This window comes from Pedobacter sp. NO84 (assembly GCF_059703915.1).
The window spans coordinates 519,045-576,715 of sequence record NZ_AP046575.1 but is presented as its reverse complement, the minus strand read 5'-3'; the positions used below and the strand labels follow the sequence as shown (position 1 = coordinate 576,715).

Below are 57,671 nucleotides of genomic sequence, written 5' to 3'. Positions count from 1 at the left end.
TTAACCACTGCATTTAAATCGTCTATGTTTTCCTGGGTGATGTTCATGAGATCTGAGATATGAGATGTGTGCCAAAGGCATCCCTTTGGGAAGATTGAGACAAATTGCGTAAGCTCAAACACACATCGATTTATATTTAATTCTTAATCAATGTCATTTTAAAATAAAACCGTTCCGATAATTATCGGAACGGCTTCATGTAGTAGTGCGGATGAAGGGACTCGAACCCCCACGCCGTGAAGCGCCAGATCCTAAGTCTGGTGCGGCTACCAATTACGCCACATCCGCAGTTAGGATTTATTTTGGATTGCAAAGATAGCGTTTCGTGGTAATTTTTACAAAGAAATTGAATTATTTTTTATAGTCAATTGCTAAGTGTTTGGCGCTGAGCGTTTGGCGTTGGCGATACGTGTTTGGCTATACCAATATCTTACGAATGAACCATATAAGACATATAAGCTCTATTACCTTATATTTCATATGGTTTATGTTCTATGTGTTTTATGTTTCTCTGTGGTTAATATTGCGCTGAGCGTCTGGCGATGCATACATCTCACCAATGAACCATATAAGACATATAAGCTCTACGACCCTTATATTTCATATGGCTCATGTTCTATGTGATCTATGTTTCTATGTGGTTAATATGGCGCTGAGCGTCTGGCGTTGGCGATACGTGTTTGGCTATACCAATATCTTACGAATGAACCATATAAGACATATAAGCTCTATGACCTTATATTTCATATGGTTTATGTTCTATGTGTTCTATGTTTCTATGTGGTTAATATTGCGCTGAGCGTTTGGTGATACATACATCTCACAAATGAACCATATAAGACCTATAAGCTCTACGACCCTTATATTTCATATGGCTCATGTTCTATGTGATCTATGTTTCTATGTGGTTAATATTGCGCTGAGCGTCTGGCGTTGGCGATACGTGTTTGGCTATACCAATATCTTACGAATGAACCATATAAGACATATAAGCTCTATGACCCTTATATTTCATATGGTTTATGTTCAATGTGTTCTATGTTTCTATGTGGTTAATATTGCGCTGAGCGTTTGGCGATAAGCGTTAACCCAGCCCAACGAACCAATGAAACTACTTGCGCAAAATCTTTTCCATTTTACGGCCCTTTGCTAATTCGTCAATTAACTTGTCCAAGTATCTTAATTTTTGGGTTAACGGATTTTCAATTTCTTCTACTCGATAACCACAGATCACTCCCGTGATAAGATGTGCATTAGGATTTAGCGTAGCCTGATCAAAGAATTCTTCGAAAGTGGTTCGCTGACCAATAAGCTCCTGCAATTTCTCCTCATTAAAGCCAGTGAGCCATTGCATTACTTCATGCAACTCTTTTATCGTTCTACCTTTAGTCTCTACTTTTTTCACATAGTGGGGATAAACAGACCCAAATGTCATTTTTGCGATACGCTCATCGTGTTTGCTTGTATCCATCAGTTTTCAGTTTACAGATAGTTAATATTTAACCTGGACCTTAATCCACGCTGTAATAATTGCTAATGCCTCGGGATTAAAGGTTTCTTCGATCGTCGCATACTCACTAACGTCCCCAGTTTTAGCAGTCTGAAAGAGGTGATTGAGTTTTGGCAATAAGACCGTCTTAAAATTTTTGTTTCCTGCTTGCGTAAGGTATCGTTTAAAGCCTGCCAAATTAGCTGTTGCATTTACCTGAACATCTTTCCCGCCATTTAAGGCCAATATCGGAATCTTTAAATGTCCAAGAGTTGTGGCAGGATCATACATTATAAAATAGCGCATCCACGGCATGAAATATGGGCTAGCCATTTGACTGATCTGTTGGTCGGATCCTGGTCCCTTTAATTTTGATCTGACCAAAAAATCGTCTGGTTGTTTTTTCCGCCATTCTTCAAATTGTTGCTCAAAATCACTTCGCAGTTGATCATCATTTTTATAGTCAAATACCAATTTTATAATCAGATCTACCAAACCGGATGACCTCTTTAAATCATCTTCATTAAAACCCATCTTAGCAAAACCATCATACCATTGTTTTTTTAGTATATCTGCACCCTTAACACCCACTCCTGCTAAACTTACGATGAAACTAATGTCTTTTGATTGCATGGCTACCAATGGCGCAATAACCCCACCTTCGCTATGGCCAATTAAACCGATATGTTTAAGATCAATATGGGGTTGGGATTTTAGAAAATCTAGGCTTTGCAGTACATCATCAGCAAAATCCAAGGAAGTGGCATTTCGTACGTCACCTGTTGATTCGCCCATTCCTCTATCATCTACCCTTAAAACCGCGATCCCGTTTCTAGTGAGATAATCCGCTAAAACCCAAAAAGGTTTATGGTTGAAAATAGTTTCATCCCTATCCTCTTGTCCAGATCCACTAATCAATATCACTGCCGGAACTGGATGATCTGATCTTGGCATGGTAAGCGTAGCACCATATTTTATAGTTTTATCTTTATTGTAATAAATCACATTTTGTATATCATATGGAAATGGGGCCTTAGGTGTTTGAGGTCTTTTAGCTTCAATTTCATGGGTTACCTTTTTAAAAGTGGCAGACAATTCTCCCCCACCTTGGATCCATTTCCCTGTAATTTCGGATTTATCCTCATTAAATTTCCCTTTAAAACCACCATTAATAACTTTAGAGAAAGCCGTTAAGCTATCGTCTGTGATCTTAAGTTCGGACACCTTTAAACCATATGCACCCTGGCTCGGACTGTCATAAACCGCAATTAGCTGCTTAGTTATACTGTCTGTCTTGATTTTTAAAATAATAGGTATGGCACCTAACTTCGATTCCCAAGTTGTAGTTGGGTTTTTTTGGGCATAAGATGTAATAGCAGAGAATGTAACTAAAAATAGAAGTCCCGTTCTGTAGATAATGTTCATATTCAAAATTAATAGTTATTAATTAACCTGCTGTTGAAACTCGAAAAAATATTGGATTGCCTTTACCAGCCTACTTCCATACCACGAAAACATTTCGCCGTCTACGAGCATCACCTTTGTATCTGGCAAGGCCGATTTGATTTCTTCCACGTGTTTATCTTTGAAAGGATAGGGTTCGCTTGAAAGCAGGATCAGTTGGCAGTTTACAGTTTGCAGTTGAGAGAGACTTAAGACAGGATATCGAGGTTCTTCTATTACGTTTTGCAAACCGATTTTTCTTAATATATCATCGATGAAAGTGTTTCGCCCAGCACACATAAAAGGATTTTTCCAAATAAGATAAGCTACCCTTAGGTTAATCTTTTTCTGAACGGCCAAAGCTTGTAGATCCGTAAAACCCGCATTGATCAAATGGTTTAGGTACGCGGCTTCGGGCGCCCGATTTACCAGCTCCCCTATTTCCGTGATGGTTTTTGTTGCATCTTCAAGATTACTGATATCACTGATCCAAACCGGGAATTCCTCCATTAATAGCTCGATTTCTGCCTGGGTATTTTCTTCTTTATTAGCAATAATCAAATCAGGTTGCAATTGCCTGATTAGTTCAATCTTTAGCTTTTTAGTTCCTCCTACTTTTGTCCTTGTCGCAAATTTCTCGATCGGATGGATGCAGAACTTAGTAATCCCAACTACTTCTTCATCCAGTCCTAAATCAAATAACAATTCTGTTTGCGAAGGAACTATAGAGACGATCCTCTTAGGTGGATAATTGATGGTTATTGTTCTTCCAAGTTGATCTTTGAAGGATTTTTGCATGGAGTAAAGATAATCATTTACCTCATCCCCTTGCCTTTTTTCGCGGAGCGGATGATTTTTTTCTAACCGTTCGCTTCGCGGTTGATTACACCGATTGGGGGATTACACAAATTAGGGGAGTACACAGATTAGTTAATCATACCTTGCTTTTTTTCGCGTGGCGGATGATTACACCGATGAAGATGATTACACCGATTACCTCACACTTTGCCTTTTTTCGCATGGCGGATGATTTTTTTCTAACCGTTCGCGTAGCGGATGATTACACCGATGAAAATGATTACACAGATTAAAAGATTACACTCCTGCCTGCCGGCAGGCAGGGATTAGTCTATCGCTTCCATCTCCCATCTCCCATTTTCCATCTTCCATCTTCCATCTTCCATTTTATATGTTCCTACTCGTACTTCAACGCATTGACCGGATTAGCCTTAACTGCTTTTATACTTTGTAAGCTTACGGTTAAAATGGTAATCAAAATGACTAAAAGGTTGACTATCAAAAACACCCCCATTGGCATATCTATTCTATAAGCAAAGCCGTTGAACCATTTTCGCATATAAATGTAAGCTAAAACATCTGCCAACAACGTTGATATAATCACCAATTTTACAAAATGAAAATTTAGGATTTTAAGGATCGAAATTGTTGAAGCGCCCAAGATCCGTCTGATTGCAATTTCCTTTAATCTAATTTTGGCACTAAAGGCTGCCAATCCGATCAGACCAAAAATAGAAACAAGCAACGTAACCATTCCAAAAGAGAAAACTACTTTTCCGCTCACTTCATAGCTCTCATTCATTTTAGCAAATTCTTCATCTGCAAATACGAACCTCGGATCAGCCCCCGGGTCTATTTCTTTCCACTCGTTGGTTAGCTCGGCCATTGTTTGCTGTAACTGCTGTGTGTTTAATCGAATAATTACATTTTGGCGCCAATGAAAGGAATAATCATTAACCAGGTAAACTGTTGGAGAAACAGGCTGTGCGAATCCGTAGGCTTGAATATCACCAACCACGCCTATTACATTTACATTAGCCTGTTCATCCCCCCTAGTGATCGAAATTTGATTTTCGCCAGGCAAAAGGCCTAATTGTTTAAAGGCAGTTTGGTTTAGTATAATACTTTGGGTAGAATCTGTAGCAAGGAATTGTTCGTCATAATCCCTTCCACTTAAAAGGTGGGCACCTATAACCTTTAAATAATTGGGATCTACATACCTCGATTCGACGCTTAACTTCGTATGTTTAAAACTGATATCATCTGAAAAACCAGAGTCATTAATAGGCTCTTCTGTTGCCCTTGTTACCCCCTCTACTCCTTTTATCGCCATTAAACGGCTTTTAATAGCTTCAAAGTGAGCAGGATCTAGTCGCCGGTTTTGATATTTGGCAATATTTACCGTTACCAGCTGATTAGGTTTAAGTCCGATGTCTTTTTCTCGCATAAAATTAAGCTGGGCATAAATTACACCAAAACTGATTACCAACGCTATCGCCACAGTAAACTGGAGAATAACCAAAACCTTCCTTAAACTGCCTATAGTTGCTGAAGTGGCAAAATTTCCTTTCAGTACTTTAGCAGGTAAAAACCCTGCCAGTACAAATGCCGGATAAACTCCAGAGAGCAGCGTAATCGCTATTAAAATTAGGGCAACCTGACTTAAAATCAACCCAATGTCTGCCGAACGAAACAGGGTTAAATTATCAGCCAGGATTTTATTAACCTGTGGCAGGAGCAATTCGGCAAAAATCATGGCCAATAAAAACGAGAATAGACATTGAATTCCCGTTTCAGCAAAAAACTGCTTAACCAAGCTCCATTTAAAAGCACCCAAGACCTTTTTCACCCCTACTTCTTTAGCCCTTGTTTGGGCCAATACCAAAGCCAGATTTGTATAGTTTATACAAGAAATTAGGATCAGAAATGAGGCCAGTGCACATAGGATATAGATGGTAGTTTGCTTAGGATTGGTAGTATAGAAATCGCTTAAATTTAGTTCAGACAAGGGTACAGTAAGTAATTTAATAGCCGTAATTCCTTCTTTTTCTTTCAGAATTTTTAAGGCCTGGGTTTTGCCAGGGTTAAAATTTGCATCGCTATTTTTTGAAGTAAATTTAGCTAACTCTATAATGTAGGCATCGTTAATCTGTTGTAGCGTTTTTTCTTTATCAACTCCGTCTTTTAGCCTGAAAACAGTACTAAAGGTAGTTGATAATACCTGATCGCCATAACTGGTCAAATCTTCCCTGAATATAAGGTCAAATCCAAATGCTGAGGGCTGTTTTCTATCGTCCCAAACCGCCTTTACAATCAATATTGCTGGCGGAAAATTTACACCACGATACTGTTCCATCGTTTGGTTAAGGGCATCCTTCTTGCCGAATAATTTTTCGGCTGCCGTATAACTGATGGCAACTGCATCTGGATCAGAAAATACGTCGGTCATCTTCCCGTACATCGCGGTCAAGGGATACACCTTAAAAAAATTACTGTCGACACTTACCGCAGGCAGTTTTAGTTTAATTTCTTTGGTATCAGCACCAACTTTGACGTTAGCTTTACGTCCTCCAATATCTCCAATGCTTACCGTTTCTACTCCACTAATTTTTTCCCTTAGTACTTTTGATAAAAGCCCTTTGATTTTAGAACCCTTATTTTGTGCACCGTTCTGGGTATAATCTGCCGCTACAATGTAGGTCTGTTTTAATTTAGGATCCCATTTATCATAGCCCGTTTCTTTATTGATGTAAAGAAGAATGATCATGAAACTAGCCAAACCAGCCGATAAACCAATGATGTTAATGGCAGTGTAGCTCTTATTTTTCCAAAGATTTCGCCAAGCGATTTTGAAGTTAAGTTTGAACATGGTTTAGCATTTTGCGAGGGGCGTAGAGCGTTCAAAACGTCTACGGATTACCTCAATTTTTATTTTCAATTATAGTTTTCGTGGGGCGTAGAGCAACGCTGATCGCCAAACGCCACACGCCTTACTCATATTTTAACGAATCAACAGCGTTAGTCTTTGCCGCTCTATAGGTTTGCCAACTCACCGTTAGTACAGCAATCGCTAATATGATGAATGCAGTTAACACAAATAACCACCAACTCAAAGTGGTACGAACTTCATAATGTTGGAGCCAGTTATCCATCACTAGATAAGAAACTGGGAGTGAAATTAATATTGATATTACTATTAATTTTATAAAGCTCATTGAAAGTAAGGCCATGAGTTCATTCACTGAAGCGCCTAATATTTTACGAATGCTGATTTCCTTTATCCGCTGTGCGGTACTAAAAGCCGAAAGGCCCATCAAACCTAAGCAAGAGATCAGTATTGCCAAGCAACCAAATAAATTTGCAAGGGTACCCAGCACCTTCTCGTCGTTTAATTTCGTTTCATTTAAGCTATCAATAAATTTAATGGCTACAGGAAAGTTTGGATTTAGTTCCTTTACTTGTCTGTTAACCAAAGCTATGTTGTTACTAATGCTATTAGCAGGATTTAAGCGCATGGTAATTACATCGCTAATATCGGCAAAGGCAATTACCATCGGAGCAGCTCTCTCCCTCGGATTGCCCCAAGAAATATCATCAAACACTCCTATTACGGTACGCCTTTCTCCCTGAAATACAATCGTTTCACCTACTGGCTTTTCTAGATTCATTAACGTAACGGCTTTTTTGCTTAGTAGCAATGCTGCGGTATCTGAAGCAAATTTTTCATTAAAATCCCTGCCAGCTATTAATTTTACGTTTGTGGTTTTAACAAAATCGTAGGTTGTAAAAATCTGATCAAAATCAATCAATTTGTCCTGCTCCGACATCCCGTTCCATCTTAATCCTCTGATGCTACTGTTCTTTTTTGAAATGCTTCCAGAGGATTGGGTCAAACCAACCACTGCTCCACTTGAAATCAACTTTGTTTTTAAAAGGTTAAATTTCTCGTAGAGCAAACCTTCATGAGGTATTTCTATTAGTCCATTAGATTGGTAGCCTAATGGTCTATTTTTAATGAATTGTATTTGTTTATAAATAGTTATTGTAGCTGCAATTAATACTATTGAAAAACTGAATTGGACAATAACCAAGACTTGTCTAAAGGTTAACGTACTGCGATTTTTAAAGTTCAAAGATTTTTTGAGTGATTGGATAACGTTTATTCCTGATAAATAGAAAGCTGGGTAACTGCCCGCAAGAAGTCCCGTTAGTAATAGTACAACTAGGATCAAGATCCAATTAACTGGATTTAAATAATCGATTACCACTTCAATATTTAACAAATGATTAAACCATGGGAGAGTAAATTCCAGAATAATCACGCCTAATAAAACACTTGCTAAACTAAGGATGAACGACTCAATTATAAATTGCAATATTAACGTGGTTCTCGAGGCACCCATTGTTTTCTTAACACCAATTTCTTTTGCTCTACTCTGTGCATTTGCTGTAGCTAAATTCATAAAATTAAAGCAGGCAATGAGAAGTATACCAAGGGCCAGACCCACGAATAGCTGTAGTTGTTCTATTTTTCCGCCGCTACTTTTTCCGTTCATAAAGCTTCCGCGCAAATGTAAATCAGTTAAAGGAAACAGGAAAACATCTTCCTTAGCATTAGAAAAATGATTTTTTACGAAACCTTTTAACTTAGCATTAAACGAGCTCACTACTGTATTTTCGTTCAATTTTACCAAGGTGAAATAATCATGACTTCCCCAGTTTGGATCTTTGGGCCAATGATTTAAATTTTCGTATAAAGCAAATGGAGTTAGTGCTTCGAATCCATAGGTAACATTGGTTGGCAAGTTTTTGATTACCGCAGTAACTATTAAATCAGCTTGATTCTCGAATTTCAATTTTTGATTAAGCACATCTGTGGTACCGAAAAAACGTTTCGCGGCTGCCTCAGTTAAAATTATGGAATTCGGGTTATTTAAAGCTTTATTTGGATTTCCACTAATAAACTCATAATCAAATACCTTTAAAAAATCAGGATCTACATATCTGTTATTTAATTTTAAACTTTGCTTGCCATTATTTACAAGTCGTTGGTAGCCATCGGTAGCTCTACAACTAAGATATACTTCTGGAAAACTTTCTTTTAATGCCCCTGATAGTACATTTTGCGACTGATCTATTGTCCTGGTAATGTTCCCATCATTATCGTAGAAATTGATCATTGCCAAATAAATGTGCGAAGCATTTTTAAATTGTTTATCATAGCTCCATTCATATGTTGCGTACAGCATCAGCAACAAACAGGAAGTTAAACCGATAGCTAACCCTCCAATATTAATAGCTGCATAAACCTTGTTCTTAAAAAGATTGCGCAGCGCGATTTTTAGATTAAGTTTGAACATGTTTAATAGATTTGAGATGTGAGACTTTAGTTTAAAGTTATCTTAGTTTCGCGTTGCGGATGATTACACCGTCCCGATAGCTATCGGGATTAAAATAATTACACTGATTTTTAATTAACCTGCCTTCCATCTTCCATTTTCCCTTTTCCATTTTCCATTAACTTTCTACTCTCTTATCATCCTTAATCACCCCATCTTCTATGGTTAAAATTCTATTGCCGTATTCTGCATTTTTTTCTGAATGTGTTACCTGAATAATGGTTATGTTTTCTTCTTTATTTAATTTTTTAAATAAATCCATAATCTGTTCCGCTTGTGCAGATTGCAAATTTCCGGTCGGCTCATCAGCCAATATGATTGACGGCTGAGCTACAAGTGCTCTAGCGATGCCCACAAGCTGTTGTTGACCTCCACTGAGCTGATTGGGGAATAAGTCTTTTTTTGCCACCATGTTAAAACGATCCAACACATCCGCGATGCGGCTTTTACGCTCTGATCCCGGTATTTTCTTATAGAGCAATGGAGCTTCGATATTTTCGGCCACTGTCATCTCATCGATTAAGTGATAGGCTTGGAATACAAATCCGATATGGTTTCGGTACAGTTCTATTCTTTTGCGTTCGTTTAGCGAGGTTACATCTTCTCCCATAAAATGATATTCGCCGTACGTAGGTTCCTCTAACATCCCTAAAATATTAAGCAATGTAGATTTCCCAGCGCCAGAAGGCCCCATTATAGATACAAATTCGCCTTGGTTGATGGTTGTGCTTACGTGTCTGAGAACGTAACTTTTTACGCCTCTGTTGGCGTAATACTTTTCTATGCTTTTTAATTCGATCATAATTGTTGTTCTGCGTGAAGCGGAGGGCGTAGGGCGTGCAAAACGCCAACCCAGTATGCTTCACAGTTATAATTCCATTTTGCGTGGGGCATAGGGCTTAGAGCGTCCAAAAACGCCAAACATTACGCTTCACCGTTATACTTTTGTTTTGCGTGGGGCGTACAGCGTTCAAAACGCCAAAAGCTTTTCGCCCTACGCCCGTCGCCCTATTCATATTTCAATGCATCAATTGTGTTTGCTTTAGCGGCCCTATACGACCTCAGTGTAACAGTGATTAAAGTAATTGCCATCGAAATCAGCATCGCAATTATAAAAGGCCACACGGTTAGGGGTATTCTATATTCGAAAGTTGAAAGCCATTTATTTACAAAAATATATGCAATTGGCCATGCGATTAGGTTGGCTATAGAAACCATCCATAGAAAACTGCTGTTCAGCATTTTGATCAGTTCCATATTAGAGGCCCCCAGCACTTTACGGATAGCAATTTCTTTGGTTCTTTGCGTGGCAATGAAAGAAATTAGTCCGAACAGGCCTATAAAAGAAATAAAAATTACCACTCCTGCAAAAACCTTAAAGAGCACTCCCATCACCTGTTCGGTATGGTAATAATTTTCTATCTGATCGTCTAAAAAATTAACATCATAAACATAATCAGGGAATGTAGCATTAAACGTACGTTCAACCTCTTTCATCGTGCTTACCATTTCTTTTTTCTCCAACTTTAGGGCTAAGGTATAATGCCTTATTTTTTGGGAAAAGATCGCAATTGGTGCAATCTGATCATGCAAAGAATAGTTGTTAAAATCTTTTACGACACCTACAATTGGTGCTTTAGTGCCCCAAAGACCTACTATTTTACCCAGTGCATCAGTGGGATTTTTAACATTCAACTTTTTGAGGAATGTCTCATTTACTACAAATTCTTTAATCGTATCACTTGGGGCCAACGTTCTGCCCGCAACCATTTCTAAACCAAAAGTCTTAAAATAATCGGCATCCGCAAGTTTGGTGTTTACCTGAAAATCGGCATTTTTTGAACTGTTATAGCTAAAAGTGGTTTCGTTATTGCTATCCGCAGTTGGCGCGGCACTGCAAAAGCTCACACTCTTGATCCCGGGTTTTGCCAATAACTGCTCTTTTAGGGTATTAAATTTTAGCACGCTTAAACTATCTGTTGGCACATACATTAAGGCCACCGCTTTAGTATCGTATCCTAGAGATTTATTACGGATATAATCCATCTGTTTCATCACAATCAATGTGCTAACAATTAAGATAGCGGTTATTGCAAACTGTACAACAACGAGCGTTTTGCGCAGGCCAACCCCACCAGCACTTGAGTTGCTGATTTTGTTTTTAATTGCTAATGACGGACTGAAGCCAGACATTACCATTGCCGGATATAATCCTGCCAAGAAACTAACCACAAGCAAAAGCGCGCTTAAGAACAAAAATATAATCGGGTGCCCAAATAAGCTGAAAGAGATCTCGGCACCAAATAAGCTGGCCATAGCAGGAAGTGCCAATTCGGTAAATACACAGGCAAATAAGAGGGCAATAAAGGTGATGAGCGCAGTTTCGCTTAAGAATTGCCAGATTAATTGCTTACGCATGCTGCCCATTACTTTGCGTACCCCTACCTCTTTTGATCTGCTGATAGCCTGTGCAGTAGCGAGATTTATAAAATTGATACAGGCAGTGAGTAAAAGGAATAGGCCAATGATTGATAAACCAATCAATTCTTTATACGGCGCAGTGCGATTAGCGAAATTACCATAATCATCATTATGATGAATGTCATTTAAAGCCTGAAAATGATGATCTTCTTTACCCGCACTCTTTTCTACATAATATTTTTTGATAAACTGCTTTAAAGGCTGATCCAACTGATTGATGGAAACTCCCTTTTTTAGCAGTACATAACATTCTGTATTGGATGAAACTGAACCCCAACTTTTTTCATTTCTGTCCTTGTACGTGGCATAGCTGATGATAATTTTAAAAGGAAAACTGCTATTTTGGGGATTATCCTTGATGATGCCCGTAACCTTAAAGTCGACCTTATTTTCGAAATTGATGCTTTTTCCAAGCGCTTTTTTCCAATCGCCAAAAAACTTAGTGGCTATTTTTTCTGAAAGTACAACCGTGTTTGGGTCTTTTAGCGCTTGTTGTGGATTACCTGAAAGCCATTCATGATTGAAAATTTCGAAGAAAGAAGGCTCAATATAAAACACATCTTCGGCAGTCTTTATTTCCGCTTTGCCATCCTGTGCCCTGATTTTAATAATCCCCCCTGTTTTTTGAACTGAGGCTACTTTTTCGAGCTGGGCGAAATCGTTTCGCATTGCTGGCGCCAAAGGGCGAGGAACACCTTGCGATTTAAAATCATTTCCATCGGCATATTTCCAAGAAGATACTACACGATAGATGCGATCTTTATTGGTAAAATCCTTATCAAAGCTCATCTGATACCTCACAAAAACGAATATGAGAATACAGCTGGCCAAGCCTATTGATAAGCCAAATACATTAATAGCGGTATATCCTTTATACTTCCAAAGGTTACGCAGGGCGATTTTTAGGTTTAATTTGAACATAATAATTAGCTGATTATCTAATTAGCACATTAGCTAATTAGTTTATTCATATTTCAATGCGTCTACAGGATTTGATCTTATAGCTTGATTTGCTTGGATACTAACTGTAAACAAGGTTAATAGTATTGTTATTGCTGCGCTGATTACAAATGGTGAAGCAGGAACCTCAATGCTGTAGGCAAAAGTAGCAAGCCATTTTTTTGTTAGGATGTACGCTAATGGCCAAGAGATTAGGTTGGCCAACACCACCATTGCAAAAAATGACGTGTTCAGGAGCTTAAGGATCTGAAAATCATTGGCCCCTAGAATTTTACGGATTGCAATCTCTTTGATCCGACTATTGGTAATGTATTTGGCGAATGCAAATAGTCCTAAGATGGCAATGAAAATAGTGAGCATCGCCGCGGCAAAGAATACAGATTGCAACTGCTCCTGCTTTTGGAACAACCTACCATATAGCTCATCTAAGAATTGATAGCGAAAATCCTCACCGTCTAGTTTATTTATTGCAGCCCATTGAGATTTAAGTGCAGCTAAAACTTCAGCCATTTTGTGCTCTTCTACTTTGAGCATGATACTTGTTTTATAGTTCCCATTAGGATTTTTAATGGCATAAATGGTAGGCTCTATTGCTTTTTCAAATCCTTGCGCCTTAAAATCCTTCACTACGCCAATAATTTTGTAATCCATACTATTGCCCTTAACTATTTTGCCAACAGGATTGATCAGGCCATATTTTGCTACGGCAGTTTCGTTTAAAATGGCCGAATTTGACGTATCAGTTGCAAACCTCGAATCGAATGTTCTGCCTTCCCTAGTCTTAATATTAAGTGTTTCGAAATAATCAAAATCAACGTCCAAGAAATCAATGGTTGCTTGTTTACCATCAATTGTGTAGGTATTTTTACCCATGTTAGAGCCATCGGGCGCAGAAGTAGCTACGGTAACCGACTTAACGCCGTTAATTTTCATGATCCTGTCTCTAATCGGCGCAAAATCTTCGGGTTTATTAAAGATGGCCATATTTTTGATCGAAACCACTTGTTCGGTTTTAAAGCCCACATCTTGCGTACGCATGTAGTTGAGCTGCGAATTAATGATGAGCAGCCCTGTAATAAAAATTACCGCAACACTAAACTGAACAACCAATAAACTATTTCTTAACCAATAGCTCTGCCTGCTGGTTTGGAAATTACCTTTTAGCACTAGGGCAGGCCTAAAACCAGAAAGCACCAGCGCTGGATAGGTGCCAGCAATAAACGTAATAAAAGCCAAGATGATCGGCAATTGCCAAATTAATGCGTTGTCGATTTCCCAAATAGAAAGCTTTACAGAAAAAAGCTGATTAAATTGAGGTAAAATAAGCTCTGCTAAAACCAATCCTAATCCTGTGGCAATACAACACTGAATTAAAATCTCTGTTAGAAACTGGATGGTAAGCTGGAAGCGATATGCGCCCATAACTTTTTTAACGCCTACTTCTTTGGCTCTTTTTGCAGCTTGTGCGATGCTTAGGTTTGTAAAATTGATACAAGCGATTACCAAGATCGAAAAGCCCAGCACCGAAAGCGCTAGAAGCACTTTGTAATTGGCATCATTACCCGCTTTGGGCTGTAGATGTAGGTTTTTTAATGGATCTAAAAAGATATTCACCGAATTTATTCTCGTCCAATTAGGATTTTCATCGCCCTTAGCCAGTTCTGCCTTATAGCGTTTGTTTATCTTTTGGGAGAGATTTGCGATGTCTGTACCAGGCCTAACCTGAATATAGGTGTAATAATTATTATAGCCGTAATTTTCGTCCTTCCCTAAATCTTTGGCTATAACCAACAAATCGAACTTGATGTTTGAATGTTCATTATTGCGTTCGATCATTCCTTTAACTGTCCGCTCATCGCCCATTTGTTTCGGACCAATAATTACCTTTTTTTCCTGATTAAGATCCTCATTTGGAAAAAGGGTTTGCATGGCTACTTTAGGGAGATAAAGATCTTTGTTTACCGGAATTTGAAGTCCGCCATTAGGGATAACGTTAAACATTTTTGCCAGCCCAACATCCATCTGTGCCGAGTTTGAAGCATAATATCTTCCTTTAATTGTATTAACAGGAAACTCATAAAAACCACCTTTCATTCTCCCAACCGCCTCTACTTCAGGAAAATTGTCTTTTATTAGTTGTGCCAAAGGTGGGGGCGTATAATTGGTTTTAAAATCAGGAGATGTTCTTCCTACCAAATAAATAGAATCGTAATTCTTAACGTCATTATCATACGTAGTTTCGTAGGTTGCATACAGCATCACTAAAATAAATGCTGCCAAAGCGATTGCCAATCCCCCAATATTAATTGAAGTGATGCCTCTATTTTTCCAGAGGTTCCGCAGGGCGATTTTGAGGTTTAATTTGAACACGGCGTAAAATTTTTAATTGTTAATTGCTTCATTGTTTAATTGTTGGCAATACTCCCACTTCCATTTTCCATTTTACATTTTCCATTTTCCATTTTCCATTTTCCGTTTTGCATCCATTAGCGTGGAGCGTAGAGCATTAAAACGCCCATCCGCCATGCGCTCAGCGCTATTCATACTTAAGCGCATCTACAGCATTCGCCTTTGCTACTTTAAAGGTCTGTAAACTCACTGTTAGTACGGCGATCAGCAATGAAGCAAAAATGGCCAGTAAAAAAGGGGAGTAGCTTATATCTGTTTTAAAATCATATTTCTGGAGCCACTTCGTTACCAAAACATAGGCTAGCGGAATAGCGATGATATTGGAGATCAGCACCAATCTTAGGAAATCTTTATTCAGCAAAATCAGGATATCGCCCATATTGGCCCCCAATACTTTTCTAATGCTGATTTCCTTATTGCGCTGTTCGGCCATGTAAAGGGCTAAGCCTAATAACCCCAAGCAGGAGATAACGATCGCAAATCCACCGAAAAAATTAGAAAGCACACTTAATAATCTTTCGCTCTGTAATTTTTCTTCCATTCCTTCGCTGATGTAGGAGATCTGTGTAGGATAAGCTGGATTAAGTTGTTCACTTATCGCTTTGATACTTGCAACCGACTTGCTTAATAACTGGTTGGGGTTAAGTCGTAGCAATAATACTTTGCTTTGATTAATGTTATAATAATAAATTGCAGGTGTTGTAGCTTTTGATACGTTGGCATTGAAATAATCTTTTACCACACCAACAACAGTGAGCTGAGGATTATCGCCCCAGGTAATTTTTGTACCTATTGGGTTTTTTAAACTCATCAGTTTTACTGCAGCTTCGTTTAGTAAAACTGAGGTATTGGTATCTGAAGGAAATTTTGGAGAAAAATCTCTCCCTTCAACAAGCTGCCCCCCTATTGTATTTACAAACTCAAATCCTGTGCTTCGATAATTGATGATAGATCTATCATTAGCTGCTTTTCCTGGCCAACTCACATCACCTGTGATAGAACCACTTTGTGTAAAAGGTCCTGCAAATTCAGTGGCAAAATCTATCGCTCCAGCCTCTTTTAACTGACTTTTAAACAAAGCCAGTTTTGAAGGATTTCTCAGTTCACCTTCTAAATCTAGTTGCACCATGCCATTCTGATCAAATCCTAATGGTTTGTTCTTCATAAATTGTATCTGCTTATACACAAAAATTGCAGAAATGATCATGCATATCGAAAGGGTAAACTGAAATACAACCAAAACTCTTCTAATGGATAGAGAACCTACCGAGCCCTTAAATCCTTTCAAAACTTTTACGGGAATAAATGACGAAAGATAAAAAGCCGGATAACTTCCGGCTAACAAGCCAGTGATGAGAACAAGAACCACTAAAACTGTCCAAAAGAGATAAGAAGCGTAATTAATCTTAATTACAATGTTTAATAGGTTATTAAAATAAGGCAAAGAAACCTCAAGTAGGGCAAAAGCGATAGCCATCGCCAAAAAAGAAATCAATAGCGATTCTAACATAAATTGCCCCATTAACGAACTTCTTGCCGATCCAAGTGCTTTTCTTACTCCTACTTCCCTTGCTCTTTTTTCTGACCGTGCTGTAGAAAGGTTCATATAATTAATGCAGGCTATGAGTAATACGCATAACGCGAGAAAGCCAAATAACCTTACTTCGTCTATTCTACCTCCTGATGATTTTCCATTTTCAAACTCATTATAAAGGTGTGCATCCCCCAATGGGAACAGAAAAGGCTCGAATACATACGATTTCAGTTCAGGCTCTTTCTTCAAAATAAAGTTTTTAAGGGTAGCGTTAATGGCATCTATATTTGCATTGTCCCTTAACTGGAACAGCGTCATGCAGGTTATGCTTCCCCAACCATTATTTTTATCATTAGGATTAATTTGATCAAAAAACGACCAAGGTTGTAATACTTCAAACTGTATAGATTGATTTTTGGGAAGATCAGCAATAACAGCAGCAACTTTTAAGTCTTTAAGATTATCCCACTTTAAGCTTTTACCAATCGGGTCTTCTTTACCAAAGAGTTTCTTGGCCGTAGTTTCTGTTAGAACAATTGAATTTGGTTCATTTAAAGCTGTTTCGGCATTGCCTGCTAAAAATTTAAAATCTAAAATTTTAACAAAGGATGGATCAACATACGAGGATTTCAGTTTAAACTTATGTTGTTCGCGGCTTATTAATTTACCATCACTTTGATCAGAGATCCGGGCAGCCAATTTAATGCCTGGAATTTCTTGGACCACAGCGGCTGCCAATTTGTTCGGGACTGCTGCAGTAGTGGCCAATTTACCATTGAATAATAAATTTAACTTGGCCTGATAAATTTTATCAACCCCCTTGTACTGTTTATCGTAGCTCCATTCGTAATTTACATACAGCATCAACATCAAACAACTAGCTAAACCAATAGCTAGGCCACCGATATTAATCAATGAAAAGCCTTTGTTTTTCCAAAGGTTACGCAGGGCGATTTTTAGGTTTAATTTGAACACGGCGTAAAATTTTAATTGTTAAATTGTTTCATTGTTAAATTGTTGCACCTTCCATTTTCCCTGCCTGTCCGGCAGGCAGGCATTTTACATTTTGTATCGATTAGCGTAGAGCGTGGGGCTTTCAAAATGCCAAACACACTACGCCAAACGGTTTATTTTTTTATGCGTCGGGCTTCCAAAACGCCATGCGCTCAGCGCTATTCATACTTAAGCGCCTCAACTGGGTTAGCTTTGGCTGATTTATAGGCCTGAAAGCTAACTGTAAATAGGGCCATGATTAAAGTTCCTAAGGCGGCAATCGGAATAATCCACCAAGAAATTTCGGTGTGGAATTCAAATTTAATGAGCCATTTACCCATCGCATAATAGCTGATCGGAACAGCGATGACAATAGCTACAACAATCATTTTAATAAACGATACCGAAAGCAATTGCATCAGGTTAGCAACAGTGGCCCCTAAAACTTTACGCACACCAAACTCTTTGGTGCGTTGCTCGGCGCTGTAGGCTACCAATCCAAACAGGCCTAAACAGGACACAAAAATGGCTAGTCCTCCAAAAAGATTAGACAAGACCCCCAAAGTTTTTTCCTTTTTCAATAGATCCGCATAAACTCCATCCAAAAAACTAATTTCTACGGGATAGGATGGATTTATTTCTTTAGTAATTTTTGTTATGATCTCTATATCCTTGCCTAAGCTATTCGCTCGATTAAGTTTCATGGTGATAAAGTTGGTATAGTTTTTTCCAAACATGATCACCATTGGGTTATTCGATTTATAAGGGCTATCCCACACGTAATCATCAAAAAGGCCGATAACAGTATAATTATCGTCTAAAATTTTCACGTTTTCTCCAATCGGATGTTTTAGATTCATAACCTTCGCAGCCGAGGCGCTGATCAAAACGGCAGCAGTATCTGATGCGAATTTTTCAGAAAAATCCCTGCCATCTATTAGTTTTATCCCGTTCGTTTTAATAAAATCATATCCGGTATTTAATTTATTAAACATCGTAAGATTTCTTTCCTGTACCATGCCTTTCCAACGGATGTCGAGAAAGTTGGAATTACGATGGGCCAATTTGCTTGAAGAGTTATTAATGGCAGTAACTGCTCCTGAACGTAGTAACTGATCTTTATAGAGGTCGAATTTTTCTTTAAGCTTTCCATCTTGAGCAACTTCAACCAAAGCATTGATGTTAACACCCAATGGTCTATTTTTCACATACTGAATTTGGTTGTAGATTACTAGAGTTGAAATAATTAAGATGATAGCGAAACAAAATTGACCAACTACCAATACTTGTCTTAAACTAACCGAGTAAAAGTTACTTCTTTTTATTTTTCTCTTTAGCGTTTGGACAGGGTTAAAAGACGACAGATAAAATGCGGGATAACTTCCGGCAATTAATCCAGTAACAAAAACTATGGCTAAAATGCCTAACCAACTTGATCCGCTAAAATAGGCAATATCCATGTGGATCTCTAAAAGTTGATTAAAAGATGGTAGGCAGATTTCTAGGATTGCGATTGATAAAATCACGGCAATACACGTAAGTACCATTGATTCTGTTAAGAACTGGATGATCAAAGAGCTTCTATGGGCACCAATCGTTTTTTTAATTCCTACTTCTTTTGCTCTTTTTTCTGATTTAGCGGTAGCCATATTCATAAAATTGATGCAGGCAATCATCAAAATTCCAAAAGCCAGGCCAACAAAAAGATAAATCTGGTCGATATCTCCACCTATACTCACCCCATTTTCAAATTTCCCGTACAGATGGAGTTCACTAAGAGGAAAGATAGAATAAGGTTGTGTGGTTTGACCAAGGCGTGCTTTAACCACTTTATCTATTTTTTTATTTACGTCAACAGGATTCACATTTGGATCGAGCAAGAACATGGTTACGTAGCTAAAATTACCCCAATTGAGGTCTTTTGCATCACGATCAACCATTTCGTAAAAAGCCCAGGGCATCAAAAAATCAAACTTAAGTGTAGCTGAAGAATTATCCGGAATATCTTTTATGACAGCACTAACCACCAAATCTTCTGTGTCTTGATAACGAACAACTTTATGTAGCGCTTGGGCTGATCCGAATAAAATTTTGGCAGTACTTTCTGTTAAAATAACAGATTTCGGATTTTGCATCGCCGAAGCTTTATTTCCAGCAATAAATTGAAAGTCGAATAGATTTAAAATCTCCGGCTCCGCAAATTTCCCCAATTTTTTGAATCCATTTTCGCCGTTTGCAATTAACGATTTCTTTAAGTAATTCATTCGAGCCAAATGCTTAATCTCAGGTATTTCGGCCTTGAGTAATGGTCCGAGGGCTGTGGTAGAAGCTTCAAAGGTTGAGGCAATCTTTCCATCATCTCCAGGTACATTGGTCATTACCGTATATAAATTGGCTGAGTTTTTCCCCTGCTTATCAAAATTCCATTCGTAAGAAACATAAACTAGTAGAAGCAAACAGGCAGCAAGTCCTATGGCCAAACCTATTACATTTATAAATGAAGAAGTTTTATTCCTCCACAAGTTTCGCAATGCGATTTTTAGGTTTAATTTGAACATCTTTATGAGATTTGAGATGTGAGATATGAGACATGGTTATTTTACGCTTCGAGATTTATTTCACTTAATTTTAGTTAAATCTCTAGTCCATTTTGCTTTTTACATTTTCCATCTAAATCAACTCTTCCGTTTTTCCTTTATTTATTTTTTCAGATATTACGTGACCGTCTTTTAAATTAATGATGCGATTAGAGAAACTTGCATCGTGGCTAGAGTGGGTAACCATTACGATGGTTGTTCCGCTTTCGTTTAACTCACAAAGCAATTCCATTACTTCATTACCGTGCGTACTATCCAAATTTCCGGTAGGCTCATCGGCAAGTACTAGCTTAGGCTTAGTAACCAAGGCTCTGGCAACGGCAACACGTTGCTGCTGACCGCCAGAAAGCTGTTGGGGGAAGTGACCGCTTCGGTTAACAATGTTCATGCGACCAATAATCTCATTTACCAATTTCTTTCTTTCGCCCGCAGCTACTTTATTATAAATTAAAGGGAGTTCGATGTTTTCAAATACGGTTAGCTCGTCTATTAAGTTGAAGTTCTGGAATACAAACCCCATATTTCTTTTTCTGAAATTAGAGCGCTCCCTATCGTTTAAGGTTAACAATTCGGTATCCACAAATTTGTAACTTCCTTTTTCGGGCTTATCCAAAAGGCCCATCACGTTTAATAGGGTTGATTTGCCGCAGCCAGAAGGCCCCATGATAGAAACAAATTCGCCCTCCTTAACATGAAGGTTAATGCCATTTAAAGCCGTAGTTTCGATCTCTTCTGTTTTGTATACTTTTTCCAGATTTTCAATTTTGATCATAATAATGTTCTTATTTATTGTATTGTTATTTTTCGCTTTGCGGATGATTTCACCGATGTCTTCGCTTCGCGGATGATTACACCGATTTATCGTAACTTATTCCGACTTCCGACTCAAAACTCAAGCTGGTGCTCCGATCAACGCACCTGATCAGGAGCTAACCAACCTAAATAGTTAAGTAATTTTTAAGGTTACTAGCTTATCCGCTTCATTTTTAACCTCTAATTCGTATATTTTTTCTTCTAAGCCTTTTCTTTTAAGCTTGATGGTAAATTTTCCGGGTGTTACCACAAGCTCTTGTTGATTGGTAGTAAGCGCTACTTTAGCACTAAAATCAGCCTTTTGAACAGTGATGCTTTCCATTTCAGAAACATCACCTTGAATGTTGAAAACGATCAGGTTTTTTCCAGCAATTTTAGTCTCAACAGCAACATCGCTAACGTTCATTCCAACAGTAAGATGGTTTTTTGTTTCGGTCCAGTTCGAGCTATTAAGTTGTGTCTCGTTCTTAACATTTTTGCTTTGAGCAAATACTGATGATGCAGCTACTACACATACTGCAATGGCTATAAATTTTTTCATTTTATCTTTTAATTAAGTTTTATTTTTCAAGTCTCAAATCGCTCATCGCGCTCCGCTAACTTCTATCACATCGTATTGGTTAAACTGATCATAAGATGAGGTAATTACCTCCTCGTCTTTTTGCAGTCCTTCCAACACTTCATAATACAGGTAATTTTTTCGTCCGATTTTTACATTTCTCTTAGTTGCCTTTCCATTTGACATTACAAACACCCAACTTCCTCCCGTACTTTGGAAAAACTGGCCCTGTGCCAATAGAAGAGATTTACTGTTATCCGATAAGGTAAGTTTAACCTGTAGAGATAAACCTCTTCTCAGTTCATCGGGAGATTTTCCTTCAAATACCAATTCTATCTGAAACTGCCCTGCGGTAATCTCTGGGATAACTTTTTGCACGGTAAGCGAATACGTTTTTCCATTAAATTCGCATTGTGCAGTTTGTCCTTCCTTAACACGGTTAATATAGTATTGATCAACTCCCGCCTCTAATTTATATCCTTGTAATACATCTATTTTACCTAGCATTTCATTAGGTCCATAAGATTTTCCGATCACAGGATCATAAGACGATAAACGCCCCGAAACAGGTGATTTAATCGTCATATTCTCTATGTTCTGGCGGATGGTCTGTAAACTTTCGTTCATCCTCGAAATAGATTGCTCTATCTGTTGCAACTGCATTACCCTGCTCTGATTTTCCTGGCGAACAGCTTGTTTTAATAGGGCTTTTCGGCCTTGGTAATATTCATAATCCTGACTACTCGTATTAAACTCTTGTTGGGTAATTACTTTCTTCGAAAATAAAGTGCTATCCATTTTATACTTACGGGTAGCGGTTCTGAGACTATTTTCGATATCCATCATATCTTGGCTCATTACCCTTTGATTTTGCTCCAAATCTAATCTGAGTTTACGTAATTGGTTTATCTGTTCGGTAATGCTGGTTTCGCTAGCCGTGTAATTTGATAGGGCATTCGGATTGGCAATTCTTAACAAAGGGGTGCCTGCAGCTACCGTTGCTCCATTTTCTGTAAAAATCTGGGCCACCGTACCTCCTTCTGAAGAACTTATAATTACCGATGTTAGCGGAACAACACTGGCATTAAGTAAAACCACATCTTCAAAATCACCATATTGTACTTTACTTATCGTTACCTTGTCTGCCTCTACCTGATACACTTTATTTAGCGATAACGTATATCCATAGGCTACAAGTGCAACAAAAACTACTGCACCAACTATTATTAGGATTGTCTTTTTATTAAATCTTTTTTTCTCTATTACTTTGTCCATTTGGATGTATTGCGTTATGCCAATGCCATTTGCCAAGTTTGTGCCAATCCTAAATTAAATTTTAAAGTACTGTAAATCAATTTGATATGATTTGTATTAAAATTTTAATGTCCGATATCGTACAGTTGCTGTACATCATCGAACAGTTTGGATTATTTTTGATATGAAAAAGAATTAACCACAAAGACACCAAGGGATATTTTAATCACAAAACAAGTTGCGTTTATCTTTGTGTCTTCGTGCCTTTGTGGTAAAAAGAATTTACAATAATGATAGAAGCAAACATTTTAGTAATCGACGATGATGACGACATTTTATTAAGTGCCAGACTTTTTTTAAAGCAACATTTTAATCAGGTCTTAACTTGTAAATCGCCACGTGAAATAAATGTGCTACTCAGTAAAAATGAAGTAGATATCATTTTGTTGGATATGAACTATCAAAAAGGCGCAAGTGACGGTCGCGAAGGCTTATACTGGTTAGAACACATCTTGTCCATCGATAAAGATTACGTGGTAATATTAATGACCGCTTTTGGAAATGTGGAGCTGGCGGTACAGGCGATCAAAAAAGGCGCGACAGATTTTATTCTTAAACCATGGGAAAATGAGAAGCTATTTGCCACACTATCTGCAGGAGTAAAATTAAGGCAATCAAATAAAAAAGTTAAAAAACTGGAAAAGATCCATACCTCTATCCAAAGTGATATGGCCCGTAAGTTTGAACATATTGTGGGTAATGATGAGAGTGTGCAACACTTACAGAAAACACTGATTAAAGTTGCTCCTACAGACGCAAATGTGCTAATCTTAGGCGAAAATGGAACGGGTAAACAGGTTTTTGCTTACGAAATTCACAAAAATTCGTTAAGGGGAAAGCAAATTTTCATGCATGTTGATCTGGGTTCGCTCAATGAAAATCTTTTCGAAAGCGAACTTTTCGGCTATGCCAAAGGTGCATTTACCGATGCAAGGGAAGATAAGCCAGGTAGGTTTGAAATGGCTGATGGAGGGACTATATTTTTAGACGAAATCGGGAACCTTTCTTTACCGCTTCAAGCAAAATTATTAAGCGTGCTCCAAAACAGAACCGTTACCCGTTTGGGAGAGAGTAAAGAACGTAAAATAGATGTCCGTTTGATTAGCGCAACCAATATGCCGCTTAATGAAATGGTTGTCAAAAACACGTTTAGACAAGATCTGCTCTTTCGGATAAATACTGTTGAATTGGTGTTGCCGCCTTTGCGCTTGAGGGGCAATGACATTATTTTGCTGGCCTATCATTTTCTACAGATTTTTAGTTCCAAATATCATAAGGCCATTCAGAAAATCAATGTTAAGGCCGAAAAAACGTTGCTAGGATACCATTGGCCGGGAAACATCAGGGAACTACAGCATGTAATAGAGCGCGCAATTATCATGACCGATGGCTTCGAAATCACAGAACAGGATCTGCACTTGTCTCCCCAAAAATTTGGTGCCCAAAGTGTTTTACAAACAGATATGCCTTTGGATGAAATGGAAAAAATGATGGTAAATAAAGCAATAGAAAAACATAAGGGTAATATTTCTAGGGCTGCTACCGAATTAGGATTAACACGGGCCGCACTGTATCGGAGAATTGAAAAGTTTGGACTATGAGCTGAAAGCTGAAAAAAGAATATCTTTAACAATGAATATGTAGCCCTTTAACGTTAATCAGCTTTATGCTTTTACCTTTAGTCTTTTAGCTTATTAAAAATGTTCTACCAACGATTTACCTTTCGCTTAATTATCCGCTTGTTGTTTATCAACTTGTTGGCTATATTTTTGGTATATCTTATCCGAAATACCCAGTTGTGGTTTACCATAACGGGTGTGAGCTTGATTCTTCTGGGAAGCATCGTCTCTCTCTATTATTACATCAATGAAATTAGAGATGATATTAAGCGGTTTATCCTTGCTGTAAAGACCAGAGACCATACCCTAAACTTTAAGAACAAAGCAACAAAAGGAAGTTTCCCAGAACTTTACGAATCATTTAACGAAATCATTCAGATCCACCGCGATATTCAGCTTGAGCAAGATGCTATTTTTCAACTGATAAAAACCATTCTAGAACAGGTTCCTGTGGGAGTAATTGTAGTTAAAAAAAGCAAAATAGACAAAGAAAACTCACCGATCTCTTTTTTTAATCTTGCCGCAAGTAGTTTGCTTAATGTACCCGCATACAGTTATTGGCACCGTTTTGAACAGCACTTACCAGTATTTGCAGCAGAAATAGCCAAAATAAATAAGGGTGGCAAAAGGTTTCTCGAGCTTAAAATCCAAGACAAATTCATCCAGCTTTCCATAGAAGTAATTCCCCTTAATTTGTATGGGAACGATCATATCATCATCTCATTTCAAAATATCAAAGATGAAATTGAACAAAAAGAAACAGAAGCTTGGAACAGGTTAATTGGTGTAATTTCTCACGAAATTTTAAATTCTATCACACCAATCAGCTCCTTATCTGATACGGTGAACCAAATGATAAGCAATAGAACAAGCTTAAACTTTGAAGATCTGGAAGACTTGAAACCAGCACTCCAAACTATTAAAAGAAGGTCGGAGGGATTGTTGGATTTTGTAAAAGATTACCGCTTAATTGCCGAACTTCCTACACCAAATGTTGAACAGCATAGTATTGGCGAAATCTTACAACATGTTAAAGTATTGATGCAGCCTATGGTAAGCGCAAAACACATCAAACTTCAGGTACTTCAAACGGCTTCAAAAATCTCATTACAGATCGACATTAAATTAATAGAACAAGCGCTGATCAATCTTATCACTAACAGCATGTATGCCTTGGAAGGGTCCGAACATCCAGTTATCGAAGTTACCTATCGCCTAGCTCACAATAAGGTGTATATCGATGTAATAGATAACGGTAAAGGTATTGAAGCCGCCAATATTGATAAAATATTTGTTCCTTTTTATACCACTCGAAAAAATGGTTCAGGAATTGGCTTAACCATAACCAGAAATATTATGAAAATGCACCGTGGAAGTTTGGAAGTAGACTCAACACCAAGCGTACGAACTACGTTTTCGTTGGTGTTTAACTACGTTTAGCACTGAGCGATGAGCTTGGGGCGATGAGCGTGGCGTGGAGCGTCGTAAATAACTTAATTTAGCTGTCAGTCTAACGCGCTCGAAGACGAAGTAAAAGCTTATTCCCTCTTCCATCTTCCATCTTACCTCTTCCATCTTGCCTCTTCCATCTTACCTCTTCCATTTTCTCTTTTCCCGCTCAGCTATTCAAGTACTTACTTTTCTTAAAATCAATCCCTTTTCTGATTAAAATGGCATGGTAGAAACTAGGGATATCGTGGGTCCACTTGGGTAAAAAGAGAATAATCAAAATCACATCCAGTTGAGATATCAGTCCTAGGATAATACAGGTTTTCATCATCCATCCGCCGTAGGCGAAACCCAACAGACAGGTAAATGTGGCCAATAAAGTAAGTGCCCAGATTTTAGAAATAAAAGCATGCGTACACGTTTCCTTTCCAAACTTAATCAGACTTGTAGCATAGCACATGCCTTCCATTACCAAAAGAGCAATTACGCCAATTGAATTTTCTTCGATTAATGAAGGATAAATGAGATAGCAACTAATAGAAATGCTTAACCAAAACACCAGGTCGGTCTGGCTATCCAACCTTCTCATTTTCTCTGTGTCGATTTTCATTTTCCGAGCGATAATGCCATCGAAAATATCTGATAAGAGACCTAAAAACATTAATGTTAACACGATATAAGAAGCGTTTTCTTTCATCATCACAGAAAGGATAATGATGATTGGTGCTAGCAAAAATCGGAACAAAATTAACAGATAGGGAATGCTCATAGATTGTAGGTAAGCGCTGGGCGTAAACTAACCTAAACTTACGAAGTTTGTTAGACTTCGTAAGTTAGACTTTCTAAATTACTGTTCCATTCGGAATGGTTACTCCTTTTTTAACAACAACGATCCCATCCCTCACTACATACAGTCCATAATCGCCTTCTTTTAAATGGTTTCCACCATTGATTCGTACATCGTTTCCGATTCGGCAGTTTTTATCCACAATGGCATTGTTAATATAACACCTATCGCCAATGCCCAACAAAGGGTGACCAGCGGCCGACTCCTCTTGTATCTCTGACAAAGTCTGATAGTGATCACTTCCCATAATGTAAGAATTGGCTATGGTGGTGCCCCTCCCAATTCGAGAACGAATTCCTAAAACAGCTCTTTCTACTCTACTTGCCTGGATAATACAACCTTCGGCAACAATAGTTTTTTCGAGTGTAGTTCCAGAAATCTTTGAGGGTGGCAACATCCTAGCACGCGTAAAGATGGTGTGCGAGCTATCAAACATGTTAAAAAGAGGTAGTTCGTCTGTTAGCCCTAAATTGGCGTCGAAAAATGAGGATATATTACCAATATCTGTCCAATAGCCTTCGTATTGATAGCTTAAAACGTGATTACTTAATAACGAACGGGGAATAATCTCTTTTCCAAAATCCTTTTCATCTGGATTTTCGTTTAGCATTTTAATGAGCAACTCGCGATTAAATATATAGATACCCATCGACGCCAAGTAATTTCTGCCCACACTTTTCATTTCATCGCTCGTTTCTGAAGTCCAATCTGGCAGGAGGTCTGCTTTTGGTTTTTCAATAAACGAAGTGATAAAACTTTCCTCATCTGTTTTTAAAATTCCAAACTCTGTAGCATCTCTAGCGCTTACGGGAATAGTTGCAATTGAAATTTCAGCTTTTTTATCAATATGGGCCTGCAACATCTCGCGAAAATCCATTTGATAAAGCTGATCGCCCGAAAGGATGAGGATATAATCAAATTCGTGGTTCACAATATGGTGCATGCATTGTCTAACTGCATCGGCTGTGCCCTGAAACCAGGTGGGGTTTTCTGGTGTTTGCTCTGCTGCTAAAATATCAACAAATGCTTTAGAAAAATGACTAAAGTGATATGTGTTTTTGATGTGCTTATTTAGGGATGCCGAGTTAAATTGGGTAAGCACAAACATCCTGTGGATGCCAGAATTCATGCAATTCGATATCGGAATATCCACTAAACGGTACTTACCCCCTATAGGTACAGCAGGTTTAGAACGGGTTTGCGTTAAAGGAGACAATCTCGATCCCTGGCCACCGCCAAGAATTACACCTAATACTTTGTCGGTCATATATTTATAGTTTACATTTGGTATAAATCAATGTATTGTTGTGCCGCTCTATCCCAAGAGTGATCAAGCGTGATGATAAACTTACGAATTTCTTTTACTCTTTTTTGGTCTAAAAATAAATCATAAGCTCTTCCTATCGCATGTCCCACATCCCAAATAGTTGTTTGATCGTGACAAATTCCAAATCCACCATCACCAATATCTGTTACTGTATCCTTTAATCCGCCAATGCGCCTCACAATTGGAATTGTTCCATACCTTAAGGCATACATCTGGTTAAGTCCGCAAGGCTCAACTCTCGATGGCATCAATAAAAAATCAGCCCCCGCATAAATCTGATGAGACAATGCCTCATTATAACCAATGTAAGCATTGTATCTTCCTGGAAACTGATGAGTTATGCCATTTAAACGAGCTTCAACCTCAGGATCACCGGAACCCAATACCAGAATATTAATCTCACCCTCACTCTGTTGCAGGGCATTGTAAAAAATATCGGGTAGTAAATCTGCCCCTTTTTCGCCCACTAAACGGCCAATAAAAGTAAAGAGTGGTTTATCTTTATCGAGATTAAAAACAGCACAAAGCGCTTCTTTGTTTGCTTTTTTTCCACTTTCTATTGTTCTCCCATTGAATGTTTTGGTCAACATCGAGTCTTTTTGCGGATTCCAAACTTCGTTATCAATTCCATTTAAAATTCCGGCAGATTTTCCCCTTTCTTGGGCCAACAAGGTTTCCAGTCCATTGGCCTTATAACTGATCTCTTCTAAATAACTTGGCGAAACCGTGGTTACTCGCCATGCGCATTTAATAGCGCTAGCTAGTGGGTTAATGGTACTGTTCCACTCTAATTTGCCCGAATTACGTAAATCGTACGTAGGCAAATAATGTAATTTATTCCAACCAAACTGCCCTTGATATTGTGCGTTATGAATAGTTAAAACTGTGGGAATGTAGTTTAAATGGCGATAATCTTCGCAATTGCCAACCATAAATGGAATTAGCCCCGTATGGTGATCATGGCAATGGATCACATTTGGTTTATGCTCCCATTGTGCAATCCAATCTAAAGAGGCAATCTGAAAAGCCAGAAAGCGTTCGGTATCATCATCATAGCCATATACGAGTTCACGATCTAACAGTCCCGCAATGTGCACCAAAAAAAGATCAAAACCCAGTTTATTGGTTTTTTCTCTAAATATGCGAACCGGTAAATTGCTATCTCCCAACCTAACCCAACCATCATAAACCACTTCGAACTCATTTTGATAGAGAAACTTAGTATTATAGGCCGGCATCACCACTTTTGCCACATGGCCAAGCCTGTTCTGGTATTTTGGAAGCGCCCCAACTACGTCGCCCAAACCTCCAACTTTTGCTACTGGATAGCATTCGGCACTAAAATGTATTATCTCCATATTGAGGCTGTAAAAAAAATTTACTCAAATTAGGAAAAATTTTTTAATTAGTCATCGGATGACTTAAGTCATCCGATGACTAAAAAAAAGCCCCAGAGAACCTGGAGCCTTTTTCAACCAAACAAAAAATAAATATAAACTAGTCATCGGATGACTTAAAGTCATCCGATGACTCTATTCTTCTTGCGCCATAATCGCATAAAATTCTCTAATAGCATTAAATTGAGGGTGTAGTGAAACTACGTTTCCAAATACCAAGAGTGCGGGCGATGCCAATTTTTTCTCTACAATCAGTTCTTCAATGGTATCAACTATGCCAACCACCACGTTTTCTGTTGTAGAGGATCCATTTTCGATCACAGCAACTGGCAGGTTTTCTTTACCTTCTTCTTTAAAAATAGCCGCGATTTCGGCTATCTTTTCGATGCCCATCAATACCACAATGGTAGCGTTAGATTTTGCTGCAACATATAAATCAGGTGAAATCTCCCCGGCAGCATTCGTACCGGTTACCACCCAGAAACTCTCACTTAAATTTCCATAAACCATCGGGATTTTTTGGAGCCCTGGAACACCCAAGGCACTAGAAACGCCAGGCACAATTTCGGTAGGGATGCTATACGATTCGGCAACATCAATTTCTTCGAAGCCACGGGCGAAAACAAAAGGGTCCCCACTTTTTAAACGTACTACATGTCCGTAATTTAACGCATAGTCTATCATTAACTTGTTAACAAGCTCTTGCGAGAACGATTCATCCCCAGATCTTCTCCCTACGTACACCTTGATTGCATTTTCTGGTGCGTGATTTAATAAGGCTTCGTTTACCAAAGCATCATATAACACAACATTAGCTTCCTTAAGTGCTTTAACTCCTTTTAAGGTCAACAAATCTGGATCTCCAGGACCCGCGCCCACTAATGTAATTTTCGGCTCAACTGTAGTTTTTTTAATCGTATTCAAAATCATCGCTCAACAAATTAGTACAACAAAACAAATTTATATAAAATCTATAGAATTAGTAGTATTTATTTTAAAATAATTTGATTTATGCTTTTTCGTAGCGTAGAACGTGTTTTTTGTAAAAATAGCTAAGTGTAAATACGCGCTCCAAAACAAATAAAACTATGGTTGGGATCAAAATCAACCCAAAAAGATCGAACTTATAGAATGCATAACCAAATACCGAAAGGAGTCTAAAACACTCCAGGTAATAGATCCATTTCATTTGTTCCATTAGCGCCCCACAGTTAATTAGGGTTAACAAAATAAAGCATACAATAAAAAGATGATCAACCAGCAACAAATGCTTAAAGAAAGCTGTGATAAAAGTGAGCAATATAATGCTTATAACCAGTTGTATATTAAGGTATTTCCTAAACTTAAACCTGTATAGAGTGGTAGATTTATGTTGTAAGTATCGTTTTTCAAGCGTAGGCCTAATATCTTGATCCAGCAGGGAAGGATGTCCAAAAATAATCTTAAGTCTATTTACCACACCCTTTTCGCGACCAGCTGCTTCTATAATTTCGAGGTAATAATGAAAATGCTGCCATAAAAAACTGTAGCTTTTAATGGGATGTGTTAATCCATAGTTAGGTTTTTCTTCTTCTATCTGGAAGGTTCCGAAGAGTTTATCCCAAAAGGTAAATACATCTCCATAATTTTTATCGAGATATTTTTCATCGCTGGCATGATGAACACCGTGCAAAGAGGGCGTAATTAGGATATGTTCTAGCCATCCGAGCTTTGGGATAAGCTGGGTATGGGTAAAAAAAGAATAGGCACCATGGACGGTCAAAATTACGGCTACCATAATGGGATCAAATCCTACAAAGGGTAGGATACACCAAAAAAATCCTCTGATAAGTGCCTGAAAAGTGGTAATCCGCGCCGAAACCGTTAAATTAAATTCTTCACTTTGATGATGAACAATGTGCGCTGCCCAAAAGAAATTAACTTCATGACCTAATCTATGGTACCAATACCAGACAAAGTCGGTAGCCATAATGAGCAAAATCCACACCCACCAAACATTGGGAATATGAAATAACGCATAATGCTTATATACATACGCGAACAGTTCATAAAAACTAGCTGCTATAAACAGATTAAGCAAACGCTCTGCTATTCCGATGCTCACATTAGAGATTGAACTTTCGTACTTAAAAACATTGGTTTTCTTTAAACGAACAGCCAGCAAAAATTCTAGATATAAAAACAAAAAGAAAGCGGGAATAGCAAAGGCAAGGTAGTTGATCGTCATTTGTTCATTGGTTCATTGGTTCATTAGTTCATTAGTTCATTGGTCATTGGTTAGAGTTAACTGTTGTCCTTCGACTAGGCTCAGGATGACAACTAGGGCGATGACTGTGTGAACTGGTTACTTGGTTAACTGTAGATTAAACAACGGACTCTCGGACTCCAGGCTCTCGGACTCAATTTACTCTACACTAGCCCTAAACATCAAGGCACCCACCGTTAGATTTGTTCTACTATCAATTAAAATTGCCGAACCATTTGCCCGGTTTTCTCCATACAGGTCGAAAGCTAGCGCATCAGCGGTTTTTAGCACTACCCTGCCAATATCATTTAGCTTAAACTCATTTGCAGCATGTTTTTCTAGGGTATTGATATCTATCTTGTAAATAACTTCGTCTATTTTACATTTGGTAATCTTACTGTTATGTTGTAAAGTATAGGTTAAGGAGGTATCTAAAATCCGGGTATCCATCCAACAGAGATCTGCTTCGATCAGCTTTGATTCTGTTGGCAAGGCCGAAGAATTAACTAAGGTATCGCCCCTGCTGATATCTACATTATCTTTGAGGTGAATGGTAACCGATTGCCCGGCCAGGGCCTCATCCAGTTCATTTTCAAAAAATTCTATTCTGCTAATGGTAGAGCTCACTCCTGAGGGAAGTACGGTAATTTGATCGTTAACCTTAAAAGTTCCGCTCAACACACGACCGGCATAACCTCTATAATCGTGCAACAATTCGGTTTGCGGCCTGATTACCCATTGCACGGGCATACGCGCCTGGGTGGTTTTGTCTTGCGCATCGGTATCTACCTGTTCCAGAAAATGAAGAAGGCTTTCGCCTTCATACCAATCCATCCGATTTGAAGGCTGAACAATATTATCTCCTTTAAGTGCACTAACCGGGATATAGGTTACATCCTTTAAGTTTAGATTATGGGCAAGCGCTTTATATTTTTCTATGATCGCGTTAAATACAGTTTCGCTATAATCAACCATATCCATTTTATTGATGCAAACCACAATGTGTTTGATGCCCAAGAGCGATACCAGATAAGAATGGCGGATGGTCTGTTCAACCACTCCATTTCTGGCATCGATCAAAATAATGGCTAAATTTGCTGTTGAGGCTCCTGTAACCATATTTCGGGTATATTGGATGTGGCCAGGAGTATCGGCTATTATAAATTTTCGTTTCTGTGTTTGAAAATATTTATAGGCCACATCAATAGTTATACCCTGTTCTCGTTCTGCACGCAGACCATCGGTTAAGATGGCCAAATCTATGGTGCCATCATCATTTTTTCTATTCGAGCTTTGTAAAGCTTCCAGCTGATCAGCCAGTATAGAATCCGTATCATAAAGCAAGCGGCCAATTAAGGTGCTTTTACCATCGTCTACACTGCCTGCGGTAAAGAATTTTAAGATGTTCATGTTTTTTAAATTACGCGTTTGGCGTTAAGCGTTTGGCGATAAACCCACGCTACACGCTTAACGCCATTCGCTTTGCTAAAAGTATCCGCCCTTTTTCCTGTCTTCCATTGCGGCTTCAGAAACTTTATCATCCATTCTGGCGCCACGTTCAGATATTTTCGATTCGCTTATTTCCTGAATAATATCATCAATAAGATCTGCATCAGATTCGACCGCGGCGGTACAGGACATGTCACCAACGGTACGGAAGCGAACTTTTTTGTTTACTACTATATCTTCATCGTCCATATTTAAAAATGGGGATGCAGCCATTAATTGTCCATTTCGGGTTATGCAATCGCGATAATGCGCAAAGTATATACTTGGTAATTCAATTTGTTCCCTACGGATATAATTCCACACATCGAGCTCCGTCCAATTACTTATCGGAAACACCCTTACATTTTCTCCTTTGTGTATTTTTCCATTGTAGATGTTCCACAATTCGGGCCGTTGGCGCTTGGGATCCCACTGACCAAACTCGTCCCTCACAGAAAAAATCCGTTCTTTAGCCCGTGCTTTTTCTTCATCCCTTCGGGCCCCGCCAATACAGGCATCAAAACCGTTAGATAGAATGGTATCTAAAAGAGTAACCGTTTGCAATGCATTTCTACTGGCATTTTTACCCGTTTGTTCAATCACTTTACCTTCGTCTATAGATTGTTGTACCGATCCGATGATTAATTTTTCACCAATCCGCTCTACCATTTTATCACGGTATTGGATGGTTTCTTCGAAATTGTGTCCAGTATCTATGTGTACCAGAGGGAAGGGAAACTTGCCCGGTCTGAACGCTTTTTCTGCCAAACGCACCAAAGTGATCGAATCTTTACCTCCAGAGAATAATAGCGCAGGTTTCTCAAATTGCCCCGCTACCTCACGTAAAATGTGAATTGCCTCTGCCTCTAGCTCGTCTAAATAATTTAAGTTATATCTGCTCATATTGCGCTTCGCGGGTGATTTCACCGATTTAAAATGATTACACCGATTAGGGTGGTTTCACCGATTTATTTTGTTGTTAATTATATGTTATTGTGGAAGGCGACCTCATCTCCACCTTCTCTTGGAGGAGAAAGAACTAGTTTAACGCCAACTATCTCTCGCATCTCCTATTTTACATCTTCAATCTCACGTTTTACATCTCTTCATTCTTTACTTGCCACCACTTTCTCTGCCGTATTGTGCAAGCCACATTCTTTTTTACTTTGGTCTTCCCACCACCATCTTCCCGCCCTAAAATCTTCTCCTGGCTGTACGGCGCGAGTGCATGGGGCACAGCCGATACTTGGAAAGCCCCTATCGTGCAATGTGTTGTAAACGATATTGTTATCTTTAACAAATTGTTTTACATCATTTAAAGTCCAGTTAAAAATGGGATGGAACTTGAAGAGCCGATTGCTTTCATCCCATTCAAGATCATTCATATCTTCCCGGTTAGGGCTCTGTTCGGCACGAATTCCCGTTACCCAAATCATGTTGTTATTTAAGGCCCGTTTTAATGGCTCTATTTTACGGATGTAACAACATTCTTTCCTGTTATCAACCGACTCATAAAAGCTGTTGGGGCCTTTTGCACTTACCATTTGTTGTAGTAGGCTGGCTTGCGGATAGTAGGCAAAGATAGGTTGTCCGTAAACCTCTAAGGTTCTGTTCCATACATAATACGTTTCTGGAAAAAGCCTTCCGGTTTCTAGCGTAAAAACGCTGATGGGGATATGATTGCTAAATATCAGGTGGGTAATTACCTGATCTTCCCAGCCAAAACTTGTACTAAAAACTACCTTTCCCGGAAATCTATCAGCCAAGGAACGTAGTTTTGCTACGGTATCCAAGCCATCGAGTCGCTGCCTAATCATTTTTTCAAGATCTTCCATCCTACAGCAGTTTTAAGATAAAATTGATCACACTTCTTAAGCTAACAGCCATTACAATTATTCCTACCGCTACCATAATCGATTTTGCAGAAATCTTGTTTGATACCCTCGCTGCAATAGGCGATGCCAGTGCGCTTCCGATAATTAGGCCAACTACTGCTTCCCAATACCTTCCACCTAACATAGTGAAAAAGGTAAGCGAACTTAATGTGGCAATAAAAAATCTTGAAATTTTTACGGTACCGAGCGAAAATAAGGGATGCCTTCCGCCCGCGATTAAACTCGATAGTACAATAGATCCCCATCCTCCACCAAATGCAGCATCAATAAAACCTCCAAAGAACCCTAAGATCCCAATTTTTTTTATTTTTGCAGTTGTTCTTTTCTTCTTGATGTTAAACGCCTTAGCTAAAATAATTCCCCCTAGAACAAGGGTATATATCCCTACAATTGGTTTTACATAGGCACTGTAGTGCTCTAAAGAAGATAAAATGTAGGCCCCTAAAACTGCTCCTATCACTGCCGGAATAATCAATATTTTAAATAATTTCCAATTTACATTTCCCATTCTATAATGCATCCATCCTGCTATACCATTGCTCAGCACTTCAGAAATATGGATCGCCATGCTGGCTGATGCAGGGGGTAGGCCCATAGCGAGCGAAAATGAAGCCGTAGTTACTCCGTACGACATGCCAATTGCCCCATCAACCATTGCAAATACAAATCCGGCCACTAAGAACCAATAAAACAGCGGGTCGATGTTTATTAGGAAAGATTGAAAATCAGGTTCTGTATTCCATAGTGTAAAACCAACCGCAGCAATAAAGCCAACAGAAACTAACCAGATCATCCACTTAAGATTTGCTTCTAAGAAACTTTTTCTGGGGTTGATTAAATTTTCTGTTACCCTATTTAACTTTTTTACTTTAGAGGCAAAATCACCATTCAAATTATGGCGGAGTAAACTCATGTTCTCCAAGGTGGTATCGAGTTCTTCGGGTAAACTATCACTTAATAATTGCTTTAACCGTTTTGCGATTGTGGGTGATTTTCCGTTTGTAGAAATAGCAATTTTCAGATCTCCTTTCCTCACTATAGATCCTAGATAAAAATCACAGAGTTCGGGTTTATCAGCAACATTAATCAATAAGCCTTTGCGATGTGCATCTTCTTTGATCTTTAAGTTTAATGTGGGATTATTTGTGGCCACGAAAACGATGTCTACATGCTTCAGGTCATCGGCATCGTAGCTTTTCTGCTGAATTTTTAAATTTGGATAATCAGTTAAAAGCGCTGTTATTTCTGGCGATAAGCTTTCTGCAACTACGGTTACATCAGCCTGTTGACTATTGGTGAGTATGGCATTTAACTTTTCTAATCCTATATTCCCGCCGCCGATCAATAGTGTGCGCAACTGGTTCAGTTTTATAAAAACCGGGAACAGTTGATTTCCCTTTCCATCGATGGTAAAAGGAACTTCGTTTTCTATATCAGTTGATGGCAACATACTGTTTAATCCGTTTTTTAAATGATGGGTGTAATGACACCACTTCTCCAAATACCAACAATGCAGGTGCCTGAATTTTGGCTGTGGCAACCGCATTTTCAATGGTATCGATGGTTCCGATCACCATTTTTTCATCGGCCGATGAGCCATTTTGTACTACCGCAGCCGGAAGAGTGTTTTTGCCGGCAGCTTTAAAAATCTCAACAATCTGTGGTAGTTTTTTCAGTCCCATTAAAATAACCACGGTCGCTTTAGAATTTGCGGCCTGATAAATATCATCAGAAATTTTCCCTCCCGAAGTTGTTCCTGTAATTACCCAAAAACTTTCGCTTAATCCGCGGTGCGTTACAGGAATTTGTTGAAGTCCGGGCACACCTATAGAGCTAGAAATCCCGGGAATAACGGTAACTGGAATGCTATATGAATCGGCGAAATCAAGCTCTTCATATCCTCGCCCAAAAACAAATGGATCTCCACCTTTTAAGCGTACAACATGACCATAATTCATGGCATAATCAACCATTAACTGATTAATCGCATCCTGCTCAAAAGCATGTTCTCCAGAACGTTTACCCACGTAGATCTTAATGGAGTTAGTTGGGGCATAGGTTAATAAGGCTTCATTTATCAAAGCATCATACAACACCACATCAGCAGTTTGCAACGCTTTCACACCTTTCAAAGTCAACAAATCTGGATCTCCGGGACCTGCTCCAAGTAAAGTTATTTTTGGTGTTATTAATTTCTCGTTCTCCATATTACGCATAAATCCTACTAGCATTAATCTGATTTAAAAATTGTTTTGCGCTTGCTACATATTGATTGGCAAACGCTTGTGAAGGTTCATTTTTATTGATCTGAAGAACCAAATCGTTAAAAGTACCCTCTAAGAAAAATTCTTCAGTGCTTACAAATTGGTTATCAAATTCCCTGATTACCCCAACCTGGGTACTGCTATTGACGCCTTTATCCAAGAGCAATGATTTTGCAGCGCTGATAAATACGCTATAGGCATGGTAAATGGCGTCGGCGTAGGCCTGATTTGAAAAGGCCTGATCGGCCCAACCCAGCTTCTCTTCTGCTTCTAGGAGCAATGTTGCTACCAGATCAATTACCACTCCAGCACACTCACCTACCCCAATAGCGGTTTCGAAAGTCTCCTCGTGGCCCCAATCAACAAATTCACTCCCCTTAAGATTGGTAAGATCTGCCAAAGGTTTTAACAGCTGATAGAAATAATCCTTCCCTTGCCTATCGTAATACTGGTGAAAATTTTCGTCTGTTAAGTTGTTGGCCTTAAAATCATTCAGTAAATAGTGCAGTACCTGTGTTGCACGTTTTGATGGTACTTTAATTACCCGTTCTGCCACTCTCCCTACACCATTCCCTACTGTACCACCTCCTAACATTACCTGTACCGCTGGCACTACTTTCCCTTCGGCCTTAACCGAACTGCCGTGAAAACCAATCTCTGCCAAGCCATGTTGACCGCATGAATTCATACAGCCACTGATCTTAATTTTTATGTTCTTCTCATAGATAAATTCTGGAAAATCAGCATAGATTACGTCTTCAAGGACTTCGGCGAGGGTCATACTGTTCGAAATCCCTAAATTACAGGTATCTGTTCCTGGGCAAGTGGTAATATCCGCTAAGCTATCAAAGCCTGCTGTGGCAAAGCCGATGTCGAACAGTGCTTTATATAAAGATCTTAAGGCATTTTCCGATACATACTTTAGTAAAAGGCCTTGATTTTGTGTAATTCTGATCTCATCGGCAACATAAGGTCTAACGGCATTTACAAATGCCCTTGCCTTATCTGTTTTTATGTCGCCCACCTGCACTTTCACAAACACCCCATAAAATCCGGTTTGTTTCTGCTTAATTACGTTAGTTGCCAACCAATGCTGATAGTGGTTTTCGTTTTCAATTAATACGGTTGGATAATCTTGCGTAAAAGGAAAAATTGGTTGTGGTACCGTGTCCAAATCTATTTTAAAGGTCTTAACTTTATTGGCAATCCTTTCGTCGGCAACCAGGCGTAGCACCTCTTCTAATCCTAACTTTTGGACTAAATATTTTAATCGGGCCTTGTTTCGGTTGTTCCGTTCGCCATAGCGATCAAACACCCGCAATACCGATTCAGAAAATGGTATAAGTTGGTCTTCTGGTAAGAAATCAGCTATTGCGTTAGCTAAAAATGGCTGAGCGCCTAATCCGCCAGCAAACAAGACTTTAAAGCCGCGTTCACCCTTTTCGTTAATTTTTGGGATAAACCCTAGGTCGTGGATGTAACTATAGGCAGTATCCTTATCGCTAGAAGAAAATGAGATCTTAATTTTCCTCCCCATTTCCTGGCAGATCGGATTACGTAAAAAGTAAGCGAAAACACCATGGGCATAGGGCGAAACATCAAATGGTTCATCGGGATCTATACCGGCCGTGGGCGATGAGGTTACGTTTCTAACGGTATTGCCACAAGCCTCTCTAAGGGTAATGTCATCTTGTTCTAACTTTGCCCAAAGCTCAGGGGTGCGGTCTAAACTCACATAATGAAGTTGGATATCCTGACGGGTAGTTAAGTGGAGGTTTCCGCTTCCATATTCATCAGCGATATCGGCAATTCGAAGCAGCTGCTTAAAAGTGACCTTGCCAAATGGGAGTTTGATACGGATCATTTGAACTCCGGGCTGCCGTTGACCGTAAATGCCGCGGGCCAAACGTAAGCTTCTAAAGCGCTCATCGTGAATTTTACCAGAACGAAAATCATTGATCTTTTTTTCTAAGTCAATTATATCCTTTGCTACGATCGGATTTTCTAATTCTGTTCTAAAACTTTCCATAAGATGATTACACTTTGATGATTACACTGATTTTAATATGATTACACCGATAAGATTAATTATTGCTAGTTTGTTAATCTCATTGGTTCATTGTTTCACTAAGCATATCGCTATGCATCCAGACTAATGACTAATGAACCAATGAACTAATAAACCGTCCATTTTACAAATATATAAAGTATATAGACTTAGTAGTCTTTTTATTTAAATTTTTTTACTGTTGGATTGGATTGGTTCTTTCTCTTTCTATGATATTGGCGATACTCGTCTCGCTCAAAACCTTTAAAGTAGCGTCCCTAACGTCGATAAATGCTTTCCTGATTCCGCAGGTAACTTCATCATGGCACTCTTCACATTTGTGGTAAAACTTTAGGCTCGCACATGGAACCATGGCAATTGGACCGTCAGTAATGCGGAGGATATCCACCAAATAGATATCATTTGGATCTTTGTTAAGGCTGTAACCACCCCCTGCCCCTTTTTTGCTGTACAGGTAACCGGCATTCCGTAGATCAAGGAGGATTTGTTCGAGAAATTTTTTGGGAATATGCTCTTCTTCGGCGATACGTGCAATTTGCATTGGGGGTTGGGAGCTATTTTTACCCAAAATTACCAGTGCTTTAATAGCATACTTTGTTTTCTTCGACAGCATATCTAACAAAGCTAGTAAAAAGTTGGGAGTTTTGATGTTGAGTGTTCCGATATTTTATATGGTTTTTATAGACATTATTTTGAACCATATAAGTTATATAAGAAAATATAAGCGAGATCTTATATGGCCTTATATTTCTTATATGGTTTATTATCTCTATGTCTTCGTGATTGTGATAAAAAATTAATGTTTTTCTTTGGCTTCTTGGTGGTGAATTTACGAGAACCTCTCCGGCCTATACATCGAAATATCCAAAGACAACCTGTTCTCACTTAACAGTTCAGTAACCAATTTACCTGTAACGGGAGCTAAACTTACCCCCATCATGCCGTGGCCGCCTGCAACAATTAGGTTTTTTAGTTTTTTACTATAGCCAATGTAAGGCAGGCCATCAGGCGAGCAGGGCCTAAAACCATACCATATCTTATCCAGTTTAGGCATTTGGACGGTATAATTAGGATAATATTTCGGAATAGAATTTACAATTCCTTCTACCCTGTTTAAATTTATTTTATGGTTGATGGGTGCAATCTCCATCGTACCACCAAATCGGATCTGCCCGTTCATAGGGGTGAGCGCAACCCTTGCTTCGAGCAATAATGCAGGATGGTAGATTTTTTCATGCTGATCTACCATAAAGGAATACCCTTTACCGGGCATTACAGGAATGGCTAATCCCGCTTTTTTCGCTAATTCTGGAAGCCATGATCCGCCAGTCATAACCACCGCGTCAGCATTAAACAATTTACCATCGGCAAACACGGTTTTAATCGTGTCATTAACCGTTTCAAAGTCGGTAACTTTACAATTGGTTATTATTTCTGCCCCTTTATTTTTAAGAAATGCTATTAATTGTTTTACCAAATTATTAGGGTATAAATGTGCATCGCAGCGGTAATGCACCGAACCAAGAATATCCAATCTAGTATCTGGTTCTAAGGCCTGGGTCTGCTCTGCATCTAAAATGGCTACATCCAATCCTAAATCCTGTGCCTTTCTGGCCAAATGAATTTCTTCTTCGCCTATGGCAGCCTGTTTAAACAGCATTAATATTCCTTTTTTTTCTAATCCGAAATTGAGTTCCGGTTCTTTTGCTAACTCCTCATACAGTTGCTTACTTAACAGATGTAGATCCCGTAATGGGACTGCACTTTGATCTACATGTTGCTGATTGGAGTATTTCCAGAATTTTAATCCCCAAGAAATAAGATCAAGGTTAAAAGAGGGCTTTACGTAAAATGGACTTTTACTGTCGAACATCCATTTAATGCCCTTACTTATCATTCCGGGTGCTGCTAATGGCACAAAATGACTCGGAACAATCATCCCCGCATTGCCTGATGAACAATTGTTCAACAAATCACCTTGCTCTAATAAGGTAACCTTAAACCCTTCTTTTGTGAGGTAGTAGGCTGCACAAAGGCCGATAATGCCAGCGCCTATAACAATCACATCCCCTTTTGGAAAAGTGTAAGAGGTAATAGGTAAGATGGAAGATGGAAGCATAACCTAAGAATTAATATTGAATGTTATTTTTTTATTGGCCCAAAGGGCTCCCTTCGGGATTAAATTGTTGGCATAGCTGCGTCGCTCCAACGCTTATCGCCATGCCCCCTGCCCTATGCCCTATGCCCTAAATCACTTGAAACCCATGCGCATAAGGGTCATCATCATCTATAAAAATGGTATTGTAACCTGTAACGATTGCCCATCCGGATATACCCGGAACAATTGCGGGTTTGCCATCAATTGTTGTTTCTTCTTCTATGGTGCCAATAAATTGGGAGCCAATAATGCTTTCGTGAATAAATTTATCGCCTTTTTTTAACTTCCCTTTGGCAAACCACTGTGCCATACGGGCGGATGTGCCGGTACCGCAGGGCGATCTATCAATTGCTTTATCTCCATAAAAAACTGCATTTCGTGCCGTTGCTTCTGGAGAAATAGGTTGCCCTGCCCATAAAAAGTGGCTTAATCCATTGATGTTAGGGTCTTCTGGATGAATAAAGGTATATTTTTCGTTCATCAGTTTCCTGCAGGTTCTGCTCCAGCTGATCAGCTGATCTGCCGTATAATTTTCTAAACCTCTGAAGTTTTCTTGTGGGTCAACAATCGCATAAAAATTACCCCCATAGGCCACATCTACAGTTAATTTACCTAGATCGGGGCAATCTACCTCCAATGCCTCTGCCGCAAGAAAAGATTTAATGTTGATCAGTTTAACTTCTTTCACTTTGTGGCCTTCCTGTTTATACTCTACCAAAACTAAGCCCGCAGGAGTTTCTAATCTCAATTTTCCCGGTACTTTCGGAATCACCAATCCCTCTTCTATGGCAATGGTTACCGTACCAATCGTGCCATGACCGCACATCGGCAAGCAGCCACTTGTTTCGATGTAGAGCACACCGATATCATTTAGTGGATCTATGGGAGGATATAAAATGCTCCCGCTCATCATATCATGGCCTCGGGGTTCGAACATCAAACCTTTGCGAATCCAATCGTATTCTTTGAGAAAATGCAATCGCCTCTCCATCATGCTATTTCCAATTAACAAGGGTCCGCCGCCAGCTACCACCCTAACCGGATTGCCGCAGGTATGGGCATCAATGCAGCTAAATGTTTTCTTCATTTTACTATTCTTTTTGGCAAAGGGCATGGGGCATAGGGCTCCGAGTCTTCATCCTCCATGCTCTATGCCCCATGCTCCATGCTAATTAATCTTATCTTTCGTTAGCGCGTTATTTACAGTCCGCCAAATGTTTAGTGGATTTTCATTCTTTAATTCTGCCGGAAGAAATTCATCATCCCAGTTCTGGTAGCATAATGGGCGGGCAAATCGTTTAATTCCATCAGCCCCCACAGAGGTAAACCGGCTGTCGGTACTTGCCGGAAACGGACCACCGTGATGCATGGGCAAACTCACTTCCACCCCTGTGGGAACATTATTCAATATAAAACGGCCACATATCTCCTGAACGGCACCTACTAATTGCTGATGCGCACTGAGATCATTAGCCGTAGCCATCAATGTTGCGGTTAGTTGCCCCTCTAAAGTTTTGGCAACCTGTAACATTTCATTTGCATCAGTGCATTGGATAATTAAAGAATAGGGACCAAAAACTTCTTCGTGCAATTTGGGATGGGCCAAAAAAGTTTGTGCTGTTGCTGTCGCGATGCTGATCAAACCTTCCCCATCATTAACTAGTTGCTTGGTCTGTGCTACCAGCTGAACACCTTTATGGCAAAGTGCAGCGGCGAGTTTAGTGTTATAATTCGTTGCAATCCCCTCATGAAGCATCTTAGCCGGCATAACAGCATCAATTTCTTTGTTTAAATGGCCGATAAAATTTTCTAAATGGCTGTCACTAACTGCAATAATCAATCCCGGATTGGTACAAAACTGTCCGGCCCCAAGGGTTACCGAACCGGCGATCTGCTGTGCCAAAATAGCTGTTGAATTGGCTAATTTTTCGGGAAGTAAAAAGATTGGATTTACACTTCCCATTTCGGCAAAAACCGGTATTGGAGTTTTACGCTGATTTGCCCAATCGAACAATGCCTTTCCTCCGTTAAACGAACCAGTGAAACCAATAGCTTTAATGCTTGGATGTTTGGCCAAAGTTTCTCCCACTTCAACCCCCTCACCATAGACATGTGAGAAAATACCATCAGGCATGTTGCATTTTTCGATTGCTTTAAAAATGGCGGTAGCCATCAACGTAGAGGTTTTGGCATGTGCCGGATGTGCCTTAACTATTACCGGGCAACCTGCAGCGAAGGCACAGGCGGTATCTCCACCTGCAGTTGAATAGGCAAAGGGAAAATTACTGGCCCCAAAAACGGCTACTGTGCCCAAGGGGATTAACATTTTACGCAAATCTGGCTTTGGCGGAGTACGCTCGGGTAAAGCAGTATCAATACTTGCTTCTAGCCAACTGCCTAGTTCGGCAGCATCAGCATAGCTGTTTAACTGAAAGATTGTTCGTGCACGTTCGCCCTGCAAGCGCGCCAGAGGTAAATTGGTTTCGGCCATTGCCGTTTCTAGCAATTCGTCTCCTAGGGCATCAATTTCTATGGCAATGCTGCGCATGAAATTGGCACGTTGCTTTAAAGAATAGGTTTTATAGTGATGATAGGCCTGTACAGATTTCACCAATAATTGGTCAATCTCGGCAGAACTTGTGTCTTTGTACATAAACTAGGATTAACGGATTTTAGGATTACAGGATTTCGATTAGCAATACTGATTCGTTTTATAACCCGTTTTTTTTAAACTGTTTCAACTTCTAGGTGCAAATAAGCGGGTAAAGTGGGTCTGTTTTCTAAGCCATCATTAATTACTTTTAACACCTGTTGGCGTTCTTCTCCTTTTAAAACTAATCTCGGCGCCCTTACCGTTTCAGATCCAATGCCCGTTGCAGTTGCAGCCAATTTAATGTATTGCACCAATTTTGCATGGATATCTAGCTCTAAAATAGGTAAAAACCATCTATAAATTTCTAAGGCTTCTGCATATCGATTAGCCTTAACCAAGCGATAAATAGCCACGGTTTCTGCCGGAAAAGCATCTACCAGCCCAGCAACCCAACCATGGGCACCTAAAGCTAAACATTCAAATGCCAAAGGATCAACACCGCATAATATTTTAAAGCGATCTCCAAAACGATTAATCATTCGGGTAACGTTTGATACATCCCTCGTACTTTCCTTAACGGCCTGAATATTTTCAAATTGCTCTAGTTCTTCGAACATTTCTACAGACACCTTAATCCCATAATCAACCGGATTGTTATAGATCATAATAGAAAGATCCGTCTGCTGAGCTATACTTTTAAAATAGGTCAATGTTTCTTCATCATCTGCTTTGTAGCGCAATGGGGGCAACAGCATTAATCCATCGGCTCCTAATTTTTCGGCATTTTTGGCCATTTCAATAGCATCTTTGGTTACCTGTTCGGCAATATTTAAAATTACCGGCACTCTCCCATCAACACTTTTAACGCAAAAGGCCAAGAGCTCCAGTTTTTCGGCAGTGCTGAGCGTGCTTGCTTCACCTAATGAACCACAAATAATAATTCCATTGACCCCAGCAGCAAGCTGTGCGTCGAGATTTTTCTGAAACAAGGGATAATCGATTTGATCATCAGCGGTAAAAGGGGTTAACAGCGCGGGATAAACGCCTTGCCATGAAACATTCTTCATATTAAAAAATTTTACTCAAATGTAAAGTACGAAGGGATACAATTTTAGTCGTGTTTTAATGAATAGTAGACGGATATTAACCTTTAGGATTCCGGGAGTCCGAGGATTAACTTTAAATGGAATTCTTTCAAAAAGTCCGAGAGTCGGAGAGTCCGGGAGTCCGAAGATTAAACTTTAAATAGATTTCTTTTAAAAGTCCAGAAATCCAAGTGCCCATGGCTTAATCTAACAGCTAACCAATTTCCAAAGTTAATCTACTCAAAGTTGTCATCCTGAGCCTGTCGAAGGACAAAATAAGCTCAAGTCGATCTTCCAGGACCTCAGATTGAGACTGACAGCAAGTGCGTACCCAACTTAGATGCCCTTAGATGTCTGAGATCGTGGAAAAAATGGACTGTCATGCTGAGCCTAGTCGAAGCACAAAAAGAACTCAAGTTGGTCTTCGAGCGCCTAGACTGATAACTTTTTTAGACAACGTTTATGTAGAACACAATCGGTGTAATCAAAATTAATCGGTGTAATCATCCGCGAAGCATTAACTTATCTTATTAAAGTAATTCGACAAATAAACCTTTGGCGATTCTCCTTTCACGGATTTAAATACCCTGTTAAAATTGGTTACACTGTTAAAACCACAGGTATAGGCAGCTGTTGCGATATTTTCATATTTACCACTGGTTAATTTTTTACAGGCTTCGTTAATTCGCATTTCGTTCAAAAATGCCACAAAGGTTTGTCGGGTATGTTTTTTAAAATACCTGCAAAATGCTTGAGGGGTCATGTGGGCTTCTGCGGCTACCTCTTCAAGCGTAATTAAACGTTCGTAGTGTTGCATGATATAGTTAAAGATATGGCCAATTCGGATCCCTTCATTTTCTGAAAAGTTTACACCACGAACTGGAGCCAATGGCAAGGCTCGGTGACAGGTTTGATAGAGTAGATTTAGAAGCGCTAAAAACTGCAAAACCAAGTCCTGATTTTGAACCTGCTTTACCGCCAACATTTGACTGATAATCGCAGCGCTGAAATTAGCTGGCACTTTAAACCCGGCTTGGTGCTGAATTAAAAAAGAATGGATCAATTGCATTTCGGGCATAGCCAACAAGGGTGATAACTTTCCATTTGGATCGAAGAATATCATTAAAGCCTGAATTTTTAGGCCATTGCTTTCCTCGAAATATTCTGCATTACTTTTAAATAGGTGGGGCTGATTAGCACCCAATAGATATACATCATCAGCCTTAAAAGCATGTAATTGATTGTCGACCACCAAAGTCCCATCCCCTTCCTTTATCCAAATCAGCTGCGCTTCGTTATGACGGTGCAAATGTGGATAAAAGTAGGGCATGATATCTTCCTGTACAATAATTGCACGATCATGCGCTACGGGTATGGTAAATTGTAGAACCTTCATTTCTAGTTCAATATTAACTTAAAAAATGAATAAACTTAAAAATTAGGTTAAATTTTGCATTTACCACCTTAGGTACCTAAGTCACCTAAGAATAAACATTGGCAAATTCTAAGGTTTCTAAGCTTCCTAAGGTGGTAAAAGCTACGAAGGTTAATATCCGTAAACTTTATGCCAATAACAGCATTGGAAAAATCAGCTACGAAGTTTAGTTTTAAGAAAAATGCTCATCCGATGACTCATCCGATGACTCATCGGATGAGCAGGGGTAAAAAACCAATGAAAAAATTAACTATTAGTCTATTCCTTATTTTATTAGTAAGCCATCTCTATGCCCAAAACTACTTGAGCGAGTTAAGTAACCCTAAGGAATTGATTAAACCAAAGGTCGCCGTTAAAGCGTATCCCTTTAATTTATCAGAAGTTAAATTATTGGAAAGTCCTTTTTTAACGGCAATGAAAGCAGATGCAGCTTATTTGCTTAAAATTGATGCCGATCGGCTCCTTTCTTCCTTCCGCACCCACTCAGGTCTGAAAGCGAAAGGTGCAATTTACGGGGGATGGGAATCTGAGGGATTGGCCGGCCATACCTTAGGGCATTACCTATCGGCGCTTTCCATGCATTACGCAACAACCAAAGAGGAGGCCTTTCTTAAAAGGATAAATTATATCGTTAATGAATTGGATGAATGCCAAAAAGCCCGTAAAACGGGATACATTGGCGCAATACCCAACGAGGATAAGCTGTGGGAAGAAGTTGCAAAAGGCAATATCCGATCGGGCGGCTTTGATCTAAACGGCGCTTGGTCGCCTTGGTATACCGTACAAAAAGTGATGGCAGGGCTACAGGATGCCTATTTATACGCCAATAACAAAAAAGCGCTTCAAATTAACCAATTAATGGCCAACTGGGTGGCCAATACCTTGCAAAATCTAGACGAAGCCCAAATTCAAAAAATGCTTGTTTGCGAATATGGAGGCATGAGTGAAGTATTGGTTAATACCTATGCTTTTACAGGAAATAAAAAATACCTAGACCTCTCTTATAAATTTTACGACAAAAAAGTACTTGATACTTTGGCCAATGGAAAGGACCAACTTGCAGGCAAACATTCAAATACGCAAATCCCGAAAATAATTGCGAGCGCAAGGCGATATGTGCTTACCAATGATACGAAGGACTTAAAAATTGCCAATTTCTTTTGGGATGCCGTGGTAAAAAACCACACCTATGCCAATGGGGGAAACAGCAATTACGAGTATTTATTTGAACCAGGAAAATTAAACAACCACTTAACCGATAATACTACCGAAACCTGCAACACCTATAATATGTTAAAGCTAACGCGGCATTTATTTGCCTTAAAGCCAAGTTCAGCATATTTCGATTATTACGAAAAAGCACTTTATAACCACATCCTGGCTTCACAAAACCATAGTAATGGCATGACCTGTTATTTTGTTCCCTTAAAAATGGGTGGCAAAAAAGAGTTTAGTGATGAATTCAATACTTTTACTTGCTGTGTGGGTTCGGGCATGGAAAACCATGTTAAATACAATGAAAGCATCTATTTTAAGGGTAGTGATGGAAGTTTATATGTAAACCTCTTTATTCCCTCCGTGTTAAACTGGAAAGAACAGGGAGTTACTATCAAACAGGAAACCCAAATTCCTGCCACCAACAAAACAACATTTACACTTAATTTAACTAGGCCTGCTAAATTTAAGATAAGGATCAGAAAACCCCATTGGTCTGATGAGATGAATATTACCCTTAACGGTAAAGTTATATCCACTATTTTCGAAAGAGACGGATATGCCGTTATCAAAGTTCTGAATTGGAAAAACAATGATAAAATTGAAATAACTATTCCATCGCATTTATATACCGAGGCTATTCCAGATAATCCTAACCGCAGGGCCATATTTTACGGGCCAACTTTACTGGCAGGCAACTTAGGGTTAAAAGAGCCCGATCCCCTGAAGGGAATCCCTGTTTTTGTAAGCAATACCGATAATGCCAACAAATGGCTAACGATAAGCGATAAAAGTAAATTACTTTTCAAGACCAGCAACCTAGCAAAGCCCCAAGAAATAGAAATGATGCCCTTTAATCAGGTAACCAACACTTACTACTCTGTATATTGGGATATTTTTACGCCAGAGACATGGAAAGCACAGCAAAAAGTGTATGAAGAAGCAAAGCTGAAAGAGCAAGAACTGATCGCTAAAACAAGTGATGTGTTTAGGCCCGGAGAAATGCAGCCTGAACGTGATCATAAATTAACTGGGGAGAAAATGGAAACGGGAGAAGAGCATCTGCAAAAGTGGCGAAGCGCTGGGGTAGGCGGTTATTTATCTTTCGAAATGAAAATTAGCGAAGCACAGGCAAATACCTTAATTTTAACCTATTGGGGAATGGATAACCGAGCAAGGCGCTTTGATATTCTAGTAGACGACACAAAGATAGCGACAGAAGATTTAAATAAGTTTAAAGAAAGTAAGTTCTATCCAATCTCCTATCCCATTCCGGAAGAGTTAACTAAAGGTAAAAAAATAATCACCATCAAATTAGTCCCTAAAACTGGTAACAGCGCGGGTCCGTTTTATGAAGCGAGGTTAATTAAGAATTAAGATTATGAGGTATCTAATTAGTTTAATTATTGCATGTTTATTTTCAACGCTGTTATTGGCGCAGCAAAGAGATTATCCTATCCAACCCGTTCCTTTTACGCAGGTGCATGTAAACGATCAATTTTGGGCGCCAAAGATGGAAGTAAACGCAAAGGTTACCATTCCATATATCCTGCAAAAATGCAAAGAAAATGGGCGGATCGACAATTTTTTAAGAGCCGCGAAACTATTGGAAGGGGATAAAATGACCGAATATCCATTTGATGATACCGATCTTTACAAAGTGATCGAAGGTGCATCTTATGCGATGCAGGTACAGAAAAATCCTGAACTCGAAAAATATGTGGATAGCTTGATTACCATTATCGGCGCTGCCCAAGAAAAGGATGGATATTTGTACACGTTTAGAACGGTAAATGCGAAAAAACCACACGAGTGGATCGGTACAAAACGATGGGAAAAAGATGAAGAACTGAGCCATGAGCTTTACAATTCTGGGCATTTGTTTGAAGCAGCCGTAGCGCACTATCAAGCAACCGGAAAAAAGAACCTCTTGAATATTGCCATCAAAAATGCCGATTTATTGGTCCATGACTTTGGGTATGGTAAAGTAGAAGTGTATCCTGGTCACCAGATCGTTGAGCTTGGTTTAGCCAAAATGTATCGGGTAACCGGTAACAAAAAATACCTGGAATTGGCCAAGTTCTTTTTGGATATCAGAGGACCAAAAGGTGATGTCTACAATCAGGCAAATGCCAAAGTAGTACAACAGAAACAGGCAGTGGGCCATGCCGTAAGGGCTACCTATATGTATACGGGCATGGCCGATATCGCCGCTTTAACAGGCAATTTATCCTACCTGCATGCCATTGATGACATTTGGGAAGATGTAACCCTAAGAAAACTCTACATCACCGGTGGTATTGGCTCTACCAATAATGGAGAGGCCTTTGGGGATGCCTATCAGTTGCCTAATATGAGTGCTTATGCCGAAACCTGTGCAGCTATTGCCAATGTGTACTGGAATAACCGTATGTTTCTATTGCATGGAGATTCGAAATACATTGATGTGTTAGAACGTACACTTTATAATGGTTTGCTATCGGGCGTATCGCTAACAGGCAATAAATTCTTTTATCCCAATCCTTTAGCCTCTTTGGGGCAGCATCAACGCAGTCCGTGGTTTAATTGCGCCTGCTGTATCACCAACATGACCCGCTTTTTGCCATCGGTGCCAAGCTATGTGTATGCGCAAAATGGAAACCGGTTATTTGTAAATCTATTTATGAGTAATATCGGCACGGTAAATATTCCCGCCGCTGGAAAAGTTAAGATAACTCAACAGACCGAATATCCATGGAAAGGATCGGTTAGGTTAACCATAGAACCTACCAAGCAAAGCGATTTCACTATCGCCCTGCGCATTCCGGGATGGGCAAAACAACAACCCATTGCTGGAGATCTATACCATTTTGCAGCTGCTGTTTCTAATCCAATATTGATCATTATTAATGGCAAAAAAATGTCTTACACTACAGAAAAAGGATATGCCATCTTAAAACGCAAGTGGGCCAAAGGCGATAAAATTGAACTTTTGTTGCCCATGGAAACACAAAAAGTGCTGGCTAATGAAAGAGTTAAGGATGATAAGGGGAGGTTTGCCCTGCAGAGAGGCCCCATTGTATATTGCTTGGAAGGTCCTGATAATGTGAATGGCTCGGTACAAAACATTGGCGTTAAAATAGATAGCAAAGCTGATGTAAGCTATCAGCCAGAACTGCTAAATGGTATTTACACCATTAGCTTAACAGGGGCCAGTTATCAAAAACGGTTAAATACCGATTCGTTAACCTTTACTTCACAAAATGTGAAAGCCATCCCCTACTATGCTTGGGCTAATCGCGGTGCTTCTGAAATGGAAGTTTGGATTCCGTATGCAGCAAATGCTGTGCGACCGAAACCTGCGCCATCCATTGCATCAACGAGCAAGGTAACGTCATCGCTCAACATCCCGAAAATGTATAAGGCATTAAATGATCAGTATGATCCTGAAGATTCAAAGGATGCCAACTACCCCTACCTACATTGGTGGCCAAAGAAGAACAGTACAGAGTTTGTAGCGTATGCATTTGATGGCGAAAAAACGGTTTCCTCAACATCGGTATACTGGTTTGACGATGCGCCATACGGCGGATGCAGAATCCCGGCAGGATATAAATTGTATTATCTTAAAGATGGCGATTGGGTACCGGTTAAAACAATAACTACCGATCCTATTGCCAAGGATAAGTACAATACGATCACTTTTGAAGCCGTTAAAACCACAGGACTTAAATTAGAGGTGCAGCTGCCAGAAAATTATAGCACGGGGATACACGAATGGATAGTGAAATAATAAATCACTATACGCTAAACGTCAAATTATTTTTTCACCACCTAAGACGCCTTAGACATCTAAGTTGTTAACGCTTACGCTCAGCGCCGAACGCAACTATTTTCTCACCATCTAAGGCATCTTAGAAGCATCTAAGATTTACAAGGCTGCCTAAGATGCAACTTAGATGCCTAAGATGGTAAAATCTACCGTATTGTTATATTTCAATTACAAAATTTAGATTGCCTAGGTTGGTTCCCATATCAATTGACGCATTTACTATACACTTATCACCCCTCGTGAAAGCTGTGGTAACCTATGGGTTAATTTTTAAAAAATAACCGCTAAACGCAATTAACAGTACATTTTTGGGAATTAAAAATAAAAAAAATGCCTTTCATTTGCGGAAAAGGCATTTTTATTGTTCCTGCTTGATACATCAAATCTAATTTATCATGAAAACAAAATTTAATAAATCAATTATCGGTTTCGCCCTAGTGGGCGCACTGGTAGGATCATTTGCCTCGTGTAAGAAAGACGACGACAACACTCAAACGGTAGCAAGTCTTGCAATTGTAAACTCTGTTGAGGGATCGGCAACACAAGACGTATATCTTAATGATTCAAAAACAACTACTGCTGCTTACGGTAGTGCCGCGAGCGATGTAACTACCACAACGGGCACAAAAACGATTTCTTTCAAAAACACGGGTACCACAACCGAAAGTGCTTCAGCAAATCTCACTTTAGACGGATCAGTAAAGCAGACCGTATATCTAACTAAATCGGCTAATGGAAGCTTAACCGTTAGTACCTATGCCAATACAGCAGGTACCCCATCAAACGGTAAAGCAAGAGTTAGGTTTCTTAACTTAGCTCCAACGCTTACTTCAACAATTAATATAACTAGCTCTGCAGGTACTAGTTTAGTGAACGGTCTGGCCTTCAGAACTACATCAGCCTACGAAGAAGTTAATTCAGGAACATCATTTAATGTAAACGTGACAGGCTCTTTAGAAATAACCACTATTTCGGGCACTGAAATTCAGGGCGGAAAAGTATATACGATTTGGTTAGACAACGCTACATCAAGCAAAGTAAAATACCATATTGTAGCAGAAAATTAAGGTCAATAGCATTTAAAAGGCGATCACTGGTCGCCTTTTTTTCTATCATCCCTTTTGCAAACCCAAATTTTATGGCATATGTTAATTACAACGTAAAGTTGTTGTTAATGTTAATCTTTCCCCATCCTTGGCATTGTTATTGAATATATATGTTATAACAATGAAATTCATTAAAATTCTCTTTATAGTTTTACTTTCATCGGCTTCATTCTCTGTGAAGGCTAATTACGGCTGCAATCTTGGAAATACCATTTATCCAAATGCAACGGGAGGTGTAAATTCTAGCGGAGATCCGTACTATTACAGTAGCAATCCTATCACCATAAGAACTTGGGATGGAGATCCGAACTGTGGTATTAGAGATAATAAAATACACCCAAGAACTAGTGGCGACGATAACTGTCAGGTAGTTGGCTCTAACTGGGGCGTGGTTTATTATTTTAATCCAAATGACAGCAATTGTGTGGCCTTGCCTTTAGATGATTACGTCTGGGTGATGATGCTGGTTGTTGGACTTGTTGGCGCTATTGCGATCAGGAAAAGATTGATCAATTTTCAGGTCATTTAGTCCTACTCGGCTTTTGCGGACGCAGTGAGCTCCAAAGGAGTGCTATGTTTCAATCTCCTTCAGGATGTGATTACGCTTATTAATTGTATAAGCGCTTTAGACCAACAGTTGATTGTCATGCTGAGCATATAGATGCACAAAGAGCTGACAACTCCATAAAATAACTTTCTTTTGCAGCTCCTCCAAAGGTGTCATGCTGAGCTTGTCGAAGCACAAACGTAGCCTAATTTCTCAGCATTTAGTTAAAACATTTTATTTTAAACCACCAAGGCACGAAGAAACACACAAATTTGGACGTTTAAACAACATTAAAGCTCTGCGTTCTTTGCGTAGCCTTTGCGTCCTTGGAGTTTAATTTTAGACCAAAAGATTTCGCACGAAGTCTTAACCATTAAGAAATTTAGGTAGTTAAGACTCAATGACCTTAACTTCTTAATGGTTCCATGTGGTGATGCGCGGTGGTCTCCAAACTCCCAATTCTCAACTCTCCTTGCGTTCTCAGCCTTTAAATTTTTAGAGCTATTTTTGAACCACAAAGACACAAAGAAACACAAAGTTGGACGTTTAAACGGCATTAAAGCTCTGCGTTCTTTGCGTAACCTTTGCGTCCTTGGCGTTTAAATTTTTAGAGGTATATTTTAAACACACCATGCCTGCGGCGTACACGAAGGCAAAAAGAACGCACAAAGTTGGATGTTTAAACAACATTAAAGCTATGCGTAACCTTGGCGTCCTTGGCGTTTAAATTATATTTTTAACCAAAAGATTATGCACGAAGTCTTAACCATTAAGAAATTTAGGTAGTTAAGACTAGATGACCTTAACTTCTTAATGGTTCCATGTGGTGATGCGCGGTGGTCTTCAAACTCCCAATTCTCAACTCTCCTTCCGTTCTCAGCGTTTAAATTTTTAGCTATATTTTTGAACCACAAAGACACAAGAATGCACAAAGTTGGATGTTTAAACATTTATGCTCTGCGTTCTTTTGCGGTTAAATTTTTAGACCTATTTACCACAAAGACACAAAGAACACAAAGTTGGAGGTTTAAACAGCATTAAACCTTTGCGTGCTTTTGCGTCCTCTGCGGTTAATATGCGCGATTGAACCTTTATTCCTTTTCAATTTCGATGACCAGCTTTCCCTTCTTCCCTGAAACAACACAAATCTCTTACCGAAATTCCGACTATTTCCCACACACCCCCTCCTCAAAAACAAACCTTCCCCTCTCAAAATCAATTGGCACTTTAGCATCAAATTGTGGAGAGCCCCAAATGGTTACAAATTGGCCTACGCCCATGATCAGTTTGCCATCGCGTTTGAGGAGGGCAACTGGGTTTCGGTACCATTTATCAACTTTGTTTATTTTAAAATCAAAGTGACCTTTAATGGTATCGCCATGTTTTGTGCCTTTAAACTGACCGAGGTATCTCTTCTTTTGTGATGAATAGTTAAATTCTAATAAACCAATAGGTTCGTATTTAGAGGTGTTAAGGGTAAGCCATGCGGTGTCTTTGTCGGCCACTGCAATGTAACAAGCCGTATATTTCTTATCCATCTGCTCTTCGATAGTTGGATGGTTGTTGCAGCTAGCTAAAATTACGCAAAGCGTTAAGATGTAAATGAGGAGTAAAGAATTAGATTTCATTGTTCAGGGTTTTTATACAAACTTAATAAATAATGATTACACACCTGCCTACTGGCAGGCAGGGATTAGAGATGATTATACCAATTAAAGTAATTTTACAGATAGGAAATTCTTAACAATACGCTGAGGTTTCTTAGGTGTCTAAGGTGGTTAATAACTAGGATTCCCCAATTGGTTACCCACCCACCCGAAAATAATTCCCCAATTTTCCCCACTCCCATAAATTTAAAAAAGATTAATTTTCTTTTGGCACAATAAAATATTATGGTATTAAATAGAAAAAATCCACTTCTATTATAGTAAAGGGCATTTTTGCATGGCGTTGCCGGCAATCTCTGTTCAATCACTTCTGGTGGCATAGCAATTGTCTATATAGTTATAACAACATATAAGAGAGGAGTAACAAAATGAATATCACCAGAACTCGAACCAACCACATTAACCGCGTAAAGATAGCAGCAATCGTTTTCTTTATTTGTGCAGCTTATGCATATGGATTGTTGATGTTTGTAATGAGCACTGCGCCTTAGTCGCTTCGCGATTAATTGATCTCACTGATTAATTTAAGCTCAAATTCCAATCTCTTTTACAACACATCGAGTCCTTCGACAAGCTCAGGATGACAGCTTAATAAAGTATTTCAAAGATAGTTCTTAGACTCTATCTTTTGCTTCCAATCTTCGGACTTTCCGACTCTCAGACTTTTCCCGCAGGGATGCCTTCGGCACGGACTCAAATCTCATTAACAGGAATCGTCATTTTCCTCGCAGCCTCGATATAAAGTAATACTTGGTTAACACAGGCTTGTAGGTTTTCTTTAATTTCATGCTCCCAAAAACGCATAATCGTATATCCCCTTTGGGTTAATTGATCATTTACTTCACGGTCTCTTTGCATATTGCGTTCGATTTTTGGGATCCAGAAACCTTCATTTGTTTTTGGCTTTCTGACTTCCCACTGGTAACCATGCCAAAAATCTCCATCTACAAAAACCGCCAATCGGTATTTATCGATCACTAGATCTGGTCGGCCGGGTAAATCCTTTCTGTGAATGCGGAAACGGATATTCTTTTTCCATAATGCTTTCCTTAACAATAATTCGGGCTTACTATTTTTGCCACGAATTTTAGACATGGTTTTACTTCGCTGTTTAGTAGTATAAAACCCAGCCTTCCCCTCAAAGCGAGGAACCTTGATTAAATCGTCAGTTAAGGGATATTTCTCGGGTTGCATGTGTATTAAACTGTAAAGAAAAGAAATTATTTAAGCTTCGCCATTGATTACACAGATTAATTGAAGATTACGCTTCGCGGATGATTACACCGATTAAAAGATTACACCGATTAGTTTACGCTTTGCGGGTGATTGCACAGATTAATTGAAGATTACGCTTCGCGGATGATTACACCGTCCCGATAGCTATCGGGATAGGGATTTCACCGATTGAGAGGATTACACCGATTGGGGTGATTCCACCGACAGGCTGTGAAACTATGGGCTCCTGGGCTTTTGGACTATTGGACTTCGGACTCTCAGACTTTCCGACTCTCGGACTCACTAATTTTCCAAACACAAAACCCTTCTTGCTTGTTTATAGATTTATGAGATCGATTTGGAAAGGTTCTATTGGCTTCGGACTGGTTAATATACCGGTTAAGCTGTATTCTGGCGTGCAGAATAGCAATTTAGATTTTGATATGCTTGATGAGCGTGATCACAACAAAATCAAGTTTCAGCGGATAAACGAAGAAACACGGAAAGAAGTTCCCTACGAAAAAATTGTGAAAGGTTATTTTCTAGGGGATAAATATGTGATTCTAGATCCCCATGATTTTGAAGAAGCAGCCCCAGAAAAAAACAAGATTATCGAATTAGAAAATTTTGTTGATCTCCAAGAGATCAATCCGGTTTATTACGAAACATCGTATTATACCGAACCCGAAAAACAAGGCACTAAAGCTTATGCATTGCTGTTAAAGGCATTAGAAAAATCTAAAAAAGCTGGCGTAGCGAGATTTGTATTGCGCAGTACCGAGAATCTCTGTGTCATCCACCCGATGAATGGAGTTATTGTAGTTTCTAAAATCCGGTTTCAAGAAGAGATCAGACCCATGACCGAAATTAAAAAGGTTGATGTAGAGATTAGCAAAAAAGAAATGGAAGTGGGTATGGCGCTGATTAAACAATACAGTTCGCCATTTGATATTTCTACGTTCAAAGATGATTATAGCGTAGAACTGCTCAAAATTATTAAAGCTAAAGCCAAAGGCAAAAGAGCAATCGTTAAGAAAATGAAACCAGAAAAGGCCAGCAGCGATAATCTTTACGATCAATTGATGCAAAGTTTAGGCGGAAGTAAGAAGAGAGCTTAGTTGAGTTTGGAGTTGGGAGTTGGGAGTTTGGAGCTGGGAATTAGGTTTTGGGTTATCGGGTATGGGCCAATTCATTTGCCAATAACTCTGCCGTGTGATAAACTGTTCTTAAAATTATTTCTTAGGGATCCCCGTTAAAAATAACTTTTTCTGCAAATAATTCTTCATCATTATATAGGGCACAAATAAACATGGTGCCCACCGGTTTTTCGGATGTTTCACTTCCTCCCGGCGCGGGCAATCCAGTTACACCAATATGAATATCTGCAGCTATCAACTTCTTTAACCCAATCGCAGCTGCCTTAGTAACCTCTAACGACTCTGGCGTAAATT

At 39.2% G+C, this 57,671-nt stretch carries 41 protein-coding genes and 1 tRNA gene (2 of these 42 cut by a window edge); 7 read left to right on the top strand and 35 right to left on the bottom strand.

Annotated elements, in window-relative coordinates; genetic code table 11:
• From tig to AC6H0V_RS02570, 15 genes are all read right to left on the bottom strand, one after another.
• On the bottom strand, positions 1–47 hold the beginning of the coding sequence (gene tig, locus AC6H0V_RS02640; RefSeq protein ID WP_497562160.1) for a trigger factor. 1,300 nt of this gene lie to the left of the window's left edge; the window shows 47 of its 1,347 coding nt (coding positions 1–47); it begins with the start codon at positions 45–47; its stop codon lies off the left edge, out of view.
• Positions 48–206: 159 nt separating this feature from the next.
• Positions 207–288, bottom strand: a tRNA-Leu gene (locus tag AC6H0V_RS02635).
• Positions 289–1,111: 823 nt separating this feature from the next.
• Entirely contained in the window at positions 1,112–1,471 is a 360-nt protein-coding gene (locus AC6H0V_RS02630; protein ID WP_497562159.1) for a DUF2200 domain-containing protein, read from the bottom strand.
• A gap of 21 nt (positions 1,472–1,492) precedes the next feature.
• Positions 1,493–2,914 (bottom strand): alpha/beta hydrolase family protein, encoded by a 1,422-nt coding sequence (locus AC6H0V_RS02625; protein WP_497562158.1) that lies wholly within the window; start codon positions 2,912–2,914, stop codon positions 1,493–1,495.
• Positions 2,915–2,932: 18 nt separating this feature from the next.
• Positions 2,933–3,730: an ABC transporter substrate-binding protein gene (locus AC6H0V_RS02620; protein WP_497562157.1), complete on the bottom strand. Its 798-nt coding sequence runs from the start codon at positions 3,728–3,730 to the stop codon at positions 2,933–2,935.
• Positions 3,731–4,127: 397 nt separating this feature from the next.
• A complete protein-coding gene (locus tag AC6H0V_RS02615; RefSeq protein WP_497562156.1) occupies positions 4,128–6,599 on the bottom strand; it encodes an ABC transporter permease in 2,472 nt (823 codons plus the stop codon).
• A 121-nt stretch (positions 6,600–6,720) separates the two neighbouring features.
• On the bottom strand, positions 6,721–9,090 hold the full coding sequence (locus AC6H0V_RS02610; RefSeq protein WP_497562155.1) for an ABC transporter permease: 2,370 nt from the start codon (positions 9,088–9,090) through the stop codon (positions 6,721–6,723).
• Positions 9,091–9,247: 157 nt separating this feature from the next.
• Positions 9,248–9,931, bottom strand: a complete 684-nt coding sequence (locus tag AC6H0V_RS02605; protein WP_497562154.1) for an ABC transporter ATP-binding protein — start codon at positions 9,929–9,931, stop codon at positions 9,248–9,250.
• A gap of 206 nt (positions 9,932–10,137) precedes the next feature.
• The gene (locus AC6H0V_RS02600; protein ID WP_497562153.1) at positions 10,138–12,531 is read right to left on the bottom strand and encodes an ABC transporter permease; all 2,394 of its coding nucleotides are present in this window, start codon (positions 12,529–12,531) and stop codon (positions 10,138–10,140) included.
• 42 nt (positions 12,532–12,573) lie between these two features.
• Positions 12,574–14,940: an ABC transporter permease gene (locus AC6H0V_RS02595; protein WP_497562152.1), complete on the bottom strand. Its 2,367-nt coding sequence runs from the start codon at positions 14,938–14,940 to the stop codon at positions 12,574–12,576.
• Between the two features lie 166 nt (positions 14,941–15,106).
• Complete coding sequence (locus AC6H0V_RS02590) at positions 15,107–17,488, bottom strand: ABC transporter permease (protein ID WP_497562151.1); 2,382 nt, start codon at positions 17,486–17,488, stop codon at positions 15,107–15,109.
• 197 nt (positions 17,489–17,685) lie between these two features.
• Positions 17,686–20,064 (bottom strand): ABC transporter permease, encoded by a 2,379-nt coding sequence (locus AC6H0V_RS02585; RefSeq protein WP_497562150.1) that lies wholly within the window; start codon positions 20,062–20,064, stop codon positions 17,686–17,688.
• A gap of 112 nt (positions 20,065–20,176) precedes the next feature.
• Positions 20,177–20,875, bottom strand: a complete 699-nt coding sequence (locus AC6H0V_RS02580; RefSeq protein WP_497562149.1) for an ABC transporter ATP-binding protein — start codon at positions 20,873–20,875, stop codon at positions 20,177–20,179.
• Between the two features lie 174 nt (positions 20,876–21,049).
• The gene (locus AC6H0V_RS02575; protein ID WP_497562148.1) at positions 21,050–21,457 is read right to left on the bottom strand and encodes a hypothetical protein; all 408 of its coding nucleotides are present in this window, start codon (positions 21,455–21,457) and stop codon (positions 21,050–21,052) included.
• Positions 21,458–21,499: 42 nt separating this feature from the next.
• Positions 21,500–22,750, bottom strand: a complete 1,251-nt coding sequence (locus AC6H0V_RS02570) for an efflux RND transporter periplasmic adaptor subunit (protein ID WP_497562147.1) — start codon at positions 22,748–22,750, stop codon at positions 21,500–21,502.
• 269 nt (positions 22,751–23,019) lie between these two features.
• Between AC6H0V_RS02570 and AC6H0V_RS02565 the strand changes: the two genes are divergently transcribed.
• Positions 23,020–24,390: a sigma-54-dependent transcriptional regulator gene (locus tag AC6H0V_RS02565; protein WP_497562146.1), complete on the top strand. Its 1,371-nt coding sequence runs from the start codon at positions 23,020–23,022 to the stop codon at positions 24,388–24,390.
• Positions 24,391–24,489: 99 nt separating this feature from the next.
• Complete coding sequence (locus tag AC6H0V_RS02560) at positions 24,490–25,848, top strand: sensor histidine kinase (protein ID WP_497562145.1); 1,359 nt, start codon at positions 24,490–24,492, stop codon at positions 25,846–25,848.
• Positions 25,849–26,026: 178 nt separating this feature from the next.
• On the opposite strand, the gene AC6H0V_RS02555 is transcribed toward AC6H0V_RS02560, so the two are convergent.
• The 17 genes from AC6H0V_RS02555 to AC6H0V_RS02475 all read right to left on the bottom strand — a co-directional run bounded on the left by AC6H0V_RS02555 (position 26,027) and on the right by AC6H0V_RS02475 (position 46,620).
• Positions 26,027–26,626 carry a CDP-alcohol phosphatidyltransferase family protein gene (locus AC6H0V_RS02555; RefSeq protein ID WP_497562144.1) on the bottom strand — a complete coding sequence of 200 codons (600 nt, stop codon included), beginning with the start codon at positions 26,624–26,626 and terminating at the stop codon, positions 26,027–26,029.
• A 73-nt stretch (positions 26,627–26,699) separates the two neighbouring features.
• Positions 26,700–27,971, bottom strand: a complete 1,272-nt coding sequence (locus AC6H0V_RS02550) for a glucose-1-phosphate adenylyltransferase (RefSeq protein ID WP_497562143.1) — start codon at positions 27,969–27,971, stop codon at positions 26,700–26,702.
• Positions 27,972–27,982: 11 nt separating this feature from the next.
• Positions 27,983–29,389 carry a glycogen synthase gene (locus AC6H0V_RS02545; RefSeq protein WP_497562142.1) on the bottom strand — a complete coding sequence of 469 codons (1,407 nt, stop codon included), beginning with the start codon at positions 29,387–29,389 and terminating at the stop codon, positions 27,983–27,985.
• Between the two features lie 174 nt (positions 29,390–29,563).
• Positions 29,564–30,358 (bottom strand): uroporphyrinogen-III C-methyltransferase, encoded by a 795-nt coding sequence (gene cobA, locus AC6H0V_RS02540; RefSeq protein WP_497562141.1) that lies wholly within the window; start codon positions 30,356–30,358, stop codon positions 29,564–29,566.
• Positions 30,359–30,437: 79 nt separating this feature from the next.
• Positions 30,438–31,655 (bottom strand): sterol desaturase family protein, encoded by a 1,218-nt coding sequence (locus AC6H0V_RS02535; protein ID WP_497562140.1) that lies wholly within the window; start codon positions 31,653–31,655, stop codon positions 30,438–30,440.
• 177 nt (positions 31,656–31,832) lie between these two features.
• Complete coding sequence (locus AC6H0V_RS02530) at positions 31,833–33,083, bottom strand: sulfate adenylyltransferase subunit 1 (RefSeq protein WP_497562139.1); 1,251 nt, start codon at positions 33,081–33,083, stop codon at positions 31,833–31,835.
• A 75-nt stretch (positions 33,084–33,158) separates the two neighbouring features.
• On the bottom strand, positions 33,159–34,064 hold the full coding sequence (cysD, locus tag AC6H0V_RS02525) for a sulfate adenylyltransferase subunit CysD (protein WP_497562138.1): 906 nt from the start codon (positions 34,062–34,064) through the stop codon (positions 33,159–33,161).
• Between the two features lie 203 nt (positions 34,065–34,267).
• Complete coding sequence (locus AC6H0V_RS02520; protein WP_497562137.1) at positions 34,268–34,996, bottom strand: phosphoadenylyl-sulfate reductase; 729 nt, start codon at positions 34,994–34,996, stop codon at positions 34,268–34,270.
• A 1-nt stretch (position 34,997) separates the two neighbouring features.
• Positions 34,998–36,506 carry a TSUP family transporter gene (locus AC6H0V_RS02515; RefSeq protein ID WP_497562136.1) on the bottom strand — a complete coding sequence of 503 codons (1,509 nt, stop codon included), beginning with the start codon at positions 36,504–36,506 and terminating at the stop codon, positions 34,998–35,000.
• Positions 36,490–37,287, bottom strand: coding sequence for a uroporphyrinogen-III C-methyltransferase (gene cobA, locus AC6H0V_RS02510; RefSeq protein ID WP_497562135.1), 798 nt, complete (start codon positions 37,285–37,287; stop codon positions 36,490–36,492). The genes AC6H0V_RS02515 and cobA (AC6H0V_RS02510) overlap by 17 nt, the downstream gene beginning before the upstream one ends.
• The gene (locus AC6H0V_RS02505; RefSeq protein ID WP_497562134.1) at positions 37,265–39,349 is read right to left on the bottom strand and encodes a ferredoxin-like domain-containing protein; all 2,085 of its coding nucleotides are present in this window, start codon (positions 39,347–39,349) and stop codon (positions 37,265–37,267) included. The genes cobA (AC6H0V_RS02510) and AC6H0V_RS02505 overlap by 23 nt, the downstream gene beginning before the upstream one ends.
• A gap of 214 nt (positions 39,350–39,563) precedes the next feature.
• Positions 39,564–40,001 (bottom strand): RrF2 family transcriptional regulator, encoded by a 438-nt coding sequence (locus tag AC6H0V_RS02500; RefSeq protein ID WP_497562133.1) that lies wholly within the window; start codon positions 39,999–40,001, stop codon positions 39,564–39,566.
• A 216-nt stretch (positions 40,002–40,217) separates the two neighbouring features.
• Positions 40,218–41,507 carry an NAD(P)/FAD-dependent oxidoreductase gene (locus tag AC6H0V_RS02495; protein ID WP_497562132.1) on the bottom strand — a complete coding sequence of 430 codons (1,290 nt, stop codon included), beginning with the start codon at positions 41,505–41,507 and terminating at the stop codon, positions 40,218–40,220.
• 127 nt (positions 41,508–41,634) lie between these two features.
• The gene (locus tag AC6H0V_RS02490) at positions 41,635–42,633 is read right to left on the bottom strand and encodes a 4-hydroxyproline epimerase (protein ID WP_497562131.1); all 999 of its coding nucleotides are present in this window, start codon (positions 42,631–42,633) and stop codon (positions 41,635–41,637) included.
• 81 nt (positions 42,634–42,714) lie between these two features.
• Complete coding sequence (locus AC6H0V_RS02485) at positions 42,715–44,199, bottom strand: aldehyde dehydrogenase (NADP(+)) (RefSeq protein WP_497562130.1); 1,485 nt, start codon at positions 44,197–44,199, stop codon at positions 42,715–42,717.
• Between the two features lie 74 nt (positions 44,200–44,273).
• A complete protein-coding gene (locus AC6H0V_RS02480) occupies positions 44,274–45,206 on the bottom strand; it encodes a dihydrodipicolinate synthase family protein (RefSeq protein ID WP_497562129.1) in 933 nt (310 codons plus the stop codon).
• A gap of 535 nt (positions 45,207–45,741) precedes the next feature.
• Complete coding sequence (locus AC6H0V_RS02475; protein WP_497562128.1) at positions 45,742–46,620, bottom strand: AraC family transcriptional regulator; 879 nt, start codon at positions 46,618–46,620, stop codon at positions 45,742–45,744.
• Positions 46,621–46,896: 276 nt separating this feature from the next.
• Here AC6H0V_RS02475 and AC6H0V_RS02470 point away from each other — a divergent pair, with 276 nt between their 5' ends.
• From AC6H0V_RS02470 to AC6H0V_RS02455, 4 genes are all read left to right on the top strand, one after another.
• Entirely contained in the window at positions 46,897–49,251 is a 2,355-nt protein-coding gene (locus AC6H0V_RS02470; RefSeq protein ID WP_497562127.1) for a beta-L-arabinofuranosidase domain-containing protein, read from the top strand.
• A gap of 4 nt (positions 49,252–49,255) precedes the next feature.
• Positions 49,256–51,646 (top strand): glycoside hydrolase family 127 protein, encoded by a 2,391-nt coding sequence (locus AC6H0V_RS02465; RefSeq protein WP_497562126.1) that lies wholly within the window; start codon positions 49,256–49,258, stop codon positions 51,644–51,646.
• A 434-nt stretch (positions 51,647–52,080) separates the two neighbouring features.
• Positions 52,081–52,752, top strand: coding sequence for a DUF4397 domain-containing protein (locus AC6H0V_RS02460; RefSeq protein ID WP_497562125.1), 672 nt, complete (start codon positions 52,081–52,083; stop codon positions 52,750–52,752).
• Positions 52,753–52,912: 160 nt separating this feature from the next.
• A complete protein-coding gene (locus AC6H0V_RS02455; protein WP_497562124.1) occupies positions 52,913–53,320 on the top strand; it encodes a hypothetical protein in 408 nt (135 codons plus the stop codon).
• Between the two features lie 1,184 nt (positions 53,321–54,504).
• Here AC6H0V_RS02455 and AC6H0V_RS02450 read toward each other — a convergent pair.
• Both AC6H0V_RS02450 and AC6H0V_RS02445 read right to left on the bottom strand, forming a co-directional pair.
• A complete protein-coding gene (locus AC6H0V_RS02450) occupies positions 54,505–54,966 on the bottom strand; it encodes a hypothetical protein (RefSeq protein ID WP_497562123.1) in 462 nt (153 codons plus the stop codon).
• A 732-nt stretch (positions 54,967–55,698) separates the two neighbouring features.
• Positions 55,699–56,199, bottom strand: coding sequence for a very short patch repair endonuclease (locus tag AC6H0V_RS02445; protein WP_497562122.1), 501 nt, complete (start codon positions 56,197–56,199; stop codon positions 55,699–55,701).
• A gap of 368 nt (positions 56,200–56,567) precedes the next feature.
• On the opposite strand from AC6H0V_RS02445, the gene ku reads away from it, so the two are divergent.
• On the top strand, positions 56,568–57,338 hold the full coding sequence (ku, locus tag AC6H0V_RS02440) for a non-homologous end joining protein Ku (RefSeq protein WP_497562121.1): 771 nt from the start codon (positions 56,568–56,570) through the stop codon (positions 57,336–57,338).
• A gap of 121 nt (positions 57,339–57,459) precedes the next feature.
• Here ku and AC6H0V_RS02435 read toward each other — a convergent pair whose 3' ends face one another.
• Positions 57,460–57,671: the 3' portion of a CinA family protein gene (locus AC6H0V_RS02435; RefSeq protein ID WP_497562120.1), read on the bottom strand. 208 nt of this gene lie beyond the right edge of the window; 212 of the gene's 420 nt are visible here — the last part of the coding sequence; the start codon falls outside the window, past its right edge — the gene reads right to left on this strand; its stop codon occupies positions 57,460–57,462.

Bases quoted from the DNA above. Each gene is read 5' to 3' on its own strand.
- AC6H0V_RS02550 (WP_497562143.1), bottom strand. From the start codon at position 27,971: ATGACCGACAAAGTATTAGGTGTAATTCTTGGCGGTGGCCAGGGATCG.
- AC6H0V_RS02625 (WP_497562158.1), bottom strand. From the start codon at position 2,914: ATGAACATTATCTACAGAACGGGACTTCTATTTTTAGTTACATTCTCT.
- AC6H0V_RS02450 (WP_497562123.1), bottom strand. From the start codon at position 54,966: ATGAAATCTAATTCTTTACTCCTCATTTACATCTTAACGCTTTGCGTA.
- AC6H0V_RS02610 (WP_497562155.1), bottom strand. From the start codon at position 9,090: ATGTTCAAACTTAATCTAAAAATCGCGCTGCGCAATCTTTTTAAGAAC.
- AC6H0V_RS02465 (WP_497562126.1), top strand. From the start codon at position 49,256: ATGAGGTATCTAATTAGTTTAATTATTGCATGTTTATTTTCAACGCTG.
- AC6H0V_RS02600 (WP_497562153.1), bottom strand. From the start codon at position 12,531: ATGTTCAAATTAAACCTAAAAATCGCCCTGCGTAACCTTTGGAAGTAT.
- AC6H0V_RS02570 (WP_497562147.1), bottom strand. From the start codon at position 22,750: ATGGACAAAGTAATAGAGAAAAAAAGATTTAATAAAAAGACAATCCTA.
- AC6H0V_RS02565 (WP_497562146.1), top strand. From the start codon at position 23,020: ATGATAGAAGCAAACATTTTAGTAATCGACGATGATGACGACATTTTA.
- AC6H0V_RS02500 (WP_497562133.1), bottom strand. From the start codon at position 40,001: ATGCTGTCGAAGAAAACAAAGTATGCTATTAAAGCACTGGTAATTTTG.
- cobA (WP_497562141.1), bottom strand. From the start codon at position 30,358: ATGATTTTGAATACGATTAAAAAAACTACAGTTGAGCCGAAAATTACA.
- AC6H0V_RS02575 (WP_497562148.1), bottom strand. From the start codon at position 21,457: ATGAAAAAATTTATAGCCATTGCAGTATGTGTAGTAGCTGCATCATCA.
- AC6H0V_RS02515 (WP_497562136.1), bottom strand. From the start codon at position 36,506: ATGTTGCCATCAACTGATATAGAAAACGAAGTTCCTTTTACCATCGAT.
- AC6H0V_RS02495 (WP_497562132.1), bottom strand. From the start codon at position 41,507: ATGCTTCCATCTTCCATCTTACCTATTACCTCTTACACTTTTCCAAAA.
- AC6H0V_RS02460 (WP_497562125.1), top strand. From the start codon at position 52,081: ATGAAAACAAAATTTAATAAATCAATTATCGGTTTCGCCCTAGTGGGC.
- AC6H0V_RS02620 (WP_497562157.1), bottom strand. From the start codon at position 3,730: ATGCAAAAATCCTTCAAAGATCAACTTGGAAGAACAATAACCATCAAT.
- AC6H0V_RS02580 (WP_497562149.1), bottom strand. From the start codon at position 20,875: ATGATCAAAATTGAAAATCTGGAAAAAGTATACAAAACAGAAGAGATC.
- AC6H0V_RS02615 (WP_497562156.1), bottom strand. From the start codon at position 6,599: ATGTTCAAACTTAACTTCAAAATCGCTTGGCGAAATCTTTGGAAAAAT.
- AC6H0V_RS02530 (WP_497562139.1), bottom strand. From the start codon at position 33,083: ATGAACATCTTAAAATTCTTTACCGCAGGCAGTGTAGACGATGGTAAA.
- AC6H0V_RS02480 (WP_497562129.1), bottom strand. From the start codon at position 45,206: ATGAAGAATGTTTCATGGCAAGGCGTTTATCCCGCGCTGTTAACCCCT.
- AC6H0V_RS02445 (WP_497562122.1), bottom strand. From the start codon at position 56,199: ATGCAACCCGAGAAATATCCCTTAACTGACGATTTAATCAAGGTTCCT.
- AC6H0V_RS02490 (WP_497562131.1), bottom strand. From the start codon at position 42,633: ATGAAGAAAACATTTAGCTGCATTGATGCCCATACCTGCGGCAATCCG.
- AC6H0V_RS02455 (WP_497562124.1), top strand. From the start codon at position 52,913: ATGAAATTCATTAAAATTCTCTTTATAGTTTTACTTTCATCGGCTTCA.
- AC6H0V_RS02520 (WP_497562137.1), bottom strand. From the start codon at position 34,996: ATGGAAGATCTTGAAAAAATGATTAGGCAGCGACTCGATGGCTTGGAT.
- AC6H0V_RS02545 (WP_497562142.1), bottom strand. From the start codon at position 29,389: ATGGAGATAATACATTTTAGTGCCGAATGCTATCCAGTAGCAAAAGTT.
- AC6H0V_RS02630 (WP_497562159.1), bottom strand. From the start codon at position 1,471: ATGGATACAAGCAAACACGATGAGCGTATCGCAAAAATGACATTTGGG.
- cysD (WP_497562138.1), bottom strand. From the start codon at position 34,064: ATGAGCAGATATAACTTAAATTATTTAGACGAGCTAGAGGCAGAGGCA.
- AC6H0V_RS02505 (WP_497562134.1), bottom strand. From the start codon at position 39,349: ATGGAAAGTTTTAGAACAGAATTAGAAAATCCGATCGTAGCAAAGGAT.
- AC6H0V_RS02605 (WP_497562154.1), bottom strand. From the start codon at position 9,931: ATGATCGAATTAAAAAGCATAGAAAAGTATTACGCCAACAGAGGCGTA.
- AC6H0V_RS02485 (WP_497562130.1), bottom strand. From the start codon at position 44,199: ATGTACAAAGACACAAGTTCTGCCGAGATTGACCAATTATTGGTGAAA.
- ku (WP_497562121.1), top strand. From the start codon at position 56,568: ATGAGATCGATTTGGAAAGGTTCTATTGGCTTCGGACTGGTTAATATA.
- AC6H0V_RS02535 (WP_497562140.1), bottom strand. From the start codon at position 31,655: ATGACGATCAACTACCTTGCCTTTGCTATTCCCGCTTTCTTTTTGTTT.
- AC6H0V_RS02560 (WP_497562145.1), top strand. From the start codon at position 24,490: ATGTTCTACCAACGATTTACCTTTCGCTTAATTATCCGCTTGTTGTTT.
- AC6H0V_RS02555 (WP_497562144.1), bottom strand. From the start codon at position 26,626: ATGAGCATTCCCTATCTGTTAATTTTGTTCCGATTTTTGCTAGCACCA.
- AC6H0V_RS02475 (WP_497562128.1), bottom strand. From the start codon at position 46,620: ATGAAGGTTCTACAATTTACCATACCCGTAGCGCATGATCGTGCAATT.
- AC6H0V_RS02470 (WP_497562127.1), top strand. From the start codon at position 46,897: ATGAAAAAATTAACTATTAGTCTATTCCTTATTTTATTAGTAAGCCAT.
- cobA (WP_497562135.1), bottom strand. From the start codon at position 37,287: ATGCTAGTAGGATTTATGCGTAATATGGAGAACGAGAAATTAATAACA.
- AC6H0V_RS02585 (WP_497562150.1), bottom strand. From the start codon at position 20,064: ATGTTCAAATTAAACCTAAAAATCGCATTGCGAAACTTGTGGAGGAAT.